This window comes from Leucothrix mucor DSM 2157 (assembly GCF_000419525.1).
Taxonomy (GTDB): Bacteria; Pseudomonadota; Gammaproteobacteria; order Thiotrichales; family Thiotrichaceae; genus Leucothrix; species Leucothrix mucor.
In genome coordinates, this window is record NZ_ATTE01000001.1 from 3,957,844 (window position 1) to 4,015,514 (window position 57,671).

Below are 57,671 nucleotides of genomic sequence, written 5' to 3' on the forward strand. Positions count from 1 at the left end.
CCGGCTGTACGAACAAAGTCGCAGAGGTTACAAAAGCTTCTGCAGCGTTGTAGCACTCTTCAACCGTGAACAAACGCTCTTCAACTTTGTAAGAATGCTTCTCTGCCAGTGCCAATACCGCACGGCGTGTAATGCCATTTAAGATTTCATGGCCGATTTGACGCGTTACAATCGTGCCATTGTCAGTCACGATGTAGGCATTGTTTGAGCTGCCTTCTGTGATGTAGCCATCTTCAACCATCCACGCATCATCTGCGCCAGCGGCTTTAGCCTGCATTTTTGCCATACATGGCGCTAGCAAACCAACGGTTTTAATGTCGCGACGTCCCCAACGGATATCTTCAACCGTGATGACAGAAATACCGGTTTCAGAAATTGGGTTGCCTAATACGTTCTTAGCTTGCGTGAACATCACTAAAGTCGGAGCAACGCCTTTCGGATAAGCAAAGTCACGGTCCGCTGCGCCACGAGTGACTTGCAGGTAAACCAGACCTTCATCCAGATTATTGCGCTTGATCAGCTCTTTTTGGATTGCTTCGATTTCTTCGTCAGTTGCCGGTGATGGCATTTCTAACTCAGATAAAGAGCGACGTAGGCGCACCATGTGGCCATTGTTTTCAATCAGCTTGCCGCGCAATACAGAAGATACTTCATAGACTCCGTCTGCAAACATAAAGCCACGATCAAATACTGATACTTTGGCGTCCGCTTCTGGAACAAATTCACCATTTACATAAACGATTCTGCTCATCACAATCCCTCAAAAATAATAATTTCACTGTACAAGTAAAGAAACGGCCGGACAACTGAAGACTGTTGTTAAACCTCGGCTGGTACTATCAATAGTCAGTAACTGCATCCAAAAAAAATAAGCAGATCTCCAATTAAGGGGATCTGCTTATGGGTTTAGCTTAGTGTAGCAGGTGTTTGTTTATTTTGGCAGAGAGCCCTGAACGCCTTCGACGTACCAGTCCATGCCTAATAAATCACCATCACTAATGGTTTCGCCTTCTTTAACCACGACTTCGCCAGCCTGGTTTTTGATTGGGCCTGCAAATGGGTGCAGCGTGCCTTCGACGATTGCATTTTTAACCGCATCGGCTGAGGCTTTTACATCGTCAGGAACCAAGTCGCTGTAAGGTGCGACTTCAACCATACCGGCTTTAATGCCATCCCAAGTGTCATCTGACTCCCAAGTGCCATCCATTGCCGCTTTAACGCGAGCCGTGTAATACGGTGCCCAGTTATCAATGATCGCGGTCAGCTGTGACTTAGGTGCAAATTTAGACATGTCAGACGCTTGGCCAAAACCAAACACGCCACGCTTCTCAGCAACCTGTAGCGGTGCAGGAGAGTCCGTGTGCTGAGTGATAATGTCTGCGCCCTGATCGATCAATGCCTTAGCCGCATCGCCTTCTTTACCAGGATCGTACCAAGAGTTTACCCAGATCACTTTCACTTCAGCTTTTGGGTTTACTTTGCGCATGGCAATGGTGAATGCATTGATACCACGAACGACTTCAGGAATGGGCACAGACGCAATGTAGCCTACGATGTTAGACTTAGTCATGTGACCAGCCATATTACCGAGTACCGCACGACCTTCATAAAAACGGCCGGAATACGTGCCGACATTCTTTGAGCGCTTGTAGCCAGTTGCGTGCTCAAATTTTACTTTAGGGAATGCTTTAGCCACTTTCAGAGTCGGGTTCATATAACCGAATGAGGTGGTGAAAATCATGTCACTGCCAGTGCTGGCCAGTTTGCGGATAACACGCTCGGAATCCGCACCTTCGGCAACGCTTTCAACAAAGGTAGTGGTTACACCGTCCATTGCTTCCAGTACTTTACGGCCTTCATCGTGGCGGTAAGTCCAGCCATGGTCGCCGGTTGGGCCAACATAAACGAAGCCTATTTTGAAATCATCAGCACTGGCTGAGTTTGCGGCGAATGCGAGTCCGGCAGACAGCAGCACGGTGCTTAAGGCTTGCTTCATAGTATGCTTTTTGATCATCCTGGTTTTCTCCTTGGAATTTGGGATAAAGCGGTGACATGATATTTTTGATAACGCCAAAAATAAGTATTACATGTATCTTAATATTCCCCAAAAATTGTTTTCGGGGAATGTATAACGTTGCGGCACAGGCTAGTAAAATCTGCAGCTGCTTATGAAGTTGGGTGGAACGGCTTGCCAATACAGGCTGGCGAGTTCAGTTTAATCTTGTTTTGATCGCGGGAAATCACGACCAATACCACAATGGTTGCCAAGTATGGCAGCATCGACATCACCTGTGATGGAATGGCAATACCGATTGCTTGCGCATGTAGCTGTAGGATTGAGATACCGCCAAATAGATAGGCACCCAGTAGCACACGCCCTGGTCGCCAAGTGGCAAACACTACCAGCGCCAGTGCAATCCAACCACGGCCTGCACTCATATTCTCAATCCACATCGGTGAGTAAGCCAGCGACAGATAAGCCCCTGCAATCCCTGACATCGCACCGCCAAATAGAATGGCGAGCAGGCGAATGCGAATGACTGGATAACCGATAGCATGAGCTGCGTCGTGTGAGTCGCCAACCGCGCGTAAAATGAGTCCTGCGCGGCTGTATTTGAGGAACCACCAGACTAAAAAGACCATCAGGATGGAGCCGTAAACCAGAATATCCTGCTGAAATAACAGGGTACCAAGCACTGGAATATCCGATAAATAAGGGATGACCAACTTAGGCAAGCCATCGTAGGCAACACCGACCATATCCTGACCAATCAGCGCACTTAAGCCGACGCCGAAGATGGTTAGCGCTAAACCGGTTGCAACTTGGCTGGCTTGAAAGCCAAGCACTAGCGCTGCAAACATTAGCGATAGCAAAGCACCTGCGCCAGCGCCCGCAATTACGCCAAGTGTAGCGCTGCCGGAATAATGCACGACTGAGAAGCCGCAGACGGCACCCACTAAGATCATGCCTTCCACACCGAGGTTTAACACGCCTGACTTCTCGGTGATTAGCTCACCTAATGCCGCGTAAAGTAGCGGTGTGGCCGCCGTAATAATGGTCAGAAGGATTGGAATTAATATGTCCATTATTTACGCACCACCCGATAATGAATTAAGACATCGCAACCTAGCAGGAAGAACAACAGCATTCCCTGAAATACTCCAGTAACGGCTAGTGGGAGATTCAAACTAATCTGTGCCGATTCGCCACCTAGGTAGGATAATGCTAGCAATAAGCCTGCCAGTAGTACGCCAAAAGGATGCAAGCGCCCTACAAATGCCACAATAATGGCTGTAAAGCCATAGCCCGGTGAAATGCTCGGCAGCACCTGCCCAATGGGGCCGGAGACTTCGATCATCCCTGCTAAACCGGCAGCGCCACCGCTCAGTAATAAGCTAAACCAGATGATATTCTTTTGGCTAAAGCCTGCGTAACGACCCGCTGCTGGGGCTTGGCCGAGTACTTTAACTTCAAAGCCGATTAAGGTGCGGGAGATCATCAACCATGCGGCAACCACGGCAGCCAGTGCAAAAATCCAGCCCAAGTGTAAGCGGGTGCCCTCCAAGATAATCGGGAGAATCGCCGAATCGCTAAATAAGCGTGATTCCGGGAAGTTGTAGCCGTCCGGGTCGCGCATTGCGCCATGCACTAATAAGCTCAGTAAAAAGCCTGCGACATAGGTCAGCATGAGGCTGGTGAGGATTTCATTGGCATTAAAGCGAGTGCGCAGGAAGGCTGGAATGGCGCCCCATAGCATGCCGCCAAGAATACCGGCGATCACCATCAACGGGATCACCCAGACTGAATCGACCTCGTAAAACCAGAGCGCGACCGCACCGCCGCAGATGCCACCTAAAGTGAGTTGGCCTTCTGCGCCGATATTCCAGACACCCGCCCGAAAACCAATCGATAGGGTGACGGCAATCAGCACCAGTGGCGTCGCCTTAACCGCTAACTCCGCCCAACCATAGGTTGTGGTCAGTGGCTCAACAAAAAAGGCATACAGCGCCTCGGATGGCGACACGCCCATAATCAAAAACAGGAAAACACCAAAGACTAAAGTGAGTGCAAGCGCCAACAGTGGCGATACTAAAACCATCTGGCGCGATGGCTCAGGGCGTTTGCTAAGCTTAAACAGCATGGGCAACCTCCGCCGGTGAACTGGTTCGCTCAAGTTTAGTGCCGGCCATTAGCAGGCCAACGTCTTCGATAGTGACAGAGTCAGTATTGTAAATTTCTGAAACGCGGCCGGCACAAATTGCACCAATGCGATCTGTGGTTGCCATTAACTCATCCAAATCCTGTGAAATAACCAATACCGCTGCACCATTATTCGCCAACTCGCGTAAGGCTTTGTGAATGGTTTGGGCCGCGCCCGCATCCACTCCCCAAGTCGGTTGTGACACGATTAGCAGGCCGGGGTTTTGTAAAATTTCCCGTCCCACAATAAATTTTTGAAGATTACCACCAGATAAGCTGGAAGCCACTGCGCCACTGCCATTGGTTTTTACATTGAAATCGGTGATGATTTTTTCTGCAAAATTGCGGGTAGCGGCTTTTTTAATAAAGCCATTACCGATTAGCTTCAGGCGTCGAAAGGCCGTTAGAAAACTGTTATCAACCAAGCTCATTTCGGGGACTGCGCCATGACCCAAACGCTGCTCTGGGATGGCAGCTACACCTAAAGCACGGCGTTGGTTAGGGCCAAGCTGGCCGCAAGGTGTGCCATCAATTTTCAGGCTATCTTGTTGGCGGCTTAGCGACTCACCACTTAAGGCGAGCAGTAATTCATCCTGCCCATTTCCGGCAACGCCCGCAATGCCGACGACTTCGCCGCAATGCACACTCAGGTCAATATCTAATAGTGGAATGCCGAACTCATCGGCAGCTTGCAGGCTGAGTTTACTTACCGCTAAGCGCACATCGCCCGCTTGATTACCACTGCGCGGCGTCATGGACTCCAGCGCTTCGCCCATCATCAGGGCGGCTAGTGATTGAGCGCTTTCGTCACTCACGCTCACGCTGGCAACGCCTTCGCCATTCCGCAGCACGGTGGCGCGATGGCATAAGGCTTTAATTTCATCCAGCTTGTGGCTGATATACAGAATGGCTAAGCCTTCTTCGGATAAGCGCTTAAGGGTTTCAAATAAGCGTGAAACCTCCTGTGGCGTGAGTACCGAAGTTGGCTCATCCATAATCAGAAGCTTTGGGTTTTGCAGCAAACAGCGAATGATTTCAATGCGTTGACGCTCACCGACCGATAGCGTGTAGACATGGCGCTCCGGATCAAGTGGCAAGCCATAGCGGCTTGAAATATCGCTAATACGGGCTTTAAGCTCGGTAAGATCAACGCGCTTATCCATGCCTAGTGCAATATTTTCTAACACTGAAAGCGAATCAAATAAGGAGAAGTGTTGAAACACCATCGCTACGCCAAGCTCACGCGCAAAGGCAGGATTTAGAATGCTGACCGATTTGCCTTCCCATTGAATATCACCGGAGTCGGGGGCCAGAATGCCGTAGATCATTTTGACTAGCGTGGATTTTCCCGCGCCATTTTCGCCCAGCAAAGCGTGGATTTCGCCGGTCGCAATGGACAGGTTCACGTTTTGATTAGCAATTACGCCGGGAAAGGTACGGGTCATACCAGTGAGTGTTAGCAGGGTGGCAGCAGTCGGTTCAGTCATAGGCTCACTTTATGAAGATAGGGATCACAGTGATGAATGGAGTCGCGCAAAAATGATTATTGCATGAATTATTTAATTTCCCAATGCTTTCTGAAGGTGAGTTTTATTTGGCTTATATTGGTGCGCAAGAATGCCGTTTGGCGCGCCTTTGCACTACCTTTGAGCATGTTTAAGGCAGAAGTTGGCGATGAAATTATCTAAAAACTTCGACGGTAGATACGCTAATATAGCCGCAATTTTAGCCTTATTGATATCAGTCAGTATTTTCGTCAACCTGTTCTGGTATTTGCTATGTTCGTTATAACTAATGCCGCAACAAGGCTTTATTTGGGCTGTTATCACTCTATAAATCAGGTTTCAGCAGGTCTGAGACAATGAGAATTCTTCATGAATGAACAACAGAAGTCGCTGCAAAATCATCATAACTCACGCGATATTTGGCTGTTATTGGGCTTTTTAGCAATCACCACGTTGTGGCGCTTTAGTGTATTGGCGGGAATGGATGTCAGCCTGTATATTGATGAGGCACAGTATTGGTATTGGGCAAATCATTTAGATTTTGGCTATTATTCCAAGCCGCCTGTGGTGTCGTTACTGATTGCGGCGACCACTGGAGTATTTGGTGATGGCGAAGTGGCGGTGCGCTTGGCTAGCATTATCTGCTACCCGCTGACTAGCTTGCTGATCTATCTGATTGGGCAGCGGCTATACTCCTCACGAGTTGGTTTAGTTAGCGCCATGCTGTTTATGTTGATGCCTGCCGTCAGTATTTCCTCCTTAGTGATTTCCACTGATGTGGCTTTCTTTTTCTTCTGGGCGCTGGGGCTGTATGCCTTGATTCGCGCACTGGAAAGCAATGAGTGGACTTGGTGGGTACTGCTGGGTATTGCTGGTGGCTTAGGTATGCAAACCAAATACACTATGGGTGTATTTGTGATCTCGGCGCTGATTTATTTCGTGATTAGTGGGCAATGGCGAGTGTTTCTAAATGGTCGCTTGTGGAGTGCTGGCATACTGGCATTTCTGATCTGGCTGCCAAATCTGATTTGGAATTATTATAACGATTTCATTACCTTCCAGCACACCTATGAAATCTCCGAAGGTAATCAGAAACTCTTTCGTTGGGATGAGTTTGGCGGGTTTATCGGCGGTCAGTTCGGTGTGTTTGGCATTATTAGCTTTGCCCTGCTGATCTATGTAACGCTCAGAACGCAGTTTGCTCATAAAAAACTATTACTGACATTTGCCTGGACATTTGTGGTGATTATTTCATTACAGGCTTTGTTTGGGCGTGCTAATGCGAACTGGGCAGCTCCGGCCTTTGTGTCGGCTAGTATTGCCGTTGCGGTTTGGCTGGTGAATTTTAAGCACCCTAAATGGTTGAGTGCGGCGTTGAGTTTGAACTTGGTAATGGCCGCTGGTGTGTATTATTTCAATCCGATTGTTGATGTCTTAGGTATTGAGAAAACCAGTCGCAACGATATTTATAAACGCCTGCGAGGCTGGCCGGAGATTGGTCAGCAGTTCTCGGTAATTCGCCAGCAATACCCTGAAGCCATCTTACTGGGTTCGGGTGATCGAACCATTTTGTCGCATTTGGCTTATCAGGCACGGCCGCTGAAGGTTTCAACCTGGAATGACAGTGGCCATATTCGCCATCATTACGATATCAACGACCGCCTTGAAGCCTTAAGCGAGACCCAGTTTTTGTTCGTGAGTAAAGGTGAGTTGAGTGATGCCATGCGCAGTACTTTTGGCTCGGCTAAGTCATTAGGTGTGCTGGAAGCGGATATTTACCCTAAGTACCAGCTTCGCTACTACGTGTATTTGCTAACTGACTTTAAAGGCTATTCAAAATGAGTTTATTGTTATCAAAACGCGGGCTATTACTGAGTCTTGTGGTGATGTTACTGGTCACTACCGTATTTTGGGTGACTGATCTGGATTTGCAGGCGGCAGCTCGATTTTATCACCCTGAAGCGGCCAATCCTTGGTATGAGGGTGACTCCCCACTGTGGTCGTTTATGTATCAGATGGGGCCGGTGATAAGCATTACGATTGCCGTGGGTTCGATTTTAGTTATTTTCCTGTCAGGCCTTAAAGCGGCGTGGAATGGCTATCGGATTCAAGCAGTCTTTGTACTTTTGTGCTTTGTAATTGGGCCGGGCTTACTGGTCAATGCCGTCTTTAAAGATCACTGGGGGCGGCCAAGGCCTGAGCAGGTTCAGAACTTTGGCGGCGCTGAGCAATACGTTCCGCCAGCACAATATAATGCAGCGGGTAATGGTAAATCATTTCCATCTGGCCATAGTTCAGTTGGCTTTGCCTTGATTGCGTTCTTCTTTATCTGGCGTAAAAAGCATCAAACATTAGCAAAGTTAGCCATTGTCGTTTCCCTGATTATGGGGGGCTTATTGGGCGCAGCTAGAATGGCTGCCGGAGGGCATTTTTTATCGGATGTTATCTGGTCGATGTTTATTCCGTTTTTGGTGTGTGCGGGTTTGTACAAGCTCTATGAGGCCAAGTTGGATAAAGAGCCTGAGGTCACCGCTTTCTCGCGAAAAGCGGGCTTTTTCTACAGCGCGATTGCCTTTGCAGTGTTCTCATTTGGATTATTTAACTGGCCTGTGAAAATTAGCCAGAGCTACCAAATCCCCTATCAGTCTTATCAAGTGATTACAGTAAATGCAGGGCACTTAGAAGTTGAAATGAAAGCATCTGATGCGGGTAGTGAGCTACAAGCCGATTTTTATATGAAAGGCTTTGGTTTGCCGGGTAGCAAATTGGTATTCAATCAACAGGAAACTGGCGATACTTTAGAGCTCAGTGTCGATGAAAAAGGCCTGCTGACGGAAGTTGAAGGTAAACTCACTATTCAGGCACCAGCTGAGGCGTTAAAACGCATTCAGCTGATTTCAGTGGTTAACTAAACCTTCTCGGGTGCAACGTTACCTTTAGGGATTAGGTAACCAATAATCCCACCAATCACTGATACGCTTAGAATAAACAGATGCAAATTGATAGCTGCCGGTGTCGCCAGTTCGGCTGTGGTGTGCGGCAGCAAGGCGGCGGCAATGCCGACTTCATAAGTCCCTACGCCACCTGGCGCGTGAAATGGCAGCACGCTGGTTAGCTCGCCCGCGATCGCGCCGGATAGTCTGCTCATAAAATCCAGCGCAATAAACTGGCCCAAAATCCAAACCAGTACCAGTAACTTCAGCACCCAATTCATCCACGTCAGCGCCCAGCAACTAATGAAGCGCCAGTGGGAGTCAGGTAGGCCGCTCAGCCCTTTTTTGGCCAACCTTTTCCAGCCTTTTTCATCCTCGGAATTGCCCAGTTTACCCAGTAGAAAATTCCGTAAAATATAGACTGCCACCGGCATCGCCAGCCAGCCAATTAATACTAAGGCAGATAGCCATATCGAAAACCCATCCGGCACCAGTGATAACATCCCAAGCGCCAAAATAGTGTGCAAATCCAGCAGGCGAAACCACAATAAGGCGGGCAGGGAGCGGCTGTAATCAATGGCGAAATAGCGCTTCATGAGGAGTGGAAAACTGACTTCGCCACTGCGCATTGGCATGATGTTATTTAAGATATTATGGATTAACACCAACTTCACACAGAGCCACCATCTACCTCGGATATCTTGCAAAAAGTAGTCATAAATACGCAAGGTACGTAACTGATAAGACACAATAATAAGACAGGCCGCCAGTAGAATGGCCGGCCATGATAATTGTGTCCAAGGACGCAGTATTTCGCCCCATCCCCAGAACCACTGGACTCCCAAAATAAATGCTACTAAAACCAGCAGGGAGAGTAACTTTTTAGTTGTATCAGCTTTAAGCATATAGGGATATAATGAGCTATTTATTTTTTTGGGGGCAAAAACATTGCATAAGAACAGTGTAAGTATTATCGCACCGCTGTACAACGAAGAAGGCAATGTTAAGCCGTTAATTGATGCGGTCGAAGCAGCTTTGGCCAATTACGACTTGCCGTGGGAGCTATTGATTGTTGATGATGGCAGTACCGACAGCACTCTCGACATCATGCGTGAATGCGCTGAGAAAGCTGGCCCACATGTACACGTGGTTGAGCTGCAGCGTAATTACGGCCAGACCGCTGCAATGCAAGCTGGTATTGATGCCGCTCAAGGTAGTTTGTTAGTCACGTTGGATGGTGATTTACAGAATGACCCCGCTGATATCCCCGCCATGATTGATGACCTGCTAGCCCGCGATCTGGATTTACTACAGGGCTGGCGCAAGAACCGCAAAGATACCCTGATCATGCGCAAAATTCCGTCGCGCATTGCCAATAAACTGATTCGAAAAGTCACCGGTGTAGACCTTCACGACTACGGCTGCAGCCTGAAAGTGTACCGCGCATCGGCCATGAAAAATGTTCGTCTATACGGCGAAATGCACCGCTTTATTCCGGCTTGGGTCGTGATGTCTGTTGCACCGAAGCGAATCGGCGAAATCGTCGTCAATCATCGCGAACGTAATAGCGGCGAATCCAAATACGGTATTTCTCGCACTTTCCGCGTGGTGCTGGATTTATTATTCGTCTGGTTCTTTATGAAGTACCGCACGCGCCCTGGTCACTTCTTCGGAAGCATCGGTTTGTTCGTTGGAGCACTCGGCACTCTGCTATTTATGTGGCTGGGCTTTGATAAGCTGGTACTGGGTAATGACATTGGCGGGCGCCCATTACTGATGATCGCCGTATTGTTGATGATTGGCTCGGTGCAGTTCCTAACCACCGGTTTGCTCAGTGAGCTACTCACGCGTATCTACTTTGAGTCCTCCAGCAAACGTTCTTATGAAACCCGCAAAGAAGCTGATGATATGCCTCGGGGCTGGTTTAAAAGCGAGACAGAAAAATGAAAATATTAGTGACAGGTTCGGCCGGGTTTATCGGCTTCCATTTGGTTAAAGCGCTACTCAAGCGTGGTGATCAGGTTATGGGTATTGATAATCTAAATGATTATTACGACCCGTCACTTAAGCAAGATCGCCTGCAGGATCTGGAGCTGTTTGTCGAAGCGCATGAATTACAGCGGGAATATCGCTTTCAGGTAATGGATTTGGCTGATCGCGAGCAAATTGCTGGTTTATTTGCAGACAACCAGTTTGATGCGGTAGTGAATTTAGCAGCGCAAGCGGGGGTTCGTTACTCGATTGATAACCCTGCTGCGTATGTCGATGCTAACTTAGTCGGCTTTGCCAATATCCTTGAAGGTTGCCGTAATAGCAAAATTAAGCACTTGGTTTATGCCTCTTCAAGTTCGGTGTATGGCATGAATACCAAGCAACCGTTTAGTACAGGTGATCCGGTGGACTACCCAATCAGCCTGTATGCGGCGACTAAAAAGTCCAATGAACTGATGGCGCACTCTTACAGCCATTTGTTTGATATTCCGGTGACGGGTTTGCGCTTCTTTACGGTCTATGGCCCATGGGGACGCCCGGATATGGCGTACTTTAAGTTCACCAAGGCGATTTTGGCTGACCAGCCGATCGACGTGTACAACCACGGCGATATGATCCGCGACTTCACGTATATCGATGACATTGTGGAGGGCGTTGTCAGAGTAATTGACCGTCCACCTGAGCCTCAAGTCAGCGAGATTACGACGGCTAAAGCGCCATTCAAAGTGTACAACATTGGTAATAATCAGCCGATTAAACTGCGACGTTTTATCACAGCTTTAGAAACCAGTTGCGGTAAAAAAGCGGTTGAGAATTTACTGCCAATGCAAGCCGGTGATGTGCCACTGACTTATGCCGATATTGACCCGTTGATGCAGGATTTTGGCTTCAAACCGGATACCGAAATTGAAGAAGGTATTGAGCAATTTATGCAGTGGTATCGCGGCTACTACAGCTAAGGTTTATGTATTCAGGGCGTATTGCTCTGAATAAAATACCTGCCGCAGAGTATTTACTCCTCGGCAGCCTCACGTATACGCTCCAGACGCGCTTGTTCCTCATCAAAGGCAGCTTTGATCTGCTCCATCACGGAGTCCACATCGGCCGCTTCGTTGTTTTCCTCAAACTCGCCTGTTAGCACGGTATCTGGCCTCAGTTTACCGTCTTCATACAGCGCCCAGATCTCTTTGCCGAAGTTCGTCTCCAGCAAGTCCGGTGAAAACTGACCAAAGTATTGCGTCATATTATCCACGTCACGCTCTAGCATGGCTTTTGCATTGTTATTCGCAGAGGCGTTTACCGCTTGTGGTAGATCGATAATGACCGGGCCGTACTCATCCAGTAGCACGTTAAATTCAGATAAGTCACCATGTACCAAGCCTGCGCAGAGCATGCGTACAATATCCTGCATCACAAAGGCGTGATGGCCAATCGCTTCCTCATCGGTCATGGTCACATCGCCAAGGCGCGGGGCAACATCACCAGCTGCATCGGTAATCAATTCCATCAACAAAACCCCATCCAAACAACCATAGGGTTCTGGAACACGCACGCCCGCTTCTGCCAATAAATACAGCGCATCGACTTCGGCATTTTGCCAGGTTTGCTCTTGTTCTTTACGGCCAAATTTGGAGCCTTTTTCCATCGCGCGGGCGCGTCGGCTATTGCGAACTTTGCGTCCTTCCGTGTACTGGGCGGCCTTTTTAAAGCTACGTTTTGCAGTATCTTTATACACTTTTGCACAGCGTAATTCATCGCCGGTGCGTACCACATAAACGTCGGCTTCTTTACCGCTCATCAATCGGCTTAAGACTTCATCAACTAGGCCATCTTCGACTAGAGGCTGTATGCGTTTTGGTATTTTCATCGCGTCTTTTTACCCTATTTATGTGTATGATGGAATACAGCGTTGATAAACATTACCGGTGGATGCCGGTTTATTTAAGGAGCAGTTCACGACATGGAAAGAACACTTGCCGAGCGTAGCGGCGCGGTCATAGCATTTATATTCGTCATCATCATTAATTTCTTATCAAACTATCTGCCACTCAATGGCATGACTCCAAAAGACGTTTCCGACAAGTACCCATCATTATTTACCCCTGAGTCGTTCACGTTCTCAATTTGGGGTGTCATCTACCTTGGCTTGTTAGGCTATGTCATTTATCAGGCGTTGCCCGGTCAGCGACGTAGTGAGTTACTCTCAAGAGTCAGCAAGTTGTTTATGTTGAGTTGCGCAGCCAACATCGCTTGGATTTTCGCATGGCATTTTAACTTTTTGTGGCTGTCCTTGCTAATCATGTTCGCTATTTTGGGCTTTTTAGTGCTCATTTACCGAAATTTATCCTACGAGCCTGCTACTTTTGGCCGTTGGTTATTTGTGAATGTGCCATTTAGTTTGTATGTCGCATGGATTGTGGTCGCCAGTATTGCCAATTTGAGCGTGCTACAAGTGGCGATGGGCTGGGAAAACTACGGCTTGGATAATCTCAGCTGGACCTTGCTGAAGCTGGCACTGGCTGGCGTAGTGACCGCTGTAGTGGTTACCCGCCGTAGCGATATCGCCTTTGGCTTGGTCACCGCTTGGGCAGCTTATGGCATTATGGTGAAGCAGGTCGCGACGCCGGAAGTGTCCGGTGCCGCTGGCATGTTAGCTGCGATGGTCATTATCTTAGTGGCGTATCAGGGCATCCGGGCTGTGATGTTTTCGCCCGTACCTCCAACGGAGTGATGTTGAGTTGCTAAAAATAACTCGCGCACATTCACTCGCGCTTTAATCCGCGCAGCCAACAAGTACAGACCGCCTAGCTTACGATGCAAAAATAAGGCATCAGCAGGCGGTGTGTGCCAATACTCCTGCTCCATACTTAGCGCCATTCCTGCATCTTTAATGCGTTGTGCCAGCTTTGAGCTTCCAAAGTCATACACGCCATCCACGCTCAGTGGCTCGCAGGCTTGCTGAAATAGGTCAATCACCGCCTCACGCTGTTCGGCTTTAATCTCTGCCTTAAAAAAGCCAATCTTTTCTGCTGCATCCTGCATGGCATCACGATCACCCACGGAGCCTGCCTGCATCATTTGATAATAGGCATCGGCAATTGCGGCGGGATATTCACGGGTCGCACCAAAATCCAACAAAATCAGTTTCTTGGTTTCGCTATCATATTGATAATTGGCGAAGTTTGGATCGGTTTGAATTAAGCGGAATTCAAATATTTCACGGAATAATAAGGCCAGCAGCAAGCTTATAGCGCGATCACGGTCTTCTTGTGTGCCCTGCTCCAAAGCCTCAATGGGTGAGCCGGTCACAAATGACATGGCTAGTACATTCGGCGTAGTGAAGTCATCATAAACCTCTGGCAGGATAAACTCTGGCGCATCGGCTAATAACTCACGGTATTGCTTAATCCATCTGGCTTCTTGCTCATAATCGGCTTCGCAGTGCAGTTGCTGTTTGGCATCTTCCAAGAGTGGCTTGTATTCAAGTGATTTGGGAATGAGTCCTGAAATACGCAGCAGCGTTGCCACATTGTCGACATCACTATCGATACTCTCGCGCACACCGGGATATTGGACTTTTAGGGCTAGATGGCGGCCGTCTTTAGTGTGTGCGGAGTGCACTTGCCCAATCGACGCGGCCGCAACCGGCTCAAATGAAAACTGTTTGAATTTCAGATTCCAACCCTTGCCCCAGTTATCATCTAGCACTTTGGCGAGCTGGCTTAGTGGCATGGATTTGGCATCGGAGCGCAAGCGGCCCAGAATTTCAGTGAGTTCCGGCGGCAATACATCGCCCGTATCCATCGACATTAGCTGGCCGACTTTCATAGCGGCGCCACGTAGTTGGGATAACTGTTCGGCAACTCGCTTAGCATTGCCCGGTGTGAGCAGCATTTCACTGGCTTTCGGGCGATTGCCTTTGGCGAGTTGACGGGCACCTTCTGCAAGCATGCCACCAGCTACGCCGGTCGCTAAAGAGCCAAGTTTGGCGAGGCGTGATAAACGTCCGCCGGGTACCGCTGAGCTGTTGTTTTGTTTCTTATCAGACTCATTCATGGTGTACACCTTCCTCTCGGAACGGTAAAAGAATAAGCGCATTATCCGGCCTGCTGCACAGGACTACCAGTTTATGCACTTCAATAAAGTCTATTTGCTTTTCTGTGAAAAAAATCTGCTATGCTCAAAGGCTGATTACATTTAGATCAGTAACGTTAAAGGAAATAACTAATAATGAAACCAACCTTGATGTTCCTACCAGGGCTGATGTGTGATCGCGATGTGTGGCAGGAGCAAATCACTGCTTTTGCTGGCGACTATGCAATGCGTCTGGTCAATTATGATTTGGCCAGTAGTCTGGCTTCGATGGCTCGCTGTGTATTGGAGCAAGCCCCTGAAGGCCCATTGGCGATTATTGGCCATTCGATGGGTGGTCGGGTCGCGTTAGAAGTGTACCGGCAGTCACCTATGCGAGTCAGTCATTTGGCTTTACTCAATACCGGCGCTCAGGCAGTTGCTAAGGGCGAAGCGGGAGAACAAGAACGTGAAGGGCGCGAGGCCTTGCTAGAACAAGCACGGTCCGAAGGTATGAAAGCCATGGCCAGAGCCTGGGCAACCCCCATGGTACATCCTGATCACTTAAATACACCCATGTTTGAATCCGTTGTCGACATGATTGCGCATAGCACCCCTAGTATTTTTGAAGCTCAGATACAAGCTTTACTCACGCGTCCGGATGCCAGCGATGTACTGCAAAGCATTCAAGTGCCGAGTTTGTTTTTAACGGGTGTGGAAGATCATTGGTCGTCACCGGCACAACATGTGGCGATGGCAGATCAAGTCGCGAATGCGCAATTAGAGGTGTTGGAAAACTGTGGGCACATGTCACCCATGGAAGCGCCCGAGCAGGTTACTCAGGCGCTTAAGGCATTACTTAGTCAGTCGTAAATCGTTAGTGATTAACGAACTATACGGTCATCCCGGACGCTGCGCTCGTCACGTTCCTTGCGCTCGGCCCGGGCGTTTGGATTGCGAACGTTATTGTTCAGCATGGTGATAATGTTTTTACGAGCGGTGCTAAGCTTGTCTTTCATTGTCACTGTTTCGTAGTTGCTGTAACCATTAGGGCGGAAACGCGTTTCCAGCGTAATGATCATCGCTTGCTCAGCACGTAGCTTCTTCACTTCATCAGTGGTTAACGAGCCGTTAGCAATGCCATTAGCAATTAGCTGGCCCTGATTCGCCTGCTCGTTATCAATATACTGCTGAGTTGTTAATGCACGTGCTGGCGCAGTGGTTGCCGGTGGCGCAATGCGCGATGTCGCTGTCGGAGACACTTCAGTCGCCGTAATTGAAATTGTGTCTGCTGTTGCAGTGGCTTGCAGAGTGAATAATAAACCAACTGCTGCGATGCTCTTAACCAAGATACTTTTGTTCATTGTGAATACTCCATTTCATAATATTAAATACTGCGCTTCTGCCATGTAATGCGCGGAACCAACCAATAACAGCTCAAACTTTACACGCTCCTTACAGATATTAATGGGCTATTCGCTGAGCCCGAGGCGCTCCAGCAGTCTCGGCTCATCAAAATAACGCCGTCCGACAAAACTAATTGCATGATCTCCGAATCGGCGCAGTGCGCCCGGATTTCTGACCCCCATCGGCCAGAATAGCCAACGCTCAGGGCGCTCAGAACCCGCCACATAGCCCCGTTGATTAAATACCGCCCGTGAGCCATTCGCAGTAGGCAGCATTAATAAGTCATCGAAAGGTTCCAGTGCATAGCCTGTAGTATCAGCATACGCCTTAGCAGGCTCAAGGTATCGGATTTGATGGGTATCTTTCGTAACATAAATCGCCATTCGCTCAGCTGTTTCAACACGCTCTGCCAGCACAGGCTCTTGCCAGTAGCGATGGTTTGCGCGGAACTTGGCGGTGTTAGGCAAAAATAGCCGATACCAGCAGCCGCATAAATGAATGCTGTCATAAGCCAAGACTTGACCTTGCTGATTCAGATTAACCCGAAACACTAGCGCATCATGTTTGCCAGCAACCCAGTCAAACCGTTTCAGGTAGGGCCTTTGGCTAAACCAGAGCACATAATTGAGCTGGGTGAGCGGCTTGTTTTGCCAAAGGCCCTTAGAGACAAAGGCAAAGGTGGTTGCTTGCTGAGTGTCCACGTTTAGCTGGTTGGCTTGCCAGTAAGGTTTGCCCGGAAGATTGGCAGTGCTAGTGCTGTTGATTAGCCAGATTGGTGCGTGGCGGCTGAGTAAATCCTGTTGCTTTGTCGTAGCGGTATCGGGCTGATAGGCGTACCAACGTTGCCCCTGAATGTTGCCCCATTGACGTTTTATTTCTGCTTGCTCTTTAACCACGCCACGGCGAAATGGAAGAGTGGCTAAAGGATACAGTCCCGCAATTCGTGCGACCGTTGAGTAGTCATTGTCGCGTGGTAACTGTTGAAGCAAGTGGCGGGTCTTGGCTGGGGTTTCCAATTGTTTTCGGACGGCCTGAGCGGCGCAATCACGAATGAATTCAGGAGTCGTTTGCTCCACCTTATAACGTTTTCGCCAGTCTTTAACAGACTGCTTGTCGACATTGGATAATTCGAGCAATAATGCACTTTGAGCAAAAGTTGACTGATTGGTCAACAAGGCATGCAAATCGTCTGGGTTTGATTTACTATCAAGTTCGGCTTCAGATAAACGGTTGCTCCGCAGCCATGGCATACCGCTAATGCGGTTGCCTTGCAGAGTCCCCGATTGACTAACAGCCAAATGATCCAAAGCCAGCATTGCGGCTAAACATTCCGGTTGCTTCGCAATGCCTCCTCCCCCTGTTTTGTCGGGCAAATAACTACAGCCTGCTAAGGCGCAAAACAGTAATGGATGACAACGTCGTTTAAGTAATAGCAAGAGTTTCATCATAACTAAACGATGCGCCGCACACCGGTTGATGTCCAGTTGTAATTGTCGCTAACTTGCCCGTTCGTATCGGGTTTTTTAAAGAAACGGAGTTTAATATGTCCTTATGGAAACACGCGCTACCGTTATTTTCTGCACTAAGCTTTTGCCTGATCGCTCAGGTTGCTTCTGCCGAAATGGTGTTAAACCGCGGTAATGGTGCAGAACCTCAATCCTTAGACCCTCAGATTAGTGAAGGCGTTCCAGCCAGTCACATTCAGCGGGATTTGTTTGAAGGTTTGGTCTCTGAAGACCCGGATGCCAAAGTGGTACCTGGCGTTGCAGAAAGCTGGGCGCTTGCCGAAGATGGTTTAAGCTATACCTTCAAGCTCAGGGATAACGCCAAGTGGACCAATGGCGAGCCTGTCACTGCGGGAGACTTTGTCTACGCTTATCGCCGTGGTGTTGATCCGGCAACCGGCTCTGCTTATTCCTTCCTGCTGTTTTCTATCCTAAATGCAGAAGCCATTGCCGAGGGCAAAATGAAGCCGGAAGAGCTGGGTGTGACTGCGGTTGATGACCATACACTGGAAATCAAACTGGCTGGCCCAACGCCTTACTTCCTGCAACTGCTAACGCATTCTGTAGCATTGCCAACTCCAAAAGCGACCATCGAGAAGTTTGGCGATAAGTGGACGTTACCTGAAAATATTGTGAGCAACGGCCCATTCAAAATGGAAGCTTGGGTACCACAAGGCAGTATTACACTGGTTAAAAGTGATAACTACTGGGATGCAGATGCGGTTAAGTTGGATAAAGTCGTGTTCTTCCCAACTGAAGATCAGTCTGCTGAGCTAAAAGCGTTTCAGGCCGGTGAGTTGGATTACACCTACGAAATTCCAAAAGATCAGATTGCCTTCATTCGTGAAAAATATTCTGATCAGCTGAATATCAAGCCTTACCTTGGAACCTACTACTACGGTTTAAACACCACCAAGCCACCATTTGATAATGCTGACTTGCGTCGTGCTTTTGATATGGCGCTGAACCGTGAGCTAATCACGTCTCGCGTAACCAATGCTGGTGAACTCCCTGCCTACAGCTTTGTACCTGCTGGTGTTGATGGCTATGAGCCTGTGTATCTTGATTTTAAAGACATGGACTACAAAGAGCGTGCCGCTGAGGCTGTTAAACTGTATGAAAAAGCAGGCTATGGCAAAGATAAGCCTTTGGAAGTTGAGCTGCGTTATAACACCAGTGACAACCACAAACGTATTGCCTTAGCGGTTGCCGGAACGTGGCAGCGTGTGTTCCCTGGGTTGAAAGTGAATCTGGTGAATGAAGAGTGGAAAGTGTATCTGGAAAGCCGTAAAGCGAAGCAGGTCACACAGATCTTCCGTGCAGGCTGGATTGGCGATTATAACGATGCCAATACCTTCCTTGAGCTATGGCAGTCAAAATCTGGTTTGAATGATACCGGCTACGACAGCACGACATTTGATCAGGCGCTGAAAGATGCCGGTCAGGAAGCGGATGCAGACAAGCGTAAGGCGCTGCTGCAAAAAGCGGAGCGTGATCTGCTGGATTCTCACTCTGTTATCCCAATCTACACCTATGTGACCACTCACCTGATCAACCCTAAGGTTAAAGGCCTGTCGGGTAACGTGATGGATCACACCCGAGATAAGTACGTCACCATCGAAGAATAAGTACTCTCTTAAGAATACCGGGTAATCGTTACCCGGTATTCCCTGCGCGTTCGCGCTATTTCGGACAAAGGCGTTGATTATGTTACGTTATTTTTTGAGTCGCATTTTAATAGCGATTCCTACTTTGTTTGCTGTGATTACCCTGTCATTTTTTCTGGTTCATGCCGCACCCGGCAGCCCATTTGACACTGAAAAACCACTTCCTCCTGTTATCCGTGCCAACCTCGATGCTAAATATGGCCTCGATAAACCGGTTTGGGAGCAATATTTACGCTACGTTGGCGGCTTAGTCTCGCTGCAACGTAAAGAAGGCGATCTGCTACCCAGCATCGAACTGGATTTTGGCCCGTCTTATCAATACAAAGACCGTACGGTCACCTATTTCATCATGTCCGGCTTTCCGGTTTCACTCAAATTGGGCTTGATGGCGATTGCCATTGCGCTGGTGGTGGGAGTCACCGCAGGCTCGCTCGCGGCCTTGCGGCAAAATACCTGGATTGATTACACCGTGATGGGGTTCTCAATGACGGGCATTACGGTGCCTAACTTCGTAGTCGGGCCGCTGCTGCAATTGATGGTGATTGGCATTATGTCGATGACGGCGGTGCAGCTATTCCCTATTACCGGCTGGGGCGATTCCTGGACACAAGCCATATTGCCCGTATTCGTATTGGCCTTGCCGCAAATCGCTTATATTGCCCGCCAAACCCGCGGCAGTATGATCGAAGTTTTGCGCTCCAACTACGTGCGTACGGCTCGCGCTAAAGGGATGCCAGAGCGGATTACATTGACGCGTCATGCACTCAAAGCGGCGATATTACCGGTGGTTTCCTACCTTGGGCCTGCGGTGGCGGCGATTACCACTGGTTCGGTGGTGGTGGAGAAAATCTTCCGTATACCGGGCATTGGAACGCACTTTGTTAACGGCGCACTAAACCGTGACTACACCATGGTGATGGGCGTGGTGATCTTCTTTGGCGCGATTATTATTATCGCCAATCTGATCGTCGACGTGCTCTACGGTGTGCTCGACCCGCGTGTACGCGCTTCCCACGATTAGGCAACGGTAGTCAAACCAAGGACGTTTTATGAGTACGACACACACAACGCCAGTGGGAACTCCGGTTGCGGAGGCTTTACCCAAAGGGCGATCGTTATGGGCTGATGCAGGCAAACGCTTTAGCCGAAACAAGCTGGCAATGGCCAGCGTAGTAGCACTGTTCATTATTATTGTGGTGGCCTTTTTAGCGCCATTATTAACCCCGTGGCCACATGACATCATTTTAAATAATGAAGCGATGTTCAGTGATCAGTTTGCGGCGTTTAATGACACCAACTTTCCGCGCAGGCCAGACTTTGCTAACTCACTCTGGTTTGGAACTGGCGTAAATGATCGGGATCTGTTTTATCGCTGCATGATTGGCGTGCTGGTCTCTCTAGCCGTGGGTTTAACCGCGTCGATGGTGGCCTTAGTTATCGGTGTGGCGTATGGCGCAACCGCTGGCTATTTCGGTGGCCGTACCGATCAGGTGATGATGCGCATCGTGGATATCATTTATGCGCTGCCGTTTATGTTTATCGTGATTTTGCTGATGGTGCTATTCGGACGGAATTTTATTCTGATGTTTGCTGCCATTGGTGCGGTGGAGTGGCTGACCATGGCGCGGATTGTACGTGGCCAAACGCTGTCGCTTAAAAGTCGCGAATTCGTGATTGCCGCCCGTGCGTCTGGTGTTTCCAGTTTTAATATTATCCGGCGTCATATTATCCCGAATCTGTTAGGGCCGGTGATCGTGTACGTCACGCTGGTGGTGCCGCAGGTTATTCTGGTGGAGAGCTTTTTGAGCTTCTTGGGATTAGGCGTACAGGAGCCCAATACCAGCTTAGGCGTATTAATCAGTGAAGGGGCCAAGCGTCTTGAAGATGCGCCGCATACTTTGCTATTCCCGGCAGTGATTCTGGCCATCATTCTGTTTAGCCTTAACTTTATTGGTGATGGCTTGCGGGATGCTCTCGATCCTAAAGACCGCTAAGGGGTGATTATGTCTGAGATAAAACAAAACCAGCCGGTGCTATCGGTGAGAGATCTGACAGTCACCTTCCAGACCAATGATGGTCCGGTGAGTGCGGTCAGTAATATGAGTTTCGATGTGGCCGCCGGTGAAACGGTGGGTGTGGTGGGTGAGTCGGGCTCCGGAAAGTCGCAAACCTTTCTGGCGATTATGGGCTTACTGGCCCAAAACGGTGAAGCTACTGGCTCGGCGATCTTGCATACCAAAGGCGAATCACATGAACTAGTGGGCATGAGTATCGATAATCTGAACCGCTTGCGTGGTTCCAGTATGTCGATGATTTTTCAGGACCCGATGACCTCGCTTAACCCGTATTTAAAAATCCGTACGCAAATGATCGAAGTGCTGACATTTCATCAGGGAATGGATAAGAAAAGTGCCGAACAGCGAGCGTTGGAGCTGTTGGAGCGGGTGCGCATTCCGGAAGCTAAAGCGCGGTTAAATCAATACCCGCATGAGCTATCCGGTGGTATGCGTCAGCGGGTGATGATTGCCATGGCTCTACTCTGTGAGCCAGCCTTGCTGATTGCCGATGAGCCAACTACGGCTTTGGATGTCACGGTACAAGCGCAGGTTTTACACTTGTTGAGTGATCTGAAACGTGACTTTAATACCGCGATCGTACTGATTACCCATGACTTGGGCGTGGTAGCCGGTGTATGTGATCGGGTACAGGTCATGTATGGCGGCCGCTTAGCGGAAATTGCGCCAGTCGATAATATTTTCTACCAGCCGCAACACCCCTACACGCGCGGTTTACTGCACTCCACGCCAATTATTGGTGTACGTGGTGACAAGGGCAATCATGGCTTGTTGGCAACCATTGATGGGCAACCTCCCAATCTGCAGCATTTACCGGAAGGTTGCGCTTTTGCGCCACGCTGTGCTCATGTTATGGGTCAGTGCACCGTAACGCCACCTGCGCTCTCTGCGGTTGATTCAGGGCATCAGCGGGCCTGCTATGCGCCATTATTTGATAATACTGCCACGCAAGGAGACTCCGTATGAGCCGTGCACCGGTTATTCTTGAAGTCGAAAACCTCAAAGTCTGGTTTCCAACCATTGTGAATCAAGGCTTATGGGGCAAGCGCCGCTATGTCAAAGCGATTGATGGCATCTCATTTAATGTGCGTGAGGGTGAAGTATTAGGGGTGGTTGGTGAGTCTGGCTGCGGTAAGTCGACTATGGGTATGGCGGTATTAAACCTGCTAAAACCCACGGATGGTCGTGCCGTTTGGATGGGTGAAGATCTGTACACCATGTCATCCAGTAAGCTGCAAAAAGTCCGGCAAAATCTGCAGGTGATTTTTCAGGACCCCGTTGCTAGCTTGGACCCACGCATGACGGTTGGCCAGATTATTGCTGAGCCATTGATTACCCATCAGCCGGAGCTGAGCAAGCAGGAAGTGCATGAGCAAGTGCACGCCGTGATGAAGAAAGTGGGCTTACTGCCGGAGATGATTAATCGTTATCCGCATGAGTTCTCCGGTGGACAAGCACAGCGTATTGGCATTGCGCGGGCGATTATTCTACGCCCTAAGCTGATTGTCTGTGATGAAGCGGTCTCGGCGCTGGATGTATCAATTCAGGCGCAGATTATCAATCTGCTCAAGGCCTTGCGCGATGAAATGGGCTTAAGCCTGATTTTTATCTCGCACAATATGAGTGTAGTGCACCATATTTCAGACCGTATTTTGGTGCTGTATTTAGGGAAAGTGATGGAAGTGGCAGATGCGGATGACCTGATCTATGCCCCGCAACACCCGTACAGTAAAGCCTTGATTTCAGCGGTGCCAATTGCCGATCCACGTAAATACCGTGCGAATAAAATGATTGAATTGACGGGTGATATTCCCTCGCCACTTAATCCACCACCGGGCTGTGTGTTTTCAACGCGTTGCCCGCTGGCAGATGAGCAATGCAAGCGTGATGCACCGGCCTTGCAGGAGATTCAGGCACAAACTGACGAGCTCGAAGCGCATCAAGTCGCCTGTCATTACTATCAGCGAATTGATGAAGTTGGCGCTTAACTGAGCAGCTAAGACCGACCACACTATTAGCGAACGGGTGAGGCTGGCAATTAAATAATCAATTAAGATCGACCGCAGGCTTTGGGTTTTCAAATAAACAAAGCCTGCGTCATCCAACCCCAGAAAAATCGGTGGTTTTTTTAGGGTGAACTATACTCATTAATAATAAAAAGTCTGGTTTGTCACTCTGCTAATTGGTGCTATTGCTTGCTGCGTTTATCAATAACAATTATTGGTATGGCTCAGGCAGGTTTTATTGATGCTGCTACATCGCTGGGTGAATAAATCAAAGGACTCAAACGATCCATCCTATTGATCTTTGTGAGGATAGTCCTATGAATAGCTTTACCTTTAACCACTCCATTAAGCTGACTAAAACGCCGTTGGCGCTGGCATTCGCAGCCCTATTTTTAAACACAGCAGCTTCTGCGCTGGTTGTCCCTGCCAATCCTGTACAGGCGTTTTATAATTCTGAAAATTACACCTATTGTGATGCCAAGCTATTGTCGGCTTATTGGGGAAATTCGCCGTGGGATGCCAAAGTACGGGCCGGCAATAAGGCCCTCAATAATGAATACACGGTGATTGAGGACTATCTGCGCTCAGCCCGCAACTATGCCGTGGAGCATAATGTGCGCTGTACTTGGGATGATGGAAATAACCCCGATTACAGCTATGACGATGCCAAGCAATTAGCCAACTACTGGGGCAAGGCAACCCCTTGGGACGCCAAGCTGAAAATCGGCACAATGTTGCAGGATGGTGATAATAAGTTGGTGATTGAAGCCTTAAGTCGTGCTCGTCGTGGCGGTTAAACCTGCTTGAGTAAGGTCGCGGAGCCAGTACAGCTGGCATGGAAAATTGGCATTGAGGTTGAGTTGTTAGCGCCGCTGGGTCGCAGCCGTTTAGATCTGGCTCAGGCGTTGGCTGATCAATGCGGTGGCCACGTGCAGCGATTTTTTCATCCGCAATCAGAACCGAGTCAGGTGGCCGGTGCGCCAGTGTTTGAAAACCTGACTTTGGGCTTTAAAGTGTTGGATGCGCAAGGGCAATTAGTGGCCAATTGTGTGGATGACCTGACCTTGCAAAAGGACTTGGTACGACAACGATTACCACGACCTGATTGGTATCGGATTGTGAGCGATGATAGTCGCATGATTCGCTTAATTATGCGGCAAGCCGATGCCTCTGAGACTTGTACGCAGGTGCTGGAGCCGCTGGCAGAGCTATTTGGCTCCGAGCTTGCGATAAATCCCGATGGTATGGTGCGCCTAAGCGATGATACCGGCATGTCGATAGCCATTGCAGCACCATTACCCGGTGAGCGGGAACGCCCCTGTGAGCTGATTACGGTGCCTATTGAAGACCATCACCACCAACGACTGGAAGGTCTTCTATCTGTCGCCAATAAGCTGGAGTTCTACGTACCCGTTGAAGGCGCAACCCATATTCATTTTGATGCCGAAGCCCTGTGCTCGGCATCGGTGTTGGCTAATCTGATCAATGTGCTACAAGTGCATGGGGCTGGTTTGCGTCGTTTAGTTGGTGCGAATGCCAACTGCACACGCCTCGGTGACTGGCCTGATGCTTTGTACGATGTCGTGAAACAAGATGATTTTATTGATTTAACGTGGGAGCAAGTCCAAGCTCAATTGAGTGCGGTAAAGCTCACTAAATTCTGTGACTTTAATATCAAGAATATGATTGAGGGAACGCCAGATAAGCATACGTTTGAAGTGCGTATTTTTCCGGTGTGGCTGGAAGCAGAGCCTATTTTAGAAGCCGCTGGCTTATTCGAAGCGATTTTGAATTGGGCGATTGAGGCCGGACCGGTTCGAGCGGAGGTGCCATCCGCGTTATCTGGCTTGCTTGAGACCGTTCCAATGAATGCCTCATTGCGTGATTGCTGGCTTAATCGCTTGGCTTGAGTGGAAGTGATTGCGGCTTATACCAGATATAAAGTCCCGATTTGTTTTAAGTTGTTGATTAATTATCCTAAATATTTATATATTGGCAGAGTATTTTCTGATCTGTTGCTTGTTTACTGCAGAGATCTGGTGGCTATAAGACGATCTAATCTAAATATTTTGGGAGCAATGGACAATGCCTGTAAACGCCAAACGCTGGACGACACCGCTGGTTGCAACACTCTTTATCTCATCGCTAAGCATGACAGTAATGGCGTCAGAGTATCGCTGCGGCTGGCTGGAAAACCCCACGGCGGATAATTTTTGGCTCAATGATAAAGATGGTAATTGGACGATTACCTCTCAGGATGGCTATTCGGTCGGTGCTGATTCGATCGACAAGCTGCCAGAAGTGAATGATGATGAATACGTAAAAACCAATGGCTACTACGGCTACTCTTGTGGCTGCCTGAGCGTAACCACCGATCAAAATCTGAAGCGTATTATCAGTGTCGACACCAAGGGTAAGCAGGAGCTGTTGAAAACCTGCCTTGAGAATCGTGACCTGACGCCTAAAAAGGTCGTGCTAAACCAACCTCCTGTGGCCACTGCAGCCGCGAGTGCACCTGCGGTTACAGTCAATACTGCAGCACCTGTGGCCGCTGCTCCAGCTCCAGTCGTTGCACAACCGGTGGCGGTTCCCGTTGAGCAACAGCCTCATATGATTCAGATTTTCTCTAGTTACGATGTGAATAAAGCCAATCGGCTGCAACGGGTACTTAACCAAAATACGTTTCCAATCTTGGTGCAACCCGGTGAGTACAAAGGAAGGCCGATTTATCGTGTTCGAGTTGGGCCATTTCCAACTAAGCAGGCTGCTATTGCTAAGCAAAACGCGATCAAGCGCATGTTTAAAGACAATCAGTCGATACAAAGCAGTATTGTAATCAGAGTGGGTGGCTGGTAACGCTATCTTCGATTAAATCCATAGAAAAACTGGCTTGGTATATTCGTATGCCAAGTCGTTTGTAGCTTGATCCCATCCCTTGCTAGTCTGGGCCCTTATCCTTTTCCGGAGTCACGGCCTCTTCCACTTTTTCGACCATATCCTCTACCTTTTCCGACAGATCATGCATTTTAGAGGACATTTTCTCTTTTTGTGAATTCACGTGCTGGTGGATTTTCTCGCCTACTTTATTAATATTTGCGTCGATATGCTGGTTCAGAATGCGCTCTTTTTTGGCTTTTATCCTGCGCCACTTCCAGCGAATCGTAATGCGCAGTCGCCGGATTCCTCTGCCTAACAATGGAATCTTCTCAATATAAGTCAGCAGAATGGTGATTAAAATAAAGTCGAGATAAGGCTGTATCCATGAGCGCCAAATATTATGGAAGAAGACAAACATCATCGTCATCAGTTTCAAGATCAGCGTCAGAAATTTAGCCAGCGAAAAGCTTTTTAGTAGCAGCGTAACGGCTTCCAGAACCCCGAAAAACCAGAGCAAGACAGAGGCAGGGATTGAGCCAAAAATAACGGTATAGGTTTTCTGCCAAAGGTTAGAGGCTTTGAATATCGACCAGCGTATTTTCAGATAGCGACTGATGGGGTGGATCAGGGGTTTAGCAATCCGGTCGTTAAAAAAGCCGCTGACCGTATTGATAATGGCACGCTTGCTAAGCGCTAGTGAGGAGCTGACAAACACATGCTTCCAAGCGACGGTGGCCAGCGAAATAATGCCATCTTTAAAGAAGAACTTCTTAGCGATCAGGATTAGTTTGAAGATGAATTTCTTGGCCAGTAACATGCCCAGCAGCAAGATATTGAGCAGTACTTCATCGAATAAGACTGACAGCACAACCCCGACACAGAGAACTAAAGTGATGAATAGTTTAACGTTTTTATTCATAGCGCTTTAATCCTCCTGTGGTCGGTGTTGGTATCGTTATCCTATGAGAATGCCTGATATGCCGTTTTGAAATGGTTTAGGCAATTTATTCCGTATCCGCGTCATCAACGGTACGAGTCTTAAACATAGAGTACTTAAGGCGTGGATAAAACATGCCCCAGAAAAAGAACAAGTACAGCACCGCAATCACAAACCAAGCCGTCGAATTCTGACCGCTAAAGACCTGCATGGTGTAGGCAATAAAGGTTGCCAGAGCCAGCACGATAACGAAAATAAACTTGCCGACGAATTCTGTGGTGCGCCACGATGACCAAAAGAAGAACAAAATAATGCACAGAAGCACGCCACCCAGCAGCGCCATAAAGCCACTCTCTGTGTTGACTGCCCAATCATAATTGAGTGCATAGTGGATGTAGCTGTAACCCGTCGGGTTGGCAAACGCCACCAGTGACAATAAGGCGATGATTGTGAACAGCTTTCCGAAAATAGCCATGAATATCAGGTCTCCGATTATTAAAATAATATAAATTTATTGGCGGATGGCGACATTTTTGTCGATCATTATTCCCATACATTATAAGTACTTGTAGCTGTCAAAGAAACAAAATGCGACGTAATGACAGTTTTTTCGCACACTACAATTTAAAAACAATCCAATCCACTTTGAGAAACAATGCCGTAACTCCTTACAACAAGTTCATCTGAGCTTTGTAAGCACGATCAAATTCGATTGTTGAGGAGTTATCTATGAAAGTACATCACACACTAACGGTTGCAGCGCTGGCATTAGCCGTATCAACTGCGACCCACGCATCCAGTCACCGCGAAGCGCCATTCATTACTGAGAACCCTAAAGTCGATGCCACTGACTTTTATGCGTTCCGCAGCTATGAGCCAGGTCGGGCAGGCTATGTTACTTTAATTGCCAACTACAACCCTCTTCAAGATGCTTACGGTGGACCGAACTATTTCAGCTTATCACCCGATGCGCTGTACGAAATGCACGTTGATAACACGGGTGACGGTCAGGAAGATTTAACCTTCCAATTCCGTATTAACAATGCCCTAGGTAATGGCGGAAACGGTATTACCTTACCAATTGATGGCAAAGACATCGCAGTGCCATTAAAGAACATTGGCCCTGTAACTAGTGATGACAACTCCAGTCTAAACTTTAAAGAGTCATTCGGCCTTACCATGGTCTCTGGTGATCGCCGTACCGGAACCGCTAAAATCGCTAAGAACGCAACGACCGGTGCAACCAGCTTCGCCAAACCTTATGACAACGTTGGTGAGAAAACATTCGGTACGCAGCCGTATGAAGAGTATGCCAACAGCTTTATTCACGATGTCACGCTAACAGGCTGCCCGACTGGCTCCCAGGATGGACGCGTATTTGTTGGTCAACGTAAAGACTCATTCGCAGTGAATCTGGGTGAAATCTTCGACTTAGTGAATACCGACCCATTAGGCAGTACCGATGGGGAAACGGATAATCTAGCCGATAAAAACATCACGACTTTCGCACTTGAAGTTCCAGTGAAGTGTCTGACTAATAATAATGAGAACGGCATTATTGGTACTTGGATTACGGCTAGCTTGCCACAGGTTCGGGTGTTAGATCCAACACCTAGAAATCTGGTTGCACAAGTCTCCGGTGGTGCATGGACACAGGTTTCACGCTTAGGGATGCCTTTGGTGAATGAGATTGTCATCGGCTTACCAGATAAAAATCTGTTTAACGCCAGTGAGCCAAAGGATGATGGCCAGTTTATTGACTACGTGACCAGCCCAAGCTTGCCAGTGTTGCTGAATGTATTGTTTGGTGTAACCCCACCAACTGCTGAAGGTCGTCCTGATTTGGTCGCTGCTTTCTTAACGGGTTTAGATGGCGTGAATAAAAATGGTTCTGCCGCTGAAATGGTTCGGTTAAATACAAAGCTGGCTGTAACTGCAAAAGGTGCTCAGAAGAACTTGGGTGTGGCTGCAGGTGATGTCGCTGGCTTCCCGAATGGTCGTCGCCCTGGTGATGATGTGGTTGATGCTGAGTTGCGTGTTGCAATGGGCTTGTTATGTCATCTTGAGCTAGGCTTATGTGATCCAGATGATGCCAAAAGCGGTGATCTGCCTTATACCGACGGTGTAACACAAAATGCGGCCCAGTTTGATAATGCATTCCCTTACTTAACTACGCCGTTGGCTGGTTCAACTAACTAAGCGAAGGAGTCTGTCATGAAGAATTTAAATGGAGTCATTCTGCTTAGTGCACTGTTTGCGATTACGCTAACCGCTTGTAATAACGGCAGTAGTTCATCCTCTGCCAATCAGCTAAGCAGTGGTTTTGCAGCGAAAGCAGCCAATGATGAACCGGATGCAATCTATGATCCGCAGAAGCTACAAAGCGATATCAATACACTGTTTGGTGGCCCAAATTCAGAGCCGGTTGCGGTGGATGATGGGGATACACTAAAGAGTGTGATTAATCGTCAGTAATTCGTACCAACAATATCCGGTGTAAAAGCCGGATACACAAAAGGGGCATTTAATGCCCCTTTCGTTTGCCTGCTAAAAACACAAACCGATTAGATCGGCAGTGGTCCTTTCAGATAGATCAATGCGCCAGTCGGTGTCCAGTGCTTACCGTGTTTCATGCCCGCATCGGCATAATGGTAGTCACCTTTTTCCAGGTGCAGATCACCCATCCATAGCTCACCTTCCAACATAATGCATTCCTCACCAAAGGCGTGCACATGGCTTGGCATTTCAAAGCCAGGGTTTAGGCGAGCCAGATACGTTAACGAACCATGCTCATCTGCTTCCTTAAGGATTTTAATAAATCCACCGGGTAAGGCTTCCATCCAGCCGTCTTCACTGGCGCGCACAGTAATAAAGCCGGGGCCAACCCCTGCTTGCTCTTGTGCAACTTTTTCCATAAGGTTGCCGCGCATTTTGGCTTTCAGCCCTGCGGGTAGTTCTACCGTTTCCTGCTTTTCTGAAAGCAGCTGCAGAATATCTTCATCCAAAACGTTGGCAAACGCTAATTTAGGCTTGTTCATAATAATCCCCCTTAATTAAGTTGGATTTTGTCATCGCACCCCGCAAGATGGCTTGCGATCGGCGTAACGTGGTTTTTACAGTACCCAAAGGTTCGCCGGTGTATTCAGCAATTTCTCTGTGGCTCATGTCGCGATAAAAGGCCAGACCAATCATTTGCCGCTGCTGCTCATTGAGCAATTGCAGGGATTCTTCAAGCATAGAGCCGCGCTCTACACCTAAGGTGGTCATGAAGGGCTCAGGTGACTCCAGGTCAGGCGCATCGAAATGCTCCGGAATAGGCTCCTGATTTTTAGTGCGGGATGTCTCACGACGAAGCGCGTCAATGGCGCGACTTCTGGCCATCATTAGTAGCCAGCCGATCGGATTTGCCCGCTCTGCTTCAAAACTCGTTGCTGTACGCCATACCTGTAAATAAACATCGCTGACGATTTCTTCAGCAAGCTGTTTATTAGTCGTTAGTTTCAGCACAAAACCAAACAAACGGTTGACGGTAGCATCATAAAGCTCGCCAAGCGCCTGTTGATCTTCCTGCTGAATGCGTTCCAGCAATAAGTACAACCCATCCTGATCTTCGGGCATTTATGCACTCCGGTTATTAATTCTCTATTAGTTTAACATAGTGACATTAGTCCCGATCGGACACAACAATACCGCAGGCCAGGAAGGCCTAAAGTTCTTTCGCGTTCATAAGTAGTACGCAACTTAGGGGTGTTCTGGATTTACCGCTGATCGTTATAGTTTTAGTAGTGATCCGGCATGAAAAAGCCCGGCGCATTGACTGCAGCCGGGCTTTTTTAAACGACGTGCGTGTTACTTAAGACTTCGCTGCTTGTAACGCTGCGTTTAATGTGGCGCTAGGGCACATTGCGGCAGTTGTTTTAGCAGGGTCTGGCATGTAGTAACCACCGATATCAACTGGCTTACCTTGAACCGCTTCCAGCTCAGACAAGATTTTCGCTTCGTTCTCAGCCAATGTCTTAGCCAGTGATGAGAACTTAGCTGCCAGAGCAGCATCTTCAGTCTGTGCAGCCAGTGCTTCTGCCCAGTACATTGCCAGGTAGAAGTGACTACCACGGTTATCCAGCTCACCCGTACGACGTGAAGGTGACTTGTTGTTATCCAACAATTTACCTGTCGCTTCATCCAGTGTAGTGGCCAGAATCTTAGCCGCTTTGCTGCCCGTTTTAAGGCTGACATCTTCCAGTGATACGGCAATCGCCAGGAACTCACCCAGTGAATCCCAACGCAGGTGGTTTTCTTCAACCAATTGCTTTACGTGCTTCGGTGCTGAACCACCCGCGCCTGTCTCAAACAGACCGCCACCAGCCATCAATGGAACGATAGACAGCATCTTGGCGCTGGTGCCCAGCTCCATGATTGGGAACAAGTCAGTCAGGTAGTCGCGCAGGATGTTACCCGTTACAGAAATCGTGTCTTTACCGCGGATAATACGCTCCAGAGAGAAACGCATAGAACGCAGTGGTGACATGATCTGAATATCGCAGCCAGCCAAGTCATGGTCTTTCAGGTAAACACGAACTTTCTTGATCAGCTCAGCATCGTGTGGACGGTACTCATCCAACCAGAAGATTGTTGGAACGCCAGTTTGCTTTGCACGGCTAACCGCCAGCTTCACCCAGTCACGTACTGGTGCATCTTTAGTCTGGCACATTCTCCAGATATCGCCTTTTTCAACTTTTTGCTCCAGCAGTACTGTGCCGTCATCGCGAACGATGCGAGCAGTACCAGCCGCAGGAACTTCGAAAGTCTTATCGTGAGAACCGTATTCTTCCGCTTTCTGCGCCATCAGACCAACGTTTGGTACCGTACCCATAGTCGCAGGGTCGAATGCACCGTTAGTCTTACAGAAGTTAATGATTTCCTGGTAGATACGCGCATAAGTACTTTCAGGCATCAGTGCCTTAGTATCCTTAGTCTTACCATCCGGGCCCCACATCTGGCCACCGCTGCGAATCATCGCAGGCATAGACGCATCAACGATTACGTCGTTTGGCGCGTGCAGGTTAGAGATACCTTTTGCAGAGTCAACCATTGCCAACTCAGGACGCTCAGCGTAGCAAGCGTGGATATCGCGCTCGATTTCTTCGCGGAATGAGCTAGGCAGTTCTTTGATTTTCTCGTAAACGCTGCTGATACCGTTGTTTGGGTTTACGCCCAGCTTCTTGAACAGCTCGCCGTATTTCTGGAACAAATCTTTGTAGAACACAGTAACCGCGTGGCCAAATACGATCGGGTGAGACACCTTCATCATGGTCGCTTTTACGTGCAGAGACAGCATTACGCCGGTTTCTTTGGCATCTTCCATTTCAGATTCAAAGAAATCACGCAGCGCACTACAGCTCATGTACATGCTATCGATGATTTCGCCTTCCAGCAGGCTTGTCTTTTCTTTCAGTACGATAGTCTTGCCATCGTTAGTGACCAGATCCATTTTCACATCGCAGTCGCGATCCATGGTCATGCACTTTTCACTGGAGTAGAAGTCGCCTTTTTTCATGTGGGCGACGTGAGTGCGTGAAGCCGGGCTCCATTTAGTCATGGAGTGCGGGTTCTTTTGCGCATAACGCTTAACCGCTGGTGGTGCACGACGGTCAGAGTTACCTTCACGCAATACCGGGTTTACAGCACTACCCAGAATTTTAGAGAAACGCTTGGCGATGCTTCTTTCTTCATCGCTTTGTGGGTCTTCCGGGAAGTCCGGAATATTGTAACCTTTGCTCTGCAGCTCTTTTACCGCAGAAATCAATTGGTTGATTGAGGCACTGATGTTTGGCAGCTTAATGATGTTGGTATCAGGCTCTTGAGTCAGTGCGCCAAGTTCTGCCAGATTATCCGGCACTTGTTGTGCGTCAGTCAGATAGTCTGAAAATTCACCTAAAACACGGGCAGCAACGGAAATGTCACTGGTAACAACATCAATATCAGCAGCAGAAGTGAATGTTCTGATAATCGGAAGCAAGGAGTGAGTCGCAAGTAGCGGTGCTTCGTCAGTAAGGGTGTAGATAATTTTTGGTTGTTTGGTACTCATGTATTTCCCTGGCGATAACTTCATGTATGACGTCCAGGTTAATCCATCGTAAGGCATCAGCCCTCGAAGCGTACTATTAGCCTGGATGATGAGATTGCAACAGGCATTATATCCAGAAACGCCTATGCAAAAAAGAATAATTCACTTTTGGAGGCTGCATAGGCGGATTTCTAAAGGATACTATTAATCACAGCGATAGTTATTTTTTGGCTAACTATCTGTTATTTCTGCGGATTCTGCCGTGTCTTGGATGCGCAGCAAACCATGGAAGATTTCATTGCCACCAATCACGCCAACCAGCTTTCCTTTGCTCACTAGTGGCACTGGAAGCCCTGTTCGGTAGCGAATGTTGATTGCGGTGCGCATCAGAATGTCTGGTTTGGCGTACAACATGGTGTCGGGATTTTTGTCCTGAAAGTTGCTCAAATCCATGCCTTCTTCGTACTTCAGCAAGCTGGCTGGGCGCTCGCAAATGGAGGCGCTGGCGATGGCCCCTTGCTCATCAATTTTCAGGCAGTTTTGACCGGACCAATCCAGTACGTAGTCCTCGCCATCACGATTCATTTCTTTAACCGGCAGCATTAATGAGGCCGCACGCAGCACATTAATTGGATTCATGTGAGCGACAAATTCGGCGACGTAGTCATTCGCAGGGTTTAAGACGATATCTTCCGGCTCGCCATATTGAACGATGCGGCCACCTTCCATAATCGCGATGTGAGTCCCAATTTTCATGGCTTCATCAAGGTCATGGCTCACGAAAATGATGGTCTTTTTCAGATCGCGCTGCAGGTCTAATAGCTCATCCTGCAGCTTGTCACGAATCAAAGGATCAAGCGCGGAGAATGGCTCATCCATCAGCAAGATATCGGCATCGGTAGCAAAGGCGCGTGCCAAGCCTACTCGTTGCTGCATACCGCCGGACAGCTCGTGAGCGTATTTATCCGCCCAATCACTCAAGCCAACCAGCTTCAATTTATCGTCCACCATGGCTTCGCGCTCAGCCTTGCGCATGCCTTTTAGCTCTAAACCTAGGCCGACATTTTGACGAACGGTACGCCAAGGCAATAACGCAAACTGCTGGAATACCATCGCCACTTTGCTGGTGCGCAGCTGACGCAAGGTTTGTGCATCGCAGGTCGCGACATTGATTTGCTGGCCTTCGTTTTCAACCAGAATGTCGCCACGGCTGACTTTGTTTAAGCCGTTAACCGCACGCAACAATGTCGACTTACCGGAGCCGGATAAGCCCATCAATACACAAATCTCACCTTCTTCAATTTCAAGTGAGGCATCGGCAGCACCTAATACATTGCCGGTTTTTTCCTGAATTTCCTGACGGTTGAAGCCCTGATCCAAGAGCTCAAGCGCCTTGTTTGGAGACTCACCAAACATGATATCAACATTTTTAAAGGTAACAGCGGCCATTATTTAGTCTCCGTCGGATCTTTTTGTTTGCAAATTCGGTCCAGCAAAATAGCGATAACCACGATCGCCAAGCCTGCTTCAAAGCCTTGAGCAATGTTTACAGTATTTAGCGCGCGCAGTACCGGAATACCTAGCCCCGGAGCGCCAACCATAGCGGCGATAACCACCATTGAAAGTGACAACATAATGCACTGAGTGACGCCAGCCATAATGGTGGGCAGCGCGTAGGGCAGCTCGACCTTCCACAGCAACTGGCTAGAGGTTGCGCCAAATGAGGACGCGGCCTCTTTAAGGGCTTTAGGGGTGCCAGAAACGCCGAGATACGTCAGACGAATCGGCGCAGGAATTGCGAAAATCACAGTAGAAATCAGACCAGGAACAACCCCCAAACCAAACATAATCATGGTTGGAATCAGGTAAACAAAGGTCGGGATGGTTTGCATTAAATCCAGAATCGGACGCAGGATGCTGTAGAGCCAAGGTCGATGCGCAGCCGCAATACCCAATGGTACGCCAACCACCACACTAACAAGCGTGGCAAATAGAACCAGCCCAAGGGTTTGCAGCGTTTCTTCCCAATAGCCCAGATTGATGACCAGCAATAAGCTAATCACAATTAAGGCGACCAGCTTCCAGCTTCGGTGTAGTGCAAAGGCAATGCCAGAAAAGATAGCGATCATAACGAGTGGATGAAACCACAACATGCCAGAGACAAAGCTTTCGATAAGAAATTCCATGCTCTCTGCAAAGGCATCAAATAGCCAGGTTGCATTGTCTAGTAGCCACTCGACGCCGGATTTGATCCATTTGCCCAGCGGTAGCTTATGATCGGTTAGCCAGTCCATTCTAAGTTCCTGTTATATAATTAAAAAAGCCAGCCGAATAGCAGTTGTATAGGGCTGGCTGAGAGACGTTGTTGTTACACGATATTAAAGGTCAAATGAGGCCTTAGCTGCTGCCAATGCCGGCTCACCAGAGAAGGTAGTGACATCTTTAAACCAAGCATCTAACATTTCAGGATTCTTCTTAATCCAAGCTTCTGCCACTTTTTCCGCTTCTTCGCCATCATTGATGATGCCGCCCATGATTTCGTTTTCCATGGCCAGTGTGAAGGTCAGGTTAGATAAAAACTTCCCAACATTCGGGCACTCATCGGCATAGCCGCCACGCACGTTGGTGTAAATCTCTGCACCACCCAGATTTGGGCCGAAGATATCATCACCGCCTTCAAGGTAAGTCAGTTCGAAGTTGGCGTTCATTGGGTGTGGTTCCCAACCTAAGAAGATGACTGGGTCTTTCTTACGGGTTGCACGGGCAACTTGTGCCAACATGCCTTGCTCGCTTGACTCAACAACATTGAAGTCTTTCAACTCGAAAGTGCCCGCGTCAATCATGTCCTGAATCAGGCGGTTACCATCGTTGCCTGGCTCGATACCGTAAATTTTGTCATCCAGTGCATCAGCGTGCTTTGCAATGTCTGCGAAGTTTTTGATGCCTAGCTCTGCGCCGTATTTGTTAGTGGCTAGTGTGTACTTAGCGCCTTCCAGATTTTTAACCAGTGTATCAACCGACTCATCTTCACGGTACGGCTTAATATCCGCTTCCATAGTGGGCATCCAGTTACCTAAAAACACATCAATGTCTTTATTCTTCATGCTCACATAAGTAACCGGTACAGACAGTACTTTGGTTTCTGGCTCATAGCCGATTGCATTTAAGAGAACGGAAGCGGTAGCGGTGGTTGCGGTAATATCGGTCCAGCCAACATCAGAAAAGCGAACACTTTTGCAGGACTCATTGTCGGCGGCGAATGCACCGGTGCCGGATAAGAGAAGAGCTAAACTGGCAATAGCGGTCGTTTTTTGTAATCTGAGCATACTTGTTTCCTCGTATAAAAAACTGGATCTGCGTTAACAGGTTGCGTAGATGATTAATTTTTTTGAAAAACTTTGCAACATGGCGTTCAGTTTATTTTATTTTATATGATCATTCAATTAAAATAAAAATGACACCATTTAACAGGACAGGCACCAATGCCAAAAGTCGGGATGCAGCCCATCAGGCGCAAACAGCTAATCAATGCCACGATTCAGTGTATCTATCGGGAGGGTCTATTAGGCACGACGGTGAAGAAAGTGAGTCAGGAAGCCGGCGTTTCCAGTGGTATTATTAATCACTATTTCGGCGGCAAAGACCACATGCTAGAGGCGACGATGCGGGAAGTGCTGCTTCGCCATCAGCAGGCTGGCATCCTTCGTTTGCGGGATTGCCAAACGCATGAAGACAGAATTCGCACGATTATAGAGATTAACTTTTCGCCGCTACAAACCGACCCTGCAACCGTTTGTACTTGGTTGGCGTTCTGGGCGCAGGCGATGCACGTCCCTGCTTTGGCGCGTTTACAAAAGTTAAACACCAAGCGCTTATACAGTAATTTATTGTATTCCTTGAAACACTTGTTATGCCCTGAGCAGGCGGTATTTATGGCCGAAGGATTGGCGGCTCTAATCGATGGATTATGGCTACGAGGCGCGTTTGCAGAGGATGGAATTGATTCAGAGCATGCTTTTAAGGTGGTGTGGTCGTTTTACCAAAGTCAGCTGATGGCCAGCCGAGCGCTAGAGTCTTAACAGGTCACTAAGTGAGTTTGAATAACAGGCTCTCTTAGTGTTATTAGTGCTAGAGAGTTTAAACCTCTGACTGATAAATCTGAGGTCGTCCCAGCAAAGAATGAATGGACATAGGCTTGTCTAGCAGCCAACCTTGTAAACGCTCAGCGCCGAGGTCTTTAAACAGTTCAGCTTGTTGCCAATGCTCAACCCCTTCAACCACAATGCGCATATCTAGCCGTTGTGCCAAGCCAATAATACTTTCCACAATCGCCGCTGTTTTAGGCTCTGCGTAGCAGTCGGTATAAGACTTATCAATTTTCAGCTCATTAGCAGGCAGCTTTTGCAAATACGCCAGCGAAGCAAAGCCCGATCCAAAGTCATCAATCGAAATATCAAAGCCACGCTCTTGCAGCTTTTTGATGTTTTTAAGCGCTTTAGAGTAGTCGTTAATCATCATAGATTCGGTGATTTCAAGCGTGATGAAAGGCACTAGTTCAGGTGCCTGCGCTACCTTGCTATCCATGTATTCAATTAGCGAGTTGTCATTTAAATCTCTGGATGACAGGTTGATCGATACTTCAATACCCGGATGCTTTTCCTGCAATGCAGGCAGGTCTTTAAAGACCTGACCAATTACCCAATGCGACAAGCTACAAATGCGGGTCGAACGCTCTAATAAGGGAATAAAGATATCCGGACCAATTAAGCCATATTCATGATGCTGCCAACGAGTCAGTACTTCAGCGCCAGAGAGCTTATTGTTCACCGCATTGTATTGTGGCTGCCATAATAGGAAGAACTCATCATCTTCCAGTGACTTTTGAAAGTCGTTTAACAGCGTAATGCGTTGGCGTTCATCAAAGCCGATTTGTGGGTTGTAGTACTTGAACGTCTTGTTATTTTTGATGCTGTAAGACAATGCCTGATTGGTTCTAAGCATCACCGTTTGATAGTCAGTGCTAACAGGGCAGAACTCATGAGCACCGGTCATTACTTCCAGGTCAATGCTGTTTTGATTGATGTGGCGAATACTTTCAGTGGCTTGGTTAAGTTGTGCGACTAACCCACGACGGCTGTCATAATCCAGCGCCTGACACAGTAGGCAAAAGGTATTCTTATCGATGTGAAATAAGGGGACGCTGTATTCGTTATTATTGTCAGCACTCACCAGATTTGGATTGCCTGCCAGTACTTGACGCATCTCGGTAGCAATGTCTTCAATAAAGCGGGCGTATAGCGTCGGACCAAAGGTGATTTCCAGCTTATCCAGTCCGGATACCCAAATCTTTATCAGTGTTTGATGCTCAGTGTCTTTGTTATTTAAAAAGTGTCTTTCCAGCGCCCGTTCATTCGGTAAATGGCTGACGTGATGGGAGAACTTCTCACGCTGGTACTCGGTGTTGCTTTTGCGAATATTGAGAAATAGGATGCCTGAAATCAGCATGACTTCCAGAATGACCGAGAAAAAGAGTACAAAGTCAGCAAACCAGTTAAGTGGGATAAGCCCTAATCTGGCGATTAGATGCAGTACCACAGCTGGCACAAACACAACTAACACAACCCGTAAAATCATTAGCTTGGGGTCGTTGTTAGACAGCTTTTTCGCATGGCGCATGGTTGGATGAAATAACCGAACCAGCCCGATTACCACGCCCATACAAATCTGGATAGAAATCAGGCGTATCAGGTATTCATAAGGAATAAACAAAACGCCCGCCAGTAGCAGATAACCACTCCAGTACATCAAAGCATGTAAGCGCCTGACGGTTGCGGTATGCGCATCCACATTGTTCATTATTCTGATAAAGGACAACAGAGATAAGTAGGCAGTTAGCAGGGAGGTGGCAGTTATTTTTTGCAAGATCTCAACATTATAGAGATCGAGCCATAAGCTTAAGTAGCCATAATCATTGATTAGATACACTAAAACGGAGAGCAGATAGCCTATGTGCAGTGCAAACGCTTTATGTCGTGTTGATAGATAAATAACGAAGTTATAAAAAGAAATCAAAACGATCAATAACACATACGACAACACCCACTGATTTTTCTGGGTGGCGTTATGTTCTACATTAATCGGGTTGTCGATTGTAAAGCTGCCCACAATCGGGTTTTTACTGTTGATGCGCAGCCACAGTAAATATTTGGTGTTTGGCTTCAGCGATAGTGTGACATGGCTAAGGTTTGCTTCGGCCTCGATGTGATAATCCGTTGGCATTGTGCCTTTGCCGAGCGCAAATGTTTGCCGGTGTCCGCCTTCATCCTGCACATACAGAGTAATGCGATCCATGGATTTATGCAGAACGAGCGCAACGTCGGATGCGTCACTACCGACGGTTTGCAGCCGGGTACGAACCCACAGTGGTGAGTTCACAAAGCCTAATTGAAATTGTTCACGGTTAAAGCGTCCCCAATTTTTTTCAGAGAGGCTCATAACCGTATCGATACCCGCAGTGTCGCTACTATCGTAATAAAACACGCTGTCGTCGAGCAAACTGGTACTAACAATGTTATCCAGATTGACCGTTTGCCATACATTTTTCGCGCTCACTGGGAGCGTGCTAAATAGCATCAGCAATGTAATGATAAGGAGACGATACATGAGGTGTTTAGTTACCGAAAGAGACAGGCGTGATCACACAAAGAACACAAATATATCGTATCAGAGCTGACGCCTGTATGAACGTATTGTTAATGCATACGTTTTGGATTCACTTTTTTCGGTAAAGTTCGGCCTATTTCATGATCATAGCTTGATACTCTAGTTCTGTAACAACCTGAGTACCGAGTGCTTGGGCTTTTTCAATTTTTTTAGCGCCAACTTTGTCGCCAATCACCAGAATTTCCGTTTTCTTATTCACACTGCTTTGAACATTAGCACCGAGCTTACGGGCTTTTTCCTGCATTTCTTCGCGAGGCATGCTCATGGAGCCGGTAAATACGATGTGTTTGCCAGTGATTGGGCTGTCCACCGTTGCAACAGGTTCATCTGAGAGCAGATTGAAGTTTAAAGCGATCATTGCCTCGATCACTGGCCAACGTAGTGCCAGAGAGCGCGGTATGGCCTCTGCGGTAATATCACCAAAGCCTGAAATCTCTAATAAGTCATCACCACTTAGGGTGTTTAAGGTTTCAAGCTTGTGCGCCCGTAACAGTTTGCGTGAATCGCCGCGCCCAAGGTGATTGATACCGAATGCTGCTAAAAAACGCCAATCCTCAACCGCTTCAGTGCGAGAGCGGCTTAGTTGTTCAACCAAATTACTCGCTTGTTTTGCACCAAAGCCCATGCCTTCAAAGTCGGACGCTTCCAGCTTGTAGATTTCCGGCAATTCACGAATACCATTTTCAACCAGAATCGCAATGGCGCGTGGGCCAAATAAGTCCACATTGCCTAGTACTGAGAAGAAGTGCAGCAAGCGTGCCTCAATCTGCGCAACACACTCCTCCCCCTTGCACACCAGAAAGTCGCGCTCCATTTCGGCTGGCGCATTACACGCTGGGCACGTATCCGGAATGACCGCTTCTGCGCCTTCTTTGATGACGCCAAGTAGCTTAGGAATCACTTCGCCACTTCGTACAATCTCAATTTCAGCGCCAACACCGACATTCAAATTACGAATATTACCGGCGTTATGCCCTGTCACATTGGAAATATCCGCACCGGATAAGTTGATGGTTTGTACATTTAAGACAGGTGTAATGCGTCCGGTACGGCCCGTTTGCCAAGTGATACTATTCACGGTGGTAGTGGCGGTTTCACCTTTTAATTTCTTAGCAATCTGCCAGTTATGGTGGTGGTTGGTGGACCCCATCGCTTCACGTAAAGCAGGGTTGGTCACATCAATTACGCTACCATCCACCGGATATTCACAGGCCGACTCGACCTGCAAGCACAGCGCTTCAGATTCGGTGCGTAGTGCTTCAGTAGTACACTCAATAGCATCTAGTTGGGAATACGGTACAAAGCGCACAACGCCATCTTGCATCGCTTCTACGGCTTCTTTACTCAGCGTATCCGCGCCAATTAAGCCGGTAACGAAATTACGTGGGTGAGAGAACTGATCACTTAGATTTTCAGCAAAGTAAGCCGCGCTAATAACAATCTCACCAACGCCGGTATTTTCACCACCAACGGTGACCAGGCCGCGCTGCAAATTCCGTGAAATATCATTGCCTAACTGACCATTACCGCGTGTTGCCAGAATGCCACTTTCATAATTAGCCGCCATGCCATCCAGCTTGGGCGTAATGCGGAATCGTAAGTCAGATTCGGCAATTTCCAGCTTCTCGGCAAATTTAATCACCCGAGTGACATACGCTGTTATTTCTTCCTGTGTGTAGGCTTTATCGGTTGATAGCATCGGTTTTAAGTGACGAATTTTAGTACTACCAACATCCGTTTCCGGCTCCACCGCGTTCAAGTAAGGGTGATCCGGATCACGTAGCTTCAATTCCGCCAGATATACGAGGTCATACGTGGCATCGGTAATAATGGCTTCGCCGTTTCGGTAGGCAGTATTGGCTTGTTCGAGGAAGCTTACCAGCTCTTCTGTGGTCATTTCAGTGGCGGGTTTAATGGCTTGGCTCACGTGTTGCTCCGGTGCTAATCAGTTAGTGAGGTGGATTCTATCACTAACTACTTAGGCATTTCTTCACAAACCGCCAGAGCGTTATAGCGGCGAATTAGTGTCTGAAAACCTAGGCTCCTCACGACCACAGGTAGCCAGAATATGATTGAAATAGAAGCATATGGCTGTATTTTTAGTTTGTTTTTTGTTCTAATTGGCCTTTTTTATTCCATTGTAGCCTTGAGTTGTGAACTCTAAGGAATTATCGTTGATCTCAATAATTGTGTGATTGCTTATTTTCTGTGGAATGAATAAACAATACGAATGAGCTATCAGTGGTCGATTTGACTATGATGCAGTGGCGAAACTGACTTAACCAAGACAGGAGTGTACCCAATATGTTTTTACAGAAAGGCAATGGCCGCCGAGTTGCCTTTACGCTGTTATTGGGTGCCTGCAGTGCGCAGGCCATGGCGGTAGAGTGTGATGATTATGTTCAGCGCAGTGCGCAGCAACAAGAGCGTAACTTACTGAATCTGTGTGGCTATCGTGGTTCCCACTGGCAATCGACCGAAGCAAGCTTACGTGCTGAATGTGCTGTGATGAGTGATAAAGACCGCACTCAACGCTTATCAATGAGAGATCAATTCCTACAGCGCTGCCCTGCGATTAACTACGCCGGTGTTGGCCGCAATCGCCAACGCAAACTCAGCATGGCACTGTTACAGGCCGTTTCCAGAAAAGATATTCGCCTAGCGCAGAGCTTAATTGATGCCGGTGTTCATTTGACGGCTCAGCCTGAGTTGTCATCGTCCCCGCTATTTCTTGCTGTTAAGCAAAATGACATTCACATGGCGCGTTTTCTAATGCGACAAGGCGCTAAGCCGGAAGCGTTAGCCAAAGGTGAAACCAGTTTAGTGAGCTTGGTGTTAAGTCGTTTGCCGGTAAATTACGCGTTTTTGGAGTCTTTGTTACAGCAAGGTGCTAACCCCAATGCACGCAATGCGGCGGCCAACCAAGAATATCCGATCGTCATGGCGGCGACTAATGGAGACATCCGTTCGGTGTTGTTGCTGCTGAAATTTGGGGCTGACCCTAACTTATTCCTGCACAAACCTGCACTGCAGTTGGCGGTCAAGTTGGATCATTTTCCAATGGTGCGCGCGTTATTGCAACGCGGCGCAAAGCCTAACTTAGGTGCGGGGCATAAAACGTGTGAGAGTGAAACGGCGTTGGATATTGCCTTTAAGAAGGCAGGCAGTGAGCGCATGGTTAACCTGTTGATGGATAACCGGGCGCTCACTCTATTTGAGTGCAGACGAAACTAATCAGTCGTTATCTGAGCTCTTATCGTTGCTATCAGTCGTTGGATTCTCTGAATCGCTAGGCTGATCAGCCTTTGCATCAGTACGTTCTTCCGACTTAGTACGCTCATCTTCGTCGATGGCATCTAACTCTGCATCTAGCTCATCTTCACTTAGCGGATGATAGTCTTCAAAGTCCTGATAAGCTTTTGCATTCTCAGCATCAATATAGCTGGTGTCATCTTCTTCCGAATCGCTATCTGATTGATCTTCAGTGTTATCAGAGTCTGACCACAATGCATTCGCCTGATCGGCAACGGCGGTTGCAGCAACAGCGCCACCGATTGCTGCGACAGTACTATTGCTGGAGCTTGAGTCATCAGCCGCCGCATCTGAGGCTTCACGCTCAGCTTGCTTGCGCTCTTCAATGGCGGTACCTGCTTCCTTAACCCGTTGGTTAAAGAACTGACTCAGGAATAGTCCTGCTTCAAACAGTAGCCACATCGGCACGGCTAATAGAATCTGCGAAATCACGTCTGGCGGCGTTAAAATCATACCGACCACAAACGCACCCACGATCACATAAGGACGCTTCTTAGCAAGGCTCTCTGCAGTGGTAGTGCCTGTGCTGATCAGCAAAATCGTGGCAATAGGCATTTCAAAACTAAACCCAAATGCGATAAACATCATCATCACAAAGTCAAAGTAGGAGCCAATGTCTGGGCTGTAGGTAGTGTTTTCCGGTGTGAACATTGGCAATACAATGAACATCATCGGTAACAATACGAAATAAGCAAACGCCACGCCTAGGTAGAATAGGCCTACGCTGGAGCTAAGCAGTGGGAAGACTAAGCGCTTTTCATGTTTGTACAAACCTGGCGCTACAAACTGCCAAATTTGATAAAACACGTAAGGCAGGGCAATTAAGAATGCCACCATCAAAGTCAGCTTATAAGGAACCAGCAATGGCGCTGCAACTCCGATAATAAGCATGTTGACGCCGTCAGGTAAGGTGTCTGTCAGCGGCTTGGCAAAGATGGCATAGATGTCTTTGGCAAACGGTGCCAATACCAAAAACACGACCCCCACGGCAATTACCATGCGCAGCAGGCGGTCGCGTAACTCGACCAAATGCGTTACAAAACTACCGAGTTTGGATTCTTCTTCAGGCGCAGTGGCATTAGTCATTGTGTTTAGGGCTGGCAGGTTGAGAGTTGGTGTTCGTTACATTCTCAAGGCCAGCTTTAATGTCGCTTTGCACTTCGCTGGCCTGAGTATGAATGTCATGCTTGGTATCGTCCATGAAGGAGCGCAGCTCATCGATTTCTTTCTTCTGGCTTTGCAGTAACTCACGCATTTCGCTGGCATTTATCTCCCGCTCAATATCCGCTTTTGTGGTATCCACAAAGCGACGTGCTTTACCAATCAAGCTACCAATCTTGCTGGCAACGCCCGGCAGTCGTTCTGGTCCGACAACCAATAAAGCGATTACGCCGATAACCAGAACTTCCAGAAAACCTGCATCAAACATGGCAATACCTGTCTATGTAGGGTTTAGACTTTGTCTTGGTCTTTTACTTTAACTTCAGCATCAATCACTTTAGAGTTATCCTGAGTGACTTTTTCAACCGGCTTCTCGTCGGCTTCTTCAGTGCCGTTCTTGGCATCATTCAATGATTTCTTGAAGTTCTTGATTGCACCACCTAAGTCGCCACCCGCATCGCGCAGACGCTTAGTACCAAACAGAACCAATACAATCACTAGAATTAAAACTAGCGAGCCAACACCCGGCATACCTATTGCTAATAACATTACTTCTCTCCTAAGAATTAATTTTGTGTTCGGCTGGCTTTTTCCACCAGTCCGGAAGTGCCGAAACGACGCTGGAGTTCATCCAATACCGCATCCGGGTGTAAATTCTGTTGTGCCAGTAACACCATAGTATGAAACCATAGGTCTGCCACTTCATAAACAATCTTATCCGGCTCGCCATCTTTGGCCGCCATTACCACTTCAGTGGCTTCCTCACCAATCTTTTTCAGAATGGCATCGGTGCCTTTATGGTACAGCTTGGCCACGTAAGAGCTATCTGCATCGGCAGACTTGCGCGATTCCAATACAGCCGCAACGTTGCTGAGTGTATCCTGTGTCATAGACGAACCTCAATGCCTTGATCAGCCATAAACGCTTTGGCTTCACCAACCGTGTATTCTGCGAAATGGAAAATGCTGGCAGCCAATACGGCATCTGCACCACCCAGTGTCACACCATCGGCTAAGTGCTGTAAATTACCCACACCGCCAGAGGCAATCACCGGTATATTAACCGCATCTGTGATGGCTTTTGTTAAGGGCAGATTAAATCCTGCTTTTGTTCCATCGCGATCCATACTGGTAACCAGTAATTCACCGGCACCGTACTCTGCCATTTTGATGGCCCACTCAACCGCATCAATCCCGGTATCGCGACGTCCGCCATGGGTGAAAATATCCCAACGGTCTGGCTCGCCTTCAGCACTGACTTTTTTCGCATCAATGGCAACCACAATGCATTGAGAACCAAAGTAGTTAGTGGCTTCGCGCACCAGCTCGGGATTAAAAATCGCGGCGGTGTTAATCGCTACTTTATCAGCACCGGCATTCAGCATGCGACGAACATCTTCCAGTTCACGGATACCACCACCGACAGTTAGTGGGATAAACACTTCTGAGGCGATTTTCTCGACCATGTGTACCGTGGTTTCACGGTTATCGGAACTGGCAGTAATATCCAGAAAGGTGATCTCATCCGCGCCTTCCCGATTGTAACGGGCAGCCACTTCAACCGGATCACCAGCATCGCGGATGTTCACAAAGTTTACCCCTTTCACCACGCGACCATTGTCAACGTCGAGGCAGGGAATGATGCGTTTTGCTAAGCCCATATCAGCCAGCCACCGAATCTACATACTTTTGCGCTTCAGCCAGATCAATGGTGCCTTCGTAAATCGAACGGCCCAGAATGGTTCCGGTGACGCCGCGAGACTCCACTGCACACAAGCCTTTAATGTCATCCATATTGGTCACGCCGCCAGAGGCAATCACTGGAATCGAAATGCTTTCAGCCAGTCGTACCGTCTCATCAATGTTTACACCCTGCATCATGCCATCACGGGCAATATCGGTATAAACAATGGCGCTAACGCCGGCTTTCTCAAACTTCTGGGCCAGATCAATGGCAGAAGTGGTGGACTCTTCTGCCCAGCCATCGGTCGCTACCATGCCATTTTTAGCATCGATACCCACAATAATATGACCGGGGAATTTCGCGCACAGGTCAATCACAAACTGAGGGTCCTGAACCGCTTTAGTGCCGATAATGCAATACTGAACGCCGGCATCTAAATAAGCTTGTACCGTTTCGGCATCGCGAATACCGCCGCCGATTTGGATCGGCAGATCAGGGTAAGCCTGAGCAATTGCTTTAACCACATCACCATTGACCGGCTTGCCTTCAAAAGCACCGTTCAAATCAACCAGATGTAGGCGCTTAGTGCCAGCTTCAACCCAACGTGTCGCCATATCCACCGGATTATCGGAGAACACAGTAACATCATCCATCAAGCCCTGACGCAGGCGTACACATTTTCCATCTTTCAAATCAATCGCGGGGATCAATAACATCAGCTTTGCCCATCCCATTGGGTGAAATTTCGTAACAGTTGCAGGCCATCATCCGCACTTTTTTCCGGATGTGCCTGAATGGCGAATACGTTATCGCGCGCAATGGCGCTAGTGTACTCAATGCCGTAATCAGTGGTGCCAGCGGTTAGCGTTGCATCTTTTGGCTCAACAAAGTAGCTGTGCACAAAATAGAAACGACTGCCCGACTCAATGCCATTCCATAACACATGGTCTTGCGTGTGTTCGACGCGATTCCAACCCATCTGTGGAATCTTCAGGCGCTCACCGGCAGCATCGCGGCGGCCAATCACTCCTTCAAAATGACGCACATTGCCGGGGTATAAACCCATACAATTAACCCCGCCATTTTCTTCGCTATGATCCATAAGTACTTGCATACCCATGCAGATACCGAGAAACGGCTTAGTTTTTGCAGCTTGCATCACAACGTCGATGAGTTCGCGCTGTTGCAATTCGCTCATGCAGTCGCGTGCCGCACCCTGTCCGGGAAACACTACGCGGTCGGCTTGCAGAATGACATCGGCATCCGAAGTGATTTTGATTTCAGTATGAGTCGGGGCAACGTGCTGCAGGGCCTGAGTGACCGAGCGCAGATTGCCCATGTTATAATCGACAACAGCAATAATTGACATGAGTCAGTAAACCTTAGAGAGCGCCTTTAGTCGACGGTAGAATGCCTTGCATGCGTGGGTCGAGCTCTGTCGCCATGCGCAGGGTACGTCCGAATGCCTTAAAGATAGTCTCTGCGATGTGGTGCGCATTGCGGCCACGCAGGTTATCAAGGTGCAGCGATACCATAGAGTGATTCACAAAACCCTGGAAGAACTCGTGGAACAGGTCGGTATCGAAGTTGCCAAGGTGGCTACGCTTGTAGTCAACCGTATCGATGAGTGAAGGGCGTCCGCAGAAGTCGATAACCACGCGTGACAGTGCTTCATCTAAAGGCACATAAGCATGGCCATAACGACGAATGCCTTTCTTATTACCAATCGCTTTAGCAAATGCCTGACCTAAAGTGATGCCGATATCTTCAACTGTGTGGTGTTGATCAATGTGCAAATCACCTTTAGCCGTGATTTCAAGGTCAATCATGCCATGGCGGGCAACTTGCTCAAGCATGTGCTCCAGAAAAGGAATCTCCGTATCAAAGCGTGCTTTGCCGGTACCATCTAAATTAACTGTGACGGAGATCTGAGTTTCCAGAGTGTCGCGTTCAACAGTTGCTGTACGTTCTGCCATAGTGTGCTGCCTTCTATAAAGTGGTCACATGATAACACAAGAAATCAGGCTGATAACCCTCTGATAACTGCTCCGTGACGGGGTGTATTAGTTTTAATATGGATACATTCTGATGAAAAACAATAGTGCAGTTGGTCGGGGTAATCGTGGGCAAATGAACTTTTGCAAAAAAGCGGTGGTCTTTGATTGCAGTGCCTTATGCAGAGAGAGTATCTGGCTGATATTGAGTGGGATGTTTCTGGAATGAAATCCTGATCAAAGTGGATGAATTTGGCTCTCGGGCGGATGGTGCGGTGCAGCAATTTTTTTTTCGAAATTTTGCTTTTGCTGCTACCACTGGTCCTATCTTTTCATGAAATAGCGATTTTGTTGCTAAATTGTAACACAAATAACTTGTTTTTAGGCTTAAATACAACAAAACTCGCTTGAACTGGGAAGAAACCCGCTATAAGATTCCCCCATCTTTGATTAAGGACCCCTCGACAATTTTACTTGGGGACAAGCGTATATGAATGTTTTAAAGTTTAAACGTTCGATAGTGTTGGCAGTTATGATGTTTATTTTGCCATTATCGAATGTAGGTTTTTCGAAAGAAGGATCTGAAGATTATGATTACAAACAATTGATTTCCGATGTTGCTGTGCTCTACCGACAGCATAAGCTTTCAGAAACTGCAAGCGACCTCGGCGAAGCCATCAAGGCACTGAGCGACACCGCAACAAAGAAAGCAATTGTTAGTCAGAACACTAAAGCCGGCAAAGCCACTAAAAAGACCACAATAACAAAAAAGAAGGTCAAGACTGGTGGGCAGCTAGCAAGCAAATCTAAAAGCCAGAAGAAGTCAGCGACTAAAACAATGACTGTTACTGCGACTGCATACACTTCACATGCAAACCAAACTGATAGCACGCCAAATATCGCTGCTTGGGGCGATCGCCTGAAGCCTGGTATGAAAGCCATTGCGGTATCTCGCGATATGCTACACAAGTACGGTCTTAAGCACCGTTCCAAAGTCCGCATCAAAGGCCTGAAAGGCGAGTATGTGGTACTGGATAAAATGAATAAGCGCTGGAATAAGAAAATCGACATTTATATGGGCAAAGACTTGAAGAAAGCATTCAAGTGGGGTCGTAGAAAGGTTGAGCTTGAGTGGAATTAATCCTCTAACTCGCTAAAGCACCAGTGATAGAAGAGCCTCCCGCACGCTGTGTCGGAGGCTTTTTTGTGTCTGTCATAACGAGCTATACACCCAACCTAGTTGCTATGGTATTGATTATACAGGCTAATTATTTTACAAAAAACTAACAAACTCCTTGTGGATTTACTGCTATATTCAAGAGAGTTGTAAGGCTATAGACCAAAAACAATAAAGCTTTGCCGGGGAATTATTCGATACAGTAAGTTTCCAGGGAGTGTGTGATGTTATTACGTAAGAGTGGCTTGCCATTGGCGCTGTCGCTAATAGTAACGATGGGTTTAAGTGGTTGTGAGCTTAGCGATGTCGAGGCGGCCTCATTAGAGGCAACAGATGCTAGCACCGGACTTGATCCGACAACGGCCATTGCGTTTGACTGGTTAAAAGTCAGCGGTTGGCATACGCAGGGTATGATCCCGCGTAACTCACCAATCCGGGTGGCGTTTAACCGCGATGTGGTCAGTGCCGATATGGTGGGTAAGCCTGCCGATAAGGTAATGACACTTACCCCTGATGTGCCGGGAAAAGCCACTTTTGTCTCCACCACCGAAATTGTATTGGTTCCGGATGAGCCCCTAAAGTCAGGCGCTAGTTATAGTGTATTGATCTCATCGGCTGGTCTTAAAGACATTCCTCCCCTTGCCTCCCCTTACCGCTTTGACTTCAGCATTGTTCCGATGGAATTTGAAGTCCGCAATACCGGTTTAACGGCAACCGCTGATGACAGCGACCATATGACGCTAAACGGCGAGGTGTTAACCTCTGACCGCGTGATGCCGGATGATGTTAAAAAACTCCTCTCTGCCTCGTTCCAAAGTAAATCATTGCCAATTGAATGGGTATTCGGGGATGACGGCAAACGCCATCAGTTCCTGATTCGCGGTATTAAGCGTGAAACCTTTGCCAGCGACGTGCTGCTGAAATGGAATGGTAAAGCCATTGGCATTGCACAAGCGGGTGAGCAGGAAGTTGCGGTACCGGTACTGAATAAGTTTGATGTGCTGGATGTCGCGATTATTCACAGCGCTGGCTCTAATCCTTATGTACAGGTTAGCTTCTCCGACCCATTAGATAAGTCGTTGAATCTGCAAGGTTTGGTACAAATTGAGGATGAAGATAAAGATGATTATCAGGTCGCCGCCGAAGGCAATCTGATCAAAGTATTCCCTAAAGATAATTTGATGGGCGAGTACAAACTGATTATCAATCCGGGCCTGAAAAGCGAAAGCGGCCTGAAGATCTCTGAAAAAATTACCCGCAGCTTGCGTTTCGATGCGCAAAAGCCGCAAGTACGCTTTGTTGGCAATGGCTCCATCCTGCCAGAGAACAGCACACTGCAAGTGCCGTTTGAAGCGGTGGCAGTAAACTCGGTAGAAGTGAGCGCTTTTGAGATTTACCCCGATAATATGGGGCAGTTTCTACAGGTGAATGGCTTTGATGGTGGCTCAGACACCGGTCGGGTCGGTCGCTACTTATGGAAGAAAACCATTCCGTTGACTTCAGCCAATCCTAATCAGTGGAATCGCTACTCGATTGATGTCACCGATTTGATGAAGAACTACCACGGCAGCTTGGTACGTTTGAAGCTCAATGTGAATCGTAGTCACTCGGCTTATGAGTGCCTAACGCAAGAGCCGATCACCACTGCCAGTGCCCCACTGCAAAATGCAGAAGATCAGAATGTTAAAGAAGCCAGCGGCTGGGATGGCATTAGCGACTGGTCGGAAAATATCTGGGAAAACTATGTGTGGGCGGAGCGTAACGATCCTTGTAAGGATTCTTACTACGCTGAGAACGAAGATAAGGTTACCGCTGAGAATAACTTTATCGCCAGCAATATTGGTTTGATCGCCAAAATGGATGCGCATGGCAATCTGCATGTGATTTCCACCGATTTGCGTGATGCCAAGCCACTCACCGGTGTTGAGCTGGAAGTGCGTAACTATCAGGGACAAGTACTCACCAAAGGCCTAACCGATGGCTCTGGCTTTGCTGACCTGAAACTGGATAAAACACCTTTCTTATTAGTCGCCAAGAAATTTGCCGATACGACTTACCTGAAACTCAACGCCAAAACAGCATTGACCGTCAGTCATTTCGATGTTGGCGGCAAGAAGCTGGAAAATGGTCTGAAAGGAACCATCTACGGCGAGCGCGGTGTGTGGCGTCCGGGTGATGATATGCACCTGACCTTTGCTTTGTTCGATAAAGATCAAAGCCTGCCAGATAACCATCCGGTGACGATGCAGTTGATTGATCCACGTGGTCGCGTGGTGGCTAGCCGGGTGAGTACCGAGTCAGTCGGTGACTTGTACCCATTCACCTTTAAAACGGATGAAAAAGACCCAACCGGCAGTTGGTTAGCCCGTGCCAGCTTAGGTGGCAGTCGCTTTAGCAAAAGCCTGACGGTAGAAACGGTTCGCCCCAATCGCCTGAAAGTGGAATTAGATTTTGGCGGTGATACACTTTATAAGTCCGATGGCGCACCAAAAGGCTTGCTGAGTAGTCAGTGGCTACACGGTGCAACCGCTGAAGATTTAAAAGCGGATGTGTCGGTACGCTTTAGAAGTAAGAACACACAGTTCACTCGCTTCAGCGATTACAGCTTTGATGACCCTGCGCGTAGTTTTAGCGGTGATGACAATGCCATTCTTGAAGGGCGTTTAGATAAAGAAGGCAAGCTGCAGTTCAACAAAGACTTTGCACCCAAAGGCACGCCTCCGGGCATGTTGAGTGCACGCTTTACTAGTCGTGTATTTGAAAACAGCGGCGCATTCAGCATTAGCCAGCAAACTCTCGACTACCACCCGTACACCAATTACATCGGTGTAAAGTTGCCAAAAGGCGATGCAGAGCGTGGCATGTTGCTAACCGATGTAAAGCACAAGGTTGAGCTAGGCAGTTTAACCGCCAAAGGCGAGCCGGTCAGCTTAAGTAAAGTGCGCGTTTCCTTATTTAAAGTGAATTGGAAATGGTGGTGGGATAAATCCTCCGAGTCCTTAGCGGAATACGCGGATAGCGAAAGCACCTCCAAATTGCAGGAAAGTATTGTTAGCACCAAAGAGGGCGTTGGCAGCTGGGAGTTTGAAATCAAATATCCGGACTGGGGTCGTTATTTGATCCGCGCCTGCGATATGGATGGCAAACACTGCAGCGGAAAAGTCATGTATGTGGACTGGCCTGGTTGGGCAGGTCGCGCACAAGAAGAAGGCAGTGGTGCTGCTAGCCGCCTAAACGTATTCACCGATAAAAATGCCTATATGGTGGGTGAGACAGCCATCGTGCAATTGCCAGAAGCCAGCGAAGGCCGTGCATTAATGACGGTTGAAACCGGCAGCGAGATTCTGAGCCAGCAATGGATTGAGTTTAATGATAAGCGGACTCAGGTGAAGCTGCCAATTACCGCGAAAATGGCTCCCAATGCGTATGTCAGCATTACTTTGCTGCAGCCCCATCAAAATAAACAGAATGAGCGTCCGCTCCGCCTGTACGGCATTGTGCCAATTGAAGTGGCTGACCCTGGCACTTACCTGAAACCGCTGATTACGGCAGAAGATGAGTGGAAACCAGAAACCACACAAACGATTACGGTTGCAGAAAGCGACGGTAAAGCCATGAACTACACCCTTGCAGTGGTGGATGAAGGCTTGCTGGGGCTGACCAACTTTAAAACACCGGACCTGCATCGCGAGTTCTATGTTAAAGAAGCGTTGGGCATTAAAACCTGGGACTTATTTGACTCCGTGATTGGTGCGTATAACGGCAAGCTGGAGCGCATGCTGGCAATCGGTGGTGGTAAGGCAGAAGTTAATCCTGATGCCAACCGCAAGCGTCGTTTCCCGCCAGTGGTTAAAGTACTGGGTCCATTCCACTTAAATGCTGGCGATACGGCGAAGCATGAAGTCACCTTGCCACCGTATATTGGTGCAGTGCGCGTTATGTTGGTTGCGGCTGAGCAGGGTGCATACGGTAAAACGGATAAAGAGATCTTTGTTCGCCAGCCATTAATTATGCAAGCCAGCCTGCCACGGGTACTTGGCCCTGAAGAAACGTTCGATGTGCCAGTGAGCTTGTTTGTTACTGATGAAGGCATTAAAAACGTCAAATTGGATGTGGTGACTGATGGCTTCTTTGAAGTGGTTGGTGATGCCTCCAAATCGATTGCCTTTGATAAGACTGGTGAGAAGCTGGGCTTCCTGACGCTGAAAACGCGCAAGCAAGTCGGTCAGGCTAAGCTTAAGTTTATTGCCAGCAGTGGCGAGCATCGCTCTGAGTCGGAGGTGTTTATTGATATTCGCCAAGCCAACTCAGCAACGACACGCGTCACAACGCAAACGATTGATCCGGGTAAAACATGGCAGACTGACCTGAAGCCATACGGCTTACCCGGTACCAATACGGCCTCGCTGGAAATGTCGGCGGTGCCTGCGATGAATCTGGATCGTCACTTAAACTATCTGCTGCGTTATCCGCATGGCTGTTTAGAGCAAACCACTTCAGCGGCCTTCCCGCAGCTGTATTTGGATCGCTTAATGCAGTTGAGCGATGAGCGTAAGCAGAAGATTCAAGTGCATGTGAGCTCGGCTGTTGAGCAAATGCGCAAGTTCCAAACCCCACAAGGTGAGTTTAACTACTGGCCGGGTGGTGGATCGCATAACGCATGGGCGAGTATTTATGCCGGTCACTTCCTGGTTGAAGCGCAGAAACAAGGCTATCTGGTTCCGCCAGAAGTGTTGTCAAACTGGTTAATTTACCAAGGTACGGCTGCGCAGCGCTGGACTCAATCGAATGATACTAACGACTCACACACTCAGGCTTATCGCTTGTATGTCTTGTCGTTGGCTGGCAAGCCACAAATGAGTGCCATGAACCGCCTGCGTGAGTCTAAAGACCTGAACCGCAAAGCGCGCTGGATGTTGGCATCGGCTTATCAGTCGATTGGCCAGCCAGATGCCGCCGCAAGCGTGGTAGAAGGTTTGGTGCCTACCGATGACATCGTCCCAACTAAAGACGATACCTTTAGCTCACAACTGGGCGACTTGGGTATGCAGCTGGACAACCTGGTTTCGCTGGATAAAACACAGGATGCCAGTTTGTTGCTGGAGAAGATTGCCGAAGCTCTGGGTAAAGATGACTTCCAAAGCACGCAGGGTATTTCCTGGGCGCTGATGGGTGCATCACGTTACTTAGGCGATGATAAGCAATTCTTCAAAGCCTCGTATCGCTTAGGTGAGGCGGGTGCTGCGGAAATCGACAGTAACAAACCGGTTGCGTCCACAGCCTTATCCACAACACAGGAAGCGCCATTGGCGATCACCAATACCAGCGGCATTCGCTTGTATGCCAGCGTGATTACTAACGGTGTGCCTGAAACCGGCGATGAGCAGGATCTTAGCAAAGGACTGAGCCTGAGCACCTTGTATGAGGATAATAAGCAGGACAGCGCCATCGCTTGGGGCAGTTTGCCAAATGGCAGCCGCATCCCACAGGGTACTGATATTAAAGTCAGTGTTACGGTTAAAAATGATAGTCGCGATAAAGCGGATTATCTGGCGCTAACCATTCCGGTTGCGGCGGGTTGGGAAATTCTGAATGATCTGGAACAGCCCAAAGCGGAGTCTAGCTATGAGTACCGTGATCAGCGCGATGACCGTGTTCAGTACTACTTCAATCTGAAAAAAGGTGAGGAGAAAACCTTTACGCTGGTGGCTAATGCCGCGTATCTTGGTCAATTCTACGTGCCTGCTGTCAGTGTTGAAGCAATGTACGATGGCAATCTGCAAGCGCGTGAGCGTGGTAAATGGGTACACATTGTGAATGAGGCTGAAGCGGCCAAACCTGCAATCGTGAAAACCATTAAAACCAAGCGCTCAACTTTGTACGATGGCACTGCGGATGATTCTGCAACCAAGATGTACGTGATCGCCGGAGACAAGGTGACCGTACTTAAGGAAGCCAACGATGATGCTGGCAGACTCTGGTACTTCGTACGCTTTGAAGGCAAGAAAGTGATTGAAAAATGGATCAAAGCCGACACCGTCGAGTAGTCGTTGATCTAAGCAATAGCCAGCCTGCGTTGCCGTTATTGGCGCGCAGGCTAGCTTACTCCTACCGAATTCATCCATGTTGAAACGACTTAAACGCCATTCGCTCTGGTTGCTGGCACTCTTACTAGCGGCTGGAATTGGCTTCTATCAGTGCCTGCCTGAGCAACTGTTTAATTCCCCCTATTCCAGTATTGCACTCAGCCGTGAAGGTCGCTTATTAGGCGCGCACATTGCCAGTGATGAGCAATGGCGATTCCCACCCGTTGAGCAAGTGCCGGAGAAGTTTGCGGTCAGCCTGATCGCCTTTGAAGATAAGCGCTTTTACCAACACCCCGGCGTTGATCCAGTGGCAGTGGCGCGGGCGCTGTATTTGAATATTAGTCGTGGGCATGTGGTCAGCGGCGGTAGTACTTTAAGTATGCAGGTGATTCGTCTATCCCAGCAAAACCCGCCGCGAACGCTGTGGAATAAAGCACTGGAAGCAGTTCGGGCATTGCGCCTGGAAACACTGCATAGCAAAGCGGAAATTCTCAATTTATACGCCAGCCATGCGCCGTTTGGTGGCAATGTGGTTGGTTTGGAAGCGGCCGCTTGGCGTTACTTCGGGCGCGGTGCCGATCAGCTATCTTGGGCAGAAAGTGCCATGCTGGCCGTGTTGCCCAATAGCCCCGGATTGATCCACGTGAACCGTTCGCGCAATAAGCTCAAAGCCAAGCGCGACCGTTTGCTGAAAAAGCTTGAAGAACAGGGTGTGCTCTCTGAACTGGATTACACTCTGGCTGTTGCTGAGTCTTTACCGCAACGCCCGAAAGACTTGCCACGCCTTGCGCCACACTTATTAGATACCATGATGTTGGAGCATCGGCGCGCTACACCAGATAAGCCGCCACGCTTTAATACCACACTGAAATATTCCACTCAGCGTGCCGCCATGGAAGTGGCTAAGCATCAGGGGGAGGCGCTGGCCTTGCAGGAAATACATAACCTTGCGATGTTGGTGATTGATAATAGAAGCTTCGAAGTGCTGGCCTATGTCGGTAATACGCCCACTGAGCGCGCCGATGAAAATGGGCAGGCAATTGATTTAACGCAGCGCCCACGCAGTACTGGCAGCACGCTTAAGCCATTCCTATTTGCCAATATGATTCAGCAGGGTGAAATCCTACCGGAAACGCTGGTTTCGGATACGCCAGTGCGTTATTCCGGTTACTCGCCAAATAATTTTAGTCGGGACTTTCGGGGTGCAGTCGTGGCGCGTGCGGCGCTTGCCAGTTCGCTAAATATCCCTGCCGTGAATATGCTCAGCTATCACGGCGTTGAGCGCTTTTTAGATGCCTTGCGCCAAATGGGCATGGAGCATTTACATCGCAATGCCCGCGACTATGGTTTGCCGTTGGTATTGGGTGGGGGCGAAGGCACGCTTTGGGAGCTAACCGGCATGTATGCCAACTTGGCCTCATTGGCACAGCAAATGCAGCCGCCCAAAGCCTTGTACTACCAGCAGCCGGTAGTGAAAAAAGGCCAAGCCACACAAACCAAACGCCGCAGCGCCATTAGCCCTGCCGCTTCATGGATGACCTTGCAAGCACTGCTGGAAGTGGCACGCCCTGGTAATGAAGGCTATTGGAAAAGCTTTAACAGCACGCACAAAATTGCCTGGAAAACCGGCACCAGCTTTGGCTTTCGCGATGCTTGGGCAATTGGCACCACGCCGGAATATACCGTTGGCGTGTGGATTGGCAATGCCTCCGGCGAAGGGCGGCCCGCAATGACTGGCGTGACTGTTGCTGCACCGGTTATGTTTGAAATGTTCAACCGCTTACCACTGGAAGTCGACTGGTTTGAAAAGCCAACCGCACAAATGAAAACTGTCCGACTCTGTAAGGACGATGGCTTCTTAGCAAATGATTTATGCGATGCTAAAGATTATCTGATTCCGCAGGATAGCCATTTTTCGCGGTCTTCACCCAATCATCAGCGCATTCATATTATAGAAGAGGATGGCCAAACTTGGCGGGTACACAGCGGTTGTGAATCCGTATCGCGAATGCAGACTAAAAACTGGTTTGTATTGCCGCCCGATCAGGCCTTTTATTTCAGGCAGTATCATGCGAATTATCAGGAACTGCCGCCGTGGCGTGAAGATTGTAAAAATGAAATGCTGGCTTTGCCGGATGACAATCCGATCTCGCTGATTTATCCACGGAATAATACACAGATCTATATTCCGAAAGATTTAGGTAATGAGCGCAGTAAAGTCGTATTTAAAGCTGTGCATCGCGATTCAGAAGCGCGTTTATTCTGGCATTTGGATAATACCTTTTTAGGTAC

At 48.3% G+C, this 57,671-nt stretch carries 50 protein-coding genes (2 of these 50 only partly in view); 22 read left to right on the top strand and 28 right to left on the bottom strand.

The features are described from left to right. The 5 genes from LEUMU_RS0118015 to LEUMU_RS0118035 form a co-directional block, all read right to left on the bottom strand. Positions 1-751 carry the 5' portion of a D-amino-acid transaminase gene (locus LEUMU_RS0118015; protein WP_022953697.1) on the bottom strand. It extends 110 nt beyond the left edge of the window, so 751 of the gene's 861 nt are visible here — the first part of the coding sequence; it begins with the start codon at positions 749-751; its stop codon lies off the left edge, out of view. 180 nt (positions 752-931) lie between these two features. Continuing rightward, positions 932-2,014, bottom strand: a complete 1,083-nt coding sequence (locus LEUMU_RS0118020) for a BMP family ABC transporter substrate-binding protein (RefSeq protein WP_022953698.1) — start codon at positions 2,012-2,014, stop codon at positions 932-934. A gap of 152 nt (positions 2,015-2,166) precedes the next feature. Then, a complete protein-coding gene (locus LEUMU_RS0118025; protein WP_022953699.1) occupies positions 2,167-3,087 on the bottom strand; it encodes an ABC transporter permease in 921 nt (306 codons plus the stop codon). Next, positions 3,087-4,142 carry an ABC transporter permease gene (locus LEUMU_RS0118030; RefSeq protein WP_022953700.1) on the bottom strand — a complete coding sequence of 352 codons (1,056 nt, stop codon included), beginning with the start codon at positions 4,140-4,142 and terminating at the stop codon, positions 3,087-3,089. The genes LEUMU_RS0118025 and LEUMU_RS0118030 overlap by 1 nt, the downstream gene beginning before the upstream one ends. Next, positions 4,132-5,688, bottom strand: coding sequence for an ABC transporter ATP-binding protein (locus LEUMU_RS0118035; protein WP_022953701.1), 1,557 nt, complete (start codon positions 5,686-5,688; stop codon positions 4,132-4,134). Before LEUMU_RS0118035 ends, LEUMU_RS0118030 begins: the two co-directional genes overlap by 11 nt. A 387-nt stretch (positions 5,689-6,075) precedes the next feature. On the opposite strand from LEUMU_RS0118035, the gene LEUMU_RS0118045 reads away from it, so the two are divergent. Together LEUMU_RS0118045 and LEUMU_RS28250 are read left to right on the top strand one after the other, a co-directional pair. Then, on the top strand, positions 6,076-7,548 hold the full coding sequence (locus tag LEUMU_RS0118045; RefSeq protein WP_022953703.1) for an ArnT family glycosyltransferase: 1,473 nt from the start codon (positions 6,076-6,078) through the stop codon (positions 7,546-7,548). After that, a complete protein-coding gene (locus LEUMU_RS28250) occupies positions 7,545-8,618 on the top strand; it encodes a phosphatase PAP2 family protein (RefSeq protein ID WP_022953704.1) in 1,074 nt (357 codons plus the stop codon). Before LEUMU_RS0118045 ends, LEUMU_RS28250 begins: the two co-directional genes overlap by 4 nt. Here the strand turns inward: LEUMU_RS28250 and LEUMU_RS0118055 are convergent. Beyond that, positions 8,615-9,544, bottom strand: a complete 930-nt coding sequence (locus tag LEUMU_RS0118055; protein ID WP_022953705.1) for a lysylphosphatidylglycerol synthase transmembrane domain-containing protein — start codon at positions 9,542-9,544, stop codon at positions 8,615-8,617. The two genes, LEUMU_RS28250 and LEUMU_RS0118055, sit on opposite strands and share 4 nt — an antisense overlap. 43 nt (positions 9,545-9,587) lie before the next feature. Between LEUMU_RS0118055 and LEUMU_RS0118060 the strand changes: the two genes are divergently transcribed. Continuing rightward, positions 9,588-10,586 carry a glycosyltransferase family 2 protein gene (locus LEUMU_RS0118060; RefSeq protein WP_051156145.1) on the top strand — a complete coding sequence of 333 codons (999 nt, stop codon included), beginning with the start codon at positions 9,588-9,590 and terminating at the stop codon, positions 10,584-10,586. After that, positions 10,583-11,590, top strand: a complete 1,008-nt coding sequence (locus LEUMU_RS0118065) for an NAD-dependent epimerase (RefSeq protein ID WP_022953707.1) — start codon at positions 10,583-10,585, stop codon at positions 11,588-11,590. Before LEUMU_RS0118060 ends, LEUMU_RS0118065 begins: the two co-directional genes overlap by 4 nt. A 53-nt stretch (positions 11,591-11,643) precedes the next feature. Here the strand turns inward: LEUMU_RS0118065 and LEUMU_RS0118070 are convergent, their stop codons facing one another. Beyond that, on the bottom strand, positions 11,644-12,498 hold the full coding sequence (locus tag LEUMU_RS0118070) for a PA4780 family RIO1-like protein kinase (RefSeq protein WP_022953708.1): 855 nt from the start codon (positions 12,496-12,498) through the stop codon (positions 11,644-11,646). 93 nt (positions 12,499-12,591) lie between these two features. On the opposite strand from LEUMU_RS0118070, the gene LEUMU_RS26725 reads away from it, so the two are divergent. Further along, a complete protein-coding gene (locus LEUMU_RS26725) occupies positions 12,592-13,362 on the top strand; it encodes a tryptophan-rich sensory protein (protein WP_022953709.1) in 771 nt (256 codons plus the stop codon). On the opposite strand, the gene LEUMU_RS26730 is transcribed toward LEUMU_RS26725, so the two are convergent. Then, positions 13,314-14,687, bottom strand: coding sequence for an ABC1 kinase family protein (locus LEUMU_RS26730; RefSeq protein ID WP_022953710.1), 1,374 nt, complete (start codon positions 14,685-14,687; stop codon positions 13,314-13,316). The two genes, LEUMU_RS26725 and LEUMU_RS26730, sit on opposite strands and share 49 nt — an antisense overlap. Before the next feature lie 174 nt (positions 14,688-14,861). On the opposite strand from LEUMU_RS26730, the gene LEUMU_RS0118085 reads away from it, so the two are divergent. Continuing rightward, positions 14,862-15,575 carry an alpha/beta fold hydrolase gene (locus LEUMU_RS0118085; RefSeq protein ID WP_022953711.1) on the top strand — a complete coding sequence of 238 codons (714 nt, stop codon included), beginning with the start codon at positions 14,862-14,864 and terminating at the stop codon, positions 15,573-15,575. 11 nt (positions 15,576-15,586) lie between these two features. Here the strand turns inward: LEUMU_RS0118085 and LEUMU_RS0118090 are convergent, their stop codons facing one another. Together LEUMU_RS0118090 and LEUMU_RS0118095 are read right to left on the bottom strand one after the other, a co-directional pair. Beyond that, positions 15,587-16,066 (bottom strand): hypothetical protein, encoded by a 480-nt coding sequence (locus LEUMU_RS0118090; protein WP_022953712.1) that lies wholly within the window; start codon positions 16,064-16,066, stop codon positions 15,587-15,589. Positions 16,067-16,174: 108 nt separating this feature from the next. After that, a complete protein-coding gene (locus LEUMU_RS0118095) occupies positions 16,175-17,557 on the bottom strand; it encodes a hypothetical protein (RefSeq protein ID WP_157474384.1) in 1,383 nt (460 codons plus the stop codon). A gap of 95 nt (positions 17,558-17,652) precedes the next feature. Here LEUMU_RS0118095 and LEUMU_RS0118100 point away from each other — a divergent pair, with 95 nt between their 5' ends. The 8 genes from LEUMU_RS0118100 to LEUMU_RS28255 all read left to right on the top strand — a co-directional run bounded on the left by LEUMU_RS0118100 (position 17,653) and on the right by LEUMU_RS28255 (position 26,218). After that, complete coding sequence (locus LEUMU_RS0118100) at positions 17,653-19,242, top strand: peptide ABC transporter substrate-binding protein (protein WP_022953714.1); 1,590 nt, start codon at positions 17,653-17,655, stop codon at positions 19,240-19,242. A gap of 79 nt (positions 19,243-19,321) precedes the next feature. Then, complete coding sequence (locus tag LEUMU_RS0118105; RefSeq protein ID WP_022953715.1) at positions 19,322-20,302, top strand: ABC transporter permease subunit; 981 nt, start codon at positions 19,322-19,324, stop codon at positions 20,300-20,302. Positions 20,303-20,330: 28 nt separating this feature from the next. Further along, positions 20,331-21,275, top strand: coding sequence for an ABC transporter permease (locus LEUMU_RS0118110; protein WP_022953716.1), 945 nt, complete (start codon positions 20,331-20,333; stop codon positions 21,273-21,275). Between the two features lie 9 nt (positions 21,276-21,284). Then, a complete protein-coding gene (locus tag LEUMU_RS0118115) occupies positions 21,285-22,322 on the top strand; it encodes an ABC transporter ATP-binding protein (protein WP_022953717.1) in 1,038 nt (345 codons plus the stop codon). Continuing rightward, positions 22,319-23,344, top strand: a complete 1,026-nt coding sequence (locus tag LEUMU_RS0118120) for an ABC transporter ATP-binding protein (protein WP_022953718.1) — start codon at positions 22,319-22,321, stop codon at positions 23,342-23,344. The genes LEUMU_RS0118115 and LEUMU_RS0118120 overlap by 4 nt, the downstream gene beginning before the upstream one ends. Before the next feature lie 335 nt (positions 23,345-23,679). Beyond that, positions 23,680-24,159: a hypothetical protein gene (locus LEUMU_RS0118125; protein WP_022953719.1), complete on the top strand. Its 480-nt coding sequence runs from the start codon at positions 23,680-23,682 to the stop codon at positions 24,157-24,159. Between the two features lie 6 nt (positions 24,160-24,165). After that, positions 24,166-25,272 carry an amidoligase family protein gene (locus LEUMU_RS0118130; RefSeq protein ID WP_022953720.1) on the top strand — a complete coding sequence of 369 codons (1,107 nt, stop codon included), beginning with the start codon at positions 24,166-24,168 and terminating at the stop codon, positions 25,270-25,272. Between the two features lie 175 nt (positions 25,273-25,447). Then, positions 25,448-26,218, top strand: coding sequence for a DUF4087 domain-containing protein (locus tag LEUMU_RS28255; protein ID WP_022953721.1), 771 nt, complete (start codon positions 25,448-25,450; stop codon positions 26,216-26,218). Between the two features lie 82 nt (positions 26,219-26,300). Here the strand turns inward: LEUMU_RS28255 and LEUMU_RS0118140 are convergent, their stop codons facing one another. Then, positions 26,301-27,158, bottom strand: coding sequence for a hypothetical protein (locus LEUMU_RS0118140; RefSeq protein WP_022953722.1), 858 nt, complete (start codon positions 27,156-27,158; stop codon positions 26,301-26,303). A gap of 85 nt (positions 27,159-27,243) precedes the next feature. Beyond that, on the bottom strand, positions 27,244-27,651 hold the full coding sequence (locus LEUMU_RS0118145) for a DUF6524 family protein (protein ID WP_022953723.1): 408 nt from the start codon (positions 27,649-27,651) through the stop codon (positions 27,244-27,246). Between the two features lie 254 nt (positions 27,652-27,905). Here LEUMU_RS0118145 and LEUMU_RS0118150 point away from each other — a divergent pair, with 254 nt between their 5' ends. Together LEUMU_RS0118150 and LEUMU_RS0118155 are read left to right on the top strand one after the other, a co-directional pair. Beyond that, complete coding sequence (locus tag LEUMU_RS0118150) at positions 27,906-29,375, top strand: DUF4331 domain-containing protein (RefSeq protein ID WP_022953724.1); 1,470 nt, start codon at positions 27,906-27,908, stop codon at positions 29,373-29,375. A 15-nt stretch (positions 29,376-29,390) separates the two neighbouring features. Continuing rightward, positions 29,391-29,651: a hypothetical protein gene (locus tag LEUMU_RS0118155; protein WP_022953725.1), complete on the top strand. Its 261-nt coding sequence runs from the start codon at positions 29,391-29,393 to the stop codon at positions 29,649-29,651. 89 nt (positions 29,652-29,740) lie between these two features. Here LEUMU_RS0118155 and LEUMU_RS26740 read toward each other — a convergent pair whose 3' ends face one another. The 6 genes from LEUMU_RS26740 to LEUMU_RS0118185 form a co-directional block, all read right to left on the bottom strand. Continuing rightward, complete coding sequence (locus tag LEUMU_RS26740; RefSeq protein WP_022953726.1) at positions 29,741-30,214, bottom strand: cupin domain-containing protein; 474 nt, start codon at positions 30,212-30,214, stop codon at positions 29,741-29,743. Next, a complete protein-coding gene (locus tag LEUMU_RS26745) occupies positions 30,201-30,794 on the bottom strand; it encodes an RNA polymerase sigma factor (protein WP_022953727.1) in 594 nt (197 codons plus the stop codon). The genes LEUMU_RS26740 and LEUMU_RS26745 overlap by 14 nt, the downstream gene beginning before the upstream one ends. Positions 30,795-31,029: 235 nt before the next feature. Then, positions 31,030-33,264, bottom strand: coding sequence for an NADP-dependent isocitrate dehydrogenase (locus LEUMU_RS0118170; RefSeq protein ID WP_022953728.1), 2,235 nt, complete (start codon positions 33,262-33,264; stop codon positions 31,030-31,032). Between the two features lie 210 nt (positions 33,265-33,474). Beyond that, a complete protein-coding gene (gene choV / locus LEUMU_RS0118175) occupies positions 33,475-34,692 on the bottom strand; it encodes a choline ABC transporter ATP-binding protein (protein WP_022953729.1) in 1,218 nt (405 codons plus the stop codon). Further along, entirely contained in the window at positions 34,692-35,537 is an 846-nt protein-coding gene (gene choW / locus LEUMU_RS0118180; RefSeq protein ID WP_022953730.1) for a choline ABC transporter permease subunit, read from the bottom strand. Before choW ends, choV begins: the two co-directional genes overlap by 1 nt. An 84-nt stretch (positions 35,538-35,621) precedes the next feature. Continuing rightward, on the bottom strand, positions 35,622-36,569 hold the full coding sequence (locus LEUMU_RS0118185; RefSeq protein ID WP_022953731.1) for a choline ABC transporter substrate-binding protein: 948 nt from the start codon (positions 36,567-36,569) through the stop codon (positions 35,622-35,624). A gap of 156 nt (positions 36,570-36,725) precedes the next feature. On the opposite strand from LEUMU_RS0118185, the gene betI reads away from it, so the two are divergent. Beyond that, positions 36,726-37,322 (top strand): transcriptional regulator BetI, encoded by a 597-nt coding sequence (gene betI / locus LEUMU_RS0118190; protein WP_022953732.1) that lies wholly within the window; start codon positions 36,726-36,728, stop codon positions 37,320-37,322. Between the two features lie 58 nt (positions 37,323-37,380). Here betI and LEUMU_RS0118195 read toward each other — a convergent pair whose 3' ends face one another. Together LEUMU_RS0118195 and LEUMU_RS0118200 are read right to left on the bottom strand one after the other, a co-directional pair. Beyond that, positions 37,381-39,855, bottom strand: a complete 2,475-nt coding sequence (locus LEUMU_RS0118195) for an EAL domain-containing protein (RefSeq protein ID WP_169446457.1) — start codon at positions 39,853-39,855, stop codon at positions 37,381-37,383. Positions 39,856-40,039: 184 nt separating this feature from the next. Beyond that, complete coding sequence (locus LEUMU_RS0118200) at positions 40,040-41,893, bottom strand: BRCT domain-containing protein (protein WP_022953734.1); 1,854 nt, start codon at positions 41,891-41,893, stop codon at positions 40,040-40,042. 377 nt (positions 41,894-42,270) lie between these two features. Between LEUMU_RS0118200 and LEUMU_RS0118205 the strand changes: the two genes are divergently transcribed. Continuing rightward, positions 42,271-43,200 (top strand): ankyrin repeat domain-containing protein, encoded by a 930-nt coding sequence (locus LEUMU_RS0118205; protein WP_022953735.1) that lies wholly within the window; start codon positions 42,271-42,273, stop codon positions 43,198-43,200. Here LEUMU_RS0118205 and tatC read toward each other — a convergent pair whose 3' ends face one another. The 8 genes from tatC to hisB are packed head-to-tail and all read right to left on the bottom strand — an operon-like array spanning position 43,201 to position 48,098. Continuing rightward, complete coding sequence (gene tatC, locus LEUMU_RS0118210; protein ID WP_022953736.1) at positions 43,201-44,364, bottom strand: twin-arginine translocase subunit TatC; 1,164 nt, start codon at positions 44,362-44,364, stop codon at positions 43,201-43,203. Then, the gene (gene tatB / locus LEUMU_RS26750; RefSeq protein WP_022953737.1) at positions 44,357-44,707 is read right to left on the bottom strand and encodes a Sec-independent protein translocase protein TatB; all 351 of its coding nucleotides are present in this window, start codon (positions 44,705-44,707) and stop codon (positions 44,357-44,359) included. The genes tatC and tatB overlap by 8 nt, the downstream gene beginning before the upstream one ends. A 23-nt stretch (positions 44,708-44,730) precedes the next feature. Continuing rightward, on the bottom strand, positions 44,731-44,988 hold the full coding sequence (tatA, locus tag LEUMU_RS0118220) for a twin-arginine translocase TatA/TatE family subunit (protein ID WP_022953738.1): 258 nt from the start codon (positions 44,986-44,988) through the stop codon (positions 44,731-44,733). Positions 44,989-45,005: 17 nt separating this feature from the next. Further along, positions 45,006-45,329, bottom strand: a complete 324-nt coding sequence (locus LEUMU_RS0118225) for a phosphoribosyl-ATP diphosphatase (protein WP_022953739.1) — start codon at positions 45,327-45,329, stop codon at positions 45,006-45,008. Further along, positions 45,326-46,099: an imidazole glycerol phosphate synthase subunit HisF gene (gene hisF / locus LEUMU_RS0118230; protein ID WP_022953740.1), complete on the bottom strand. Its 774-nt coding sequence runs from the start codon at positions 46,097-46,099 to the stop codon at positions 45,326-45,328. Before hisF ends, LEUMU_RS0118225 begins: the two co-directional genes overlap by 4 nt. A 1-nt stretch (position 46,100) precedes the next feature. Beyond that, positions 46,101-46,838, bottom strand: a complete 738-nt coding sequence (gene hisA / locus LEUMU_RS0118235) for a 1-(5-phosphoribosyl)-5-[(5-phosphoribosylamino)methylideneamino]imidazole-4-carboxamide isomerase (protein ID WP_022953741.1) — start codon at positions 46,836-46,838, stop codon at positions 46,101-46,103. Next, positions 46,838-47,491, bottom strand: coding sequence for an imidazole glycerol phosphate synthase subunit HisH (hisH, locus tag LEUMU_RS0118240; protein WP_022953742.1), 654 nt, complete (start codon positions 47,489-47,491; stop codon positions 46,838-46,840). Before hisH ends, hisA begins: the two co-directional genes overlap by 1 nt. 13 nt (positions 47,492-47,504) lie before the next feature. After that, complete coding sequence (gene hisB / locus LEUMU_RS0118245) at positions 47,505-48,098, bottom strand: imidazoleglycerol-phosphate dehydratase HisB (protein WP_022953743.1); 594 nt, start codon at positions 48,096-48,098, stop codon at positions 47,505-47,507. 112 nt (positions 48,099-48,210) lie between these two features. On the opposite strand from hisB, the gene LEUMU_RS29335 reads away from it, so the two are divergent. From LEUMU_RS29335 to pbpC, 4 genes are all read left to right on the top strand, one after another. After that, positions 48,211-48,345, top strand: a complete 135-nt coding sequence (locus LEUMU_RS29335; RefSeq protein WP_281169934.1) for a hypothetical protein — start codon at positions 48,211-48,213, stop codon at positions 48,343-48,345. A gap of 261 nt (positions 48,346-48,606) precedes the next feature. Continuing rightward, positions 48,607-49,257: a 3D domain-containing protein gene (locus LEUMU_RS29245; RefSeq protein ID WP_245570707.1), complete on the top strand. Its 651-nt coding sequence runs from the start codon at positions 48,607-48,609 to the stop codon at positions 49,255-49,257. Between the two features lie 260 nt (positions 49,258-49,517). Beyond that, the gene (locus tag LEUMU_RS26755) at positions 49,518-55,340 is read left to right on the top strand and encodes an Ig-like domain-containing alpha-2-macroglobulin family protein (protein WP_022953745.1); all 5,823 of its coding nucleotides are present in this window, start codon (positions 49,518-49,520) and stop codon (positions 55,338-55,340) included. Between the two features lie 76 nt (positions 55,341-55,416). Beyond that, on the top strand, positions 55,417-57,671 hold the 5' portion of the coding sequence (pbpC, locus tag LEUMU_RS0118265) for a penicillin-binding protein 1C (protein ID WP_022953746.1). The gene runs 124 nt beyond the window's last position; only the first 2,255 of its 2,379 coding nucleotides appear in the window; the start codon lies at positions 55,417-55,419; its stop codon lies off the right edge, out of view.

Bases quoted from the DNA above. Each gene is read 5' to 3' on its own strand.
- tatB (WP_022953737.1), bottom strand. From the start codon at position 44,707: ATGTTTGATGCAGGTTTTCTGGAAGTTCTGGTTATCGGCGTAATCGCT.
- hisF (WP_022953740.1), bottom strand. From the start codon at position 46,099: ATGGGCTTAGCAAAACGCATCATTCCCTGCCTCGACGTTGACAATGGT.
- LEUMU_RS0118095 (WP_157474384.1), bottom strand. From the start codon at position 17,557: ATGATGAAACTCTTGCTATTACTTAAACGACGTTGTCATCCATTACTG.
- LEUMU_RS0118035 (WP_022953701.1), bottom strand. From the start codon at position 5,688: ATGACTGAACCGACTGCTGCCACCCTGCTAACACTCACTGGTATGACC.
- LEUMU_RS0118070 (WP_022953708.1), bottom strand. From the start codon at position 12,498: ATGAAAATACCAAAACGCATACAGCCTCTAGTCGAAGATGGCCTAGTT.
- tatA (WP_022953738.1), bottom strand. From the start codon at position 44,988: ATGTTATTAGCAATAGGTATGCCGGGTGTTGGCTCGCTAGTTTTAATT.
- LEUMU_RS28255 (WP_022953721.1), top strand. From the start codon at position 25,448: ATGCCTGTAAACGCCAAACGCTGGACGACACCGCTGGTTGCAACACTC.
- LEUMU_RS0118110 (WP_022953716.1), top strand. From the start codon at position 20,331: ATGAGTACGACACACACAACGCCAGTGGGAACTCCGGTTGCGGAGGCT.
- LEUMU_RS0118155 (WP_022953725.1), top strand. From the start codon at position 29,391: ATGAAGAATTTAAATGGAGTCATTCTGCTTAGTGCACTGTTTGCGATT.
- hisH (WP_022953742.1), bottom strand. From the start codon at position 47,491: ATGTCAATTATTGCTGTTGTCGATTATAACATGGGCAATCTGCGCTCG.
- LEUMU_RS0118150 (WP_022953724.1), top strand. From the start codon at position 27,906: ATGAAAGTACATCACACACTAACGGTTGCAGCGCTGGCATTAGCCGTA.
- betI (WP_022953732.1), top strand. From the start codon at position 36,726: ATGCCAAAAGTCGGGATGCAGCCCATCAGGCGCAAACAGCTAATCAAT.
- LEUMU_RS0118105 (WP_022953715.1), top strand. From the start codon at position 19,322: ATGTTACGTTATTTTTTGAGTCGCATTTTAATAGCGATTCCTACTTTG.
- LEUMU_RS0118065 (WP_022953707.1), top strand. From the start codon at position 10,583: ATGAAAATATTAGTGACAGGTTCGGCCGGGTTTATCGGCTTCCATTTG.
- LEUMU_RS0118225 (WP_022953739.1), bottom strand. From the start codon at position 45,329: ATGACACAGGATACACTCAGCAACGTTGCGGCTGTATTGGAATCGCGC.
- choV (WP_022953729.1), bottom strand. From the start codon at position 34,692: ATGGCCGCTGTTACCTTTAAAAATGTTGATATCATGTTTGGTGAGTCT.
- LEUMU_RS29335 (WP_281169934.1), top strand. From the start codon at position 48,211: ATGAAAAACAATAGTGCAGTTGGTCGGGGTAATCGTGGGCAAATGAAC.
- LEUMU_RS0118030 (WP_022953700.1), bottom strand. From the start codon at position 4,142: ATGCTGTTTAAGCTTAGCAAACGCCCTGAGCCATCGCGCCAGATGGTT.
- LEUMU_RS0118115 (WP_022953717.1), top strand. From the start codon at position 21,285: ATGTCTGAGATAAAACAAAACCAGCCGGTGCTATCGGTGAGAGATCTG.
- LEUMU_RS0118170 (WP_022953728.1), bottom strand. From the start codon at position 33,264: ATGAGTACCAAACAACCAAAAATTATCTACACCCTTACTGACGAAGCA.
- LEUMU_RS0118055 (WP_022953705.1), bottom strand. From the start codon at position 9,544: ATGCTTAAAGCTGATACAACTAAAAAGTTACTCTCCCTGCTGGTTTTA.
- LEUMU_RS26745 (WP_022953727.1), bottom strand. From the start codon at position 30,794: ATGCCCGAAGATCAGGATGGGTTGTACTTATTGCTGGAACGCATTCAG.
- LEUMU_RS26755 (WP_022953745.1), top strand. From the start codon at position 49,518: ATGTTATTACGTAAGAGTGGCTTGCCATTGGCGCTGTCGCTAATAGTA.
- LEUMU_RS0118045 (WP_022953703.1), top strand. From the start codon at position 6,076: ATGAATGAACAACAGAAGTCGCTGCAAAATCATCATAACTCACGCGAT.
- LEUMU_RS0118025 (WP_022953699.1), bottom strand. From the start codon at position 3,087: ATGGACATATTAATTCCAATCCTTCTGACCATTATTACGGCGGCCACA.
- LEUMU_RS26730 (WP_022953710.1), bottom strand. From the start codon at position 14,687: ATGAATGAGTCTGATAAGAAACAAAACAACAGCTCAGCGGTACCCGGC.
- LEUMU_RS0118100 (WP_022953714.1), top strand. From the start codon at position 17,653: ATGTCCTTATGGAAACACGCGCTACCGTTATTTTCTGCACTAAGCTTT.
- LEUMU_RS28250 (WP_022953704.1), top strand. From the start codon at position 7,545: ATGAGTTTATTGTTATCAAAACGCGGGCTATTACTGAGTCTTGTGGTG.
- LEUMU_RS0118185 (WP_022953731.1), bottom strand. From the start codon at position 36,569: ATGCTCAGATTACAAAAAACGACCGCTATTGCCAGTTTAGCTCTTCTC.
- LEUMU_RS0118140 (WP_022953722.1), bottom strand. From the start codon at position 27,158: ATGAATAAAAACGTTAAACTATTCATCACTTTAGTTCTCTGTGTCGGG.
- hisA (WP_022953741.1), bottom strand. From the start codon at position 46,838: ATGTTATTGATCCCCGCGATTGATTTGAAAGATGGAAAATGTGTACGC.
- LEUMU_RS26740 (WP_022953726.1), bottom strand. From the start codon at position 30,214: ATGAACAAGCCTAAATTAGCGTTTGCCAACGTTTTGGATGAAGATATT.
- LEUMU_RS0118145 (WP_022953723.1), bottom strand. From the start codon at position 27,651: ATGGCTATTTTCGGAAAGCTGTTCACAATCATCGCCTTATTGTCACTG.
- LEUMU_RS26725 (WP_022953709.1), top strand. From the start codon at position 12,592: ATGGAAAGAACACTTGCCGAGCGTAGCGGCGCGGTCATAGCATTTATA.
- LEUMU_RS0118020 (WP_022953698.1), bottom strand. From the start codon at position 2,014: ATGATCAAAAAGCATACTATGAAGCAAGCCTTAAGCACCGTGCTGCTG.
- hisB (WP_022953743.1), bottom strand. From the start codon at position 48,098: ATGGCAGAACGTACAGCAACTGTTGAACGCGACACTCTGGAAACTCAG.
- LEUMU_RS0118205 (WP_022953735.1), top strand. From the start codon at position 42,271: ATGTTTTTACAGAAAGGCAATGGCCGCCGAGTTGCCTTTACGCTGTTA.
- LEUMU_RS0118085 (WP_022953711.1), top strand. From the start codon at position 14,862: ATGAAACCAACCTTGATGTTCCTACCAGGGCTGATGTGTGATCGCGAT.
- LEUMU_RS0118090 (WP_022953712.1), bottom strand. From the start codon at position 16,066: ATGAACAAAAGTATCTTGGTTAAGAGCATCGCAGCAGTTGGTTTATTA.
- LEUMU_RS29245 (WP_245570707.1), top strand. From the start codon at position 48,607: ATGAATGTTTTAAAGTTTAAACGTTCGATAGTGTTGGCAGTTATGATG.
- tatC (WP_022953736.1), bottom strand. From the start codon at position 44,364: ATGACTAATGCCACTGCGCCTGAAGAAGAATCCAAACTCGGTAGTTTT.
- LEUMU_RS0118120 (WP_022953718.1), top strand. From the start codon at position 22,319: ATGAGCCGTGCACCGGTTATTCTTGAAGTCGAAAACCTCAAAGTCTGG.
- LEUMU_RS0118125 (WP_022953719.1), top strand. From the start codon at position 23,680: ATGAATAGCTTTACCTTTAACCACTCCATTAAGCTGACTAAAACGCCG.
- choW (WP_022953730.1), bottom strand. From the start codon at position 35,537: ATGGACTGGCTAACCGATCATAAGCTACCGCTGGGCAAATGGATCAAA.